Source organism: Pontibacter anaerobius (assembly GCF_026241195.1).
GTDB classification, from domain to species: Bacteria; Bacteroidota; Bacteroidia; order Cytophagales; family Hymenobacteraceae; genus Pontibacter; species Pontibacter anaerobius.
Genome location: NZ_JAPFQO010000002.1, coordinates 461,371 through 519,041, shown reverse-complemented (window position 1 = coordinate 519,041; position 57,671 = coordinate 461,371). Strand labels below are relative to the sequence as shown.

Below are 57,671 nucleotides of genomic sequence, written 5' to 3'. Positions count from 1 at the left end.
GTGGCTATCTGTAATTTTCTGGTTAAGACTGTTCTCGGTGTATGTGGTGTCGCTGTTCACAAAATCGCGGAAGCGGTACTGGTTGTTGATGACATCGCGGTTTGAGTAGTTGTAGTTTCCGCTCACCTCCATCTTTTTGCCCCACATATCGTTATAGTTCAGGCCAAAGGTGTTCGTGTTGATGATGCCATTCGGCGATTCGCCTCCCCAGCCTCTGCGGCCGCGCATACCACCACCAGGCGTTTCACCTATGGAGAAATCAAACATGTTGATGTTATTGGTCAAGCCCGTTGCCGTGATGCGCTGGCTACCGTTAAAGTAATTTACGGTGGCACCCAGCATGTAACGTTCATCCGTTCCATACCCGGCTGATGCTTTGCCTACGTAGCCATGTTGTTTTTCCTTCTTCGTCACGAAGTTGAGTGTTTTCAGGCGGTTGCCATCGTCAAAACCACTGAAGGCGGCACGGTCGCTCTGGCCATCAAAAACCTGCACACTCTCTACCATGTCTGCCGACAGGTTGCGCACGGCGGAGTTTACGTCCTCACCTGTATAGCGCTTCCCGTCAATCATTACCTGCTGCACATCCTCGCCCTGTGCCTGAATTTTTCCGTCTTGTACTGTTACGCCCGGCATTTTCGTCACTAGGTCCTCGGCGCTGGCGTCTGGTGCGGTCTTGAAAGCCTTGGCATTGAACTGGGAGGTGTCGCCTTTCTGCTCACCCAGCGGCGCACGGCCAATGATCTGCACCTCCTGAATAGCGGTGGCTCCGTCTTGTAGCATCAGCGGCCCTAGGTTAACCGGCGCACCGGCCACCTGGAACGTGCGGGAAAAATTCTGAAACCCGATGTAGTTGATTTCTAAGGTATACTGCCCCTGCGCCACACGCTCAAACCGGAAGTTTCCTTCGCCGTCGGTGGCTGTTACTGTTTTAGCGGCGTTTGCTGTGCGAGTCAGCACTACATTAGCACCTGGCAGCGCAGTCTTGTCGCTGCCGCTCTGCACAGAGCCGGTTACCGATGTGGTTTGTGCAAATGCCTGTAGCATGGCTACAAGCAGCATTAAAGTGGTAAAAAGCCTCTTCATGTGTCGGTGTGAAAGTCATTATAAGTCTAGGCTGTTTAGACATTGGTTTGGCGGTTAGGTTTAACCTATGTATGAAAAACTTTTAATATTCTGAAGGGTAATAATCCTGTTAAATATGGGGTGGATTTTTCTTTGCAAAAACGGCAAACAAATTCGTGAAACACAGGTTACTTTTGTGCCCGTACACGTATAAAAAGCAGCTGCAGAAGATTTGCTAAAGGAGCCCTCCATAGCTATACTTTTATCCCTGCTTTTCCCGTTTGCAGCACATACACTCCATACTTTTAATTTACCAATCTTGGCCGCCTACAACGTCATATCCACATTTCTGAAAAAAAGGCTGGTGCAGCCGGTATCTAACCTGCTGCGGCAGGGGATGACACCACGCAGCCTTTCGGCAACGGTGGCGGTTGGCAGCGTGATCGGGGTGGTGCCTGCGTTCGGTATTACAACTTTGCTCTCTACTGCCGTGGCCGCACGCTTCAGGCTCAACATTGCAGCCACTGTGCTGGTAAGTTACCTGGTGCAGCCGTTGCAGTTGCTGTTAGCTATACCTTTTATTCGCCTGGGAATTTCTGTTTTCGGATTGGGAGAACTACGATTGTCGCTAAGCGAGATGCAGGCCATGTTCAGGGCAGACTGGCTGGATGCCATCAGTAAGCTTTGGATGGCCAATCTGGCGGGAATTGCGGCCTGGGCGCTGTTAGCCATACCAACAGGCGCTGCTTTATACTTTATACTTATCCCGTTGTTCCATCGGGTGCTGCCAAAGCCCAAACTGGCAGTAGTGGAAGAGGATACCAGTGCTGTAGATGTAGAAGTAATACAGACTTTATGATTTTATACTTTGAAGCTGTTTAGAGTTTTGGTTAAAAAAATTTAACCCGCCATTGTTGGTGTTTTTCACCAACAATTTAAAGGCACTGGCTATTATGCTTGCTGGTGATAACACGCAGCAAGGGCAGGCAGTATGGATTTTAATAAGCTCTAAACAGGCTCTTTGCCTGAAACAAAACAGCCAGCCTAAATAAATGGGCTGGCTGTTTTAGTATTTATACTCTAAACCTGCTTAGGTTGTCTCCAGAATCTGGAACAACTCATCAAGCTTTGGTGTCAGGATGATCTCTGTACGGCGGTTTTTCTGACGGGCTTCCTTGGTTTTAGCTTCGTCCAGAGGCACATACTTTGAGCGTCCAGAAGGTGTTACTCTGGTTGGATCTACACCTGCGTTTGCCAGGATGCGGGTAATTTCCGTGGCGCGAAGCACGCTCAGGTCCCAGTTATCCTGCATACCTACGGTGCCTTTTGCAATCGGCACATCATCCGTGTGGCCTTCCACCAGCACGTTCACGTCTTTTTGCTCCTGCAGTACCGAGGCCAGCTTGCGCAGGGCATCCACGCCTTTCGGGTCAACTTTGGTAGAGCCGGAGTTAAACAGAAGTTGCTCTGCCAGCGATACGTATACTTTGCCGTTGCGCACGTCTATGGTCAGGTCCTTATCGTTAAAGCCTAACAGGGCCTTGCTCACGCGGTTGCGCAGGTTGGCCACGGCGGCGTCCTTCTCATCCAGAATGCGCTGCAACTCGGCCAGTCGCGCCTCACGCGCTTTCAGGTCGGCGTTCAGGCGCTCTATCTGCGACTTGCTCATGTTCAGGTTCTCGCCCAGGGTTTTGCCTTCTTTCAGGGCTTTGGCCAGACTCTCCTCATACTCGCGCTTCTGCTGCTCTAACTGTGCACGCTCTTCCTCGAGGCTGGCTTTGGCCGCCTCCAGATCAGCTTTCTGCTGCTCCAGGGTCGATTTGTCCTGCTCCAGTCCGGCCTTGTCCATCTCCAGCGCATTTTTGCGGGCCATCAGGTCGTCATACTTCTTTTTTGATACCACGCACGAGGAAAGTGACATGCTACCAGCCAACAAAACTATGGAGGCTTTGAATAGATGTTTTCTCATAAGCTTTAGCTAATAGTTTGTAATAAGGGTATTAGCAAATATAGTAAAAAACAGTTAATTGTGGTTGCAACTTTGTTACTGCCTGTGTTTTTTGATTTATACTTAGGGGATGGGCTTGAGCACGCGGTGGCGTAGTCTGCTAAGAAGAGACGGGCGGTTTCATACGTTTGTCTGCCTCAAGTTCTGTGGCTTCCGCAAAGGCTTTCCACCTCGTTCATCACGCTGCCGACATGTCCTTCTTTCACGCCGGCCTTGTGTATTAGCACCGACTCGTTATGCAGCAGCTCTTTGCATAGTACGATCTTGAGGTCCAGCAACCGCTGTTTCTGGGCGTGGGAGAGGGTGGTGAGGCAGGTGAGGGGGTAGAGCGCAAAAGAGTTGACCATGTCTTTTATACCTGCCTTAGCCGGATAGTCCCAGCCCATCAGGTGCAGGTTCATGCAGGAGGCAAAACGGATGGCATCTTCGGTGAAGCGTGTATTGGTTACCACCCAACCCTGATGAAAGCGGATTTCATACTCCTGCTCTGAAGGCCATACTTTCTCCACGTCTTTAAACCTGGAGTGGATGTACATCGGGATCTTGACATTAGACTTATTGCTGCTCAGGTTATGGTACTTGCATTCGATCATGTAATGCTTTCCGTCTTTGGAGGCGATCACATCAATCTCATGCCGCACACAGTGCCCATCCACGAAAACCCCGATCTGGGTGCTATAACCCTGCATCTCTAATATTTCGGCCACAAACTTCTCGAACGGGAAACCTGATGGGCCAAGCTGCATAATTCCCTTTTTCAGGCTATAGCGAGCCGCCGTGGGTTTCGAAAGCTTTTTAAGGATGGCGTAGGCGTGCTTGTAGATCTTCTTGGTTGGGATGCCTTCATAAAGCACTGGCTCCAGCTCGTGCAGTACTTCTTGTACTAAAGCATCATCGGCTCCGGATTTCTTCAGGGACAGTTTTAGTTTCCCGACCGAAAAAAGCACTTTCTCTCCAGAGGCTTTCGTCACGACAAGTTGATCCATTTTATGGGGTTTTAGGTGTATTTATACTTGCGCAGGTCATACTTTAGGCCTGATTGTTTATCGAACCTGTGCCTGGCCTAATTTACTCCTCCTCCTTGTTCTTTAACTTCATGAGCAAGGTATAGGCTCCATGGGTTACGTACAGTTGGTTCTCAGGCTGGAGGGCATCAGACGGGATTAGGGAAGTATAGCCGTGTTCCGTATTGCCCGTCCGGGCTTCAATCATCTCAAAAATGCTGCTGTCCCTTACGGCGAATACATATTGCTTGCTGCCATAGCGTACAATGGCATCTTCGGGCAAAGTATAAGCTTGCTGGCTTTTAACTTCGATCTCAGCATTCATGAACATGCCGGGCACCAATTGTGGGGCACTCTTCTTCAGGTGGCAGTGCACTTCCACGGCCCTGTTGTCGTTCACATCTTTGCCAATGTAAACTATTTCTGCTTCATACTTATCCTCTGGCTGGTTGGCGCGGTAAGTAACCACATGTTGACCGATATCCAGCTTGTCTAGGTCTTTCTCAAACACGGTCAGCATCAGGTGCAGGTCGCGCGGGTCCACCAACTCAAACAGCACATCAGTCGGCACCACATACTTGCCCGTATTTACATTCACCTTCGTTACGTAGCCATCGATGGGCGAATAAAGGCGCATGGTGCGGGAGAGAGTGCTTTCGGTGAGACGGTTCGGATTTACACCTACCATGCGCAGTTTCTCGGCCAGCGCCTTCAGCAACACCTGTTGGCTTTTATACTCCGCCTGCGTCTGCTGGAAAACTTTGTCGCTGCTGGCTTTGCTCTGGTTCAGGTCGCGCTGGCGGTTGTACTCCTGCTCCAGGTAGGCAAGCCGTGCTTTGGCAGTCAGGTAATCCTGCTGCAGCTGTATGTAACTTTGGTCTTCCAGCTCGGCCATCAGCTGCCCTTTTTTCAGGTGCATGCCGGCCAGCAGGTTCGTCTTTTTCAGGTATCCTCCCAAGGGCACACTTACCGAAACCATACTTTGCGGGGGCGCTTCCATGACGCCATTCACCTGTATGACCGAAGAGATGGTCAAACGCTCTGGTTTAGCGGTTTTTATATTGGCATTCTGCAGTTGCGCCGGCGTAAGCTGCACCAGGTTGGTGTCCTGCGGCTTTTCTACGGCCTTTGTCCCGGCTGGCTGATCCGGGCTGCAGCCTGTCATCAAAACGGCGGCGATGTATATAGGAATGAGCTTTTTCATGCGCTTAATTTCTTCCGGTAAGTGCTTTGATCTCCAGTATACTTTGGTTGTAATTTCTTACAGCATCGAGGTAGCTGGTTTGCAGCGTGATGGCCTGGTTGGTGAGCAACACCCACTCCAGGTAATCAATCTCGCCGCCACGAAATTGCTCGTCGGCTGTTCTGATGATGGACCCTGCATTCGGCAGGGCCGTCTGCTCGTAGTAGGTGAGTGTTTCGCTGGCCAGTTGGTACTGCTCCAGGGCTTTGCGCAGTTGTGTTTCCAGGGTGAGTTTTCCGGCTTTGTAGCTGTTTTGCGCTACCTGCTCCTGTACCCTGGCCGCCTGTATCCGCGATTTCTGAGCCCCAAAGAAAATTGGAATGCCAACACCTAGTTCTACTGAGGAAAAGCGGTCCGAGGAAGTATAGGTGCGCTCTACGCCATCTATAGTCTGAGTGCCTTTAATACTAAGGTTGTTGTAACTCATGTGCAGGTCGGGGAGAAGCTGTGCCTGCTCTGCTTTCGTCTTCGCCTGGTTCACTTCCTGCTGTTGCTGCAGTACTTTTAAGTATGGGTGGGCAGCCATTGCGGCAGAATCCTGTGTAACGGTCAGGTCCATTTTCAGCGCACGATCAGCAGGTACATATAAGGTGTCGGTATGGAGCAGCAGCTGGAACTGTTGCTGAAGTTCAGCGATATCCCGCTGTACCTGCTTCAGTTGCTGGCTTACCTGCCCGCGCTGCGTTTGGGCAGTGTTTTTTTCCAGGATGTTGCTTGCTCCTTTTTCAAAACGAAGCTCCGCGTTGCGCAGGAACGTGGCGTACAAACTATCCGTTCGGAGCAGCTGGTTTTGCTTTTCCCTGGCGTACAGCATCTCATAGTATAGGGACATTACCTGCCACTGCAGTTCGTACGCCGACAATTCAGACTGTAGCACACCCTGTCGCCACTCGTTTCTCAGCACTTTCTTTTGCTGCGCATAAACCGTCGGGAATTTTATACTTTGCGTTACGCTGAAGCGGGTGTCTTTGTAGGCGCTGTTAAACTTTCCGTACTCGCCGGTAATTGTGGTTTGCGGTATGTCCCAGGCAGTGCCCTGGAGTTTCTCTAAAGCTTTTGCCTGCAGGCGCTCGTTCTGTAGCGGCAGGTTCTGCTGCTGTGCCTTTGCTATAGCCTTTTCCAGCGTGATAGGTATTTGCGCCGCTGCCAGGTTCGGGAGCAACAGCAGCAAGGCGATGCTTACCATAGTGGCAACCGCTTTGCTCGATTTGTCTTTGTGATGCGCGCCTTTTTCAAACAGGATGTATAAGGATGGCAGCACGAACAGCGTGAGCAACGTTGCCACTACCAATCCGCCAATTACCACTGTAGCCAGTGGGCGTTGTACTTCGGCACCGGCACCCATACTTAAAGCCATCGGTAAAAAGCCCAGGCTCGCCACACTTGCCGTCATCAGCACCGGCCGCAAACGCGTTTTTGTCCCTTCCAGCACAATTTCCCGAAGGGTTAAACCTCCGGCTAACCGCAACCGGTTAAATTCTGCGATCATCACGATACCGTTTAGCACGGCCACACCAAACAGCGCTATAAAGCCAACGCCGGCAGAAATACTAAACGGCATGTCGCGGAACCAAAGGGCTAAGATGCCGCCGATTGCCGATAAAGGAATGGCCGAGTAAATGAGCAGCCCGTAGCGCACCGACCGAAAGGCAAAGTATAATAGCAGGAAAATAAGCGCTAAAGAGATAGGCACTGCCACAGACAAGCGCTTGCGTGCCGCCTCCAGGTTCTCAAAATCACCTCCATACGCGATATAGTAACCCGGTGGCAATGTAAGCTGTTGTGTTACTTTCTGCTGCAGTTCATCCACGATGCTCTGCACGTCACGGCCACGCACGTTAAAGCCCACTATAATCCGGCGCTTGGCATCCTCGCGCTGTATCTGGTAAGGGCCTTCTTCCAGGTTTACATCGGCCAGCAAGTATAAAGGAACCTGTCCTGCCGGGGTTGGCACGAGTAGGTTCTGTACATTGTCCAGGTTCTGGCGCAGCTCCCCCTGCAGGCGCACCACCAGGTCAAAGCGGCGCTCGCCTTCAAAGATCAGTCCGCTGCTTACGCCTGCAAAAGCAGCATTCACGGTTCGGTTGATGTCGGCAATGTTGGAGCCATGCTGCGCGATGGCGGCATGGTTATACTTGATCACGATCTGCGGCATGCCCGTAACCTGTTCCACATACAGGTCAGTGGCACCTTCCACGGTGGTGGCTATCTGGCCCAGTTGCTGCGCATAGTGCGCCAGCGTGTCCAGGTCCTCGCCAAAGATCTTGCATACTACATCCTGACGCGCACCGGTCATGAGTTCGTTGAAACGCATCTGCACCGGGTACTGAAAGCCGGCTGTGATGCCCGGCACATCCTGTAGGGCATTGCCCATTTTCTCGGCCAGCTCATCAAAGGTGGCGGCTGATGTCCACTCAGCTTTTGGCTTCAGAATCACCATCATGTCACTGGCCTCTATCGGCATGGGGTCGGTTGGGATCTCCCCGGAGCCGATCTTTGTCACCACTTTCTGCACTTCCGGGAAGCGGTCTAAAAGTATACTTGCTGCTTGTTGCGTGGAGCGGATGGTGGTGTTTAAGTTACTGCCCGTGAGCACGCGGGTATCCACCGCAAAATCACCTTCCTCCAGCGCAGGTATAAACTCACCACCTAATGACAGTAGTACCAGCAGAGCGCCCGCAAATAGCAGCACAGCGGCAGTAATCACCGTCTTCGGGTAATCGATCACGCGGCGCAGTCGGTTTTGATAGAAGTTCTCGATCTTAGCCATCATGCGGTCTGAGAAAGTGGGCTTGTGGCGTATCTTCTTGCTTAGGAACAGCGCACTCATCATGGGCACATAGGTCAGCGAAAGGATGGCGGCGCCGATCAGGGCAAAGGAAACCGTCTGCGCCATAGGCCGGAACATCTTGCCTTCAATGCCCTGTAGGGTAAGTATGGGCAAGTACACGATCAGGATGATGATCTGCCCGAAAATGGCACTGTTCATCATGCGGCTGGCTGATTCTTTCACCGTTTCGTCCATCTGGCCCTGCTCCAGGCGGTGAGTGGTGGCAAAGCGCTTGTTCACGTGGAAAGTATGGAGCACCGCCTCTACAATGATTACGGCACCATCTACAATCAACCCAAAATCCAGGGCGCCCAGGCTCATCAGGTTACCGCTTACGCCAAAGGTGTTCATCATGGATACGGCAAACAGCATGGCCAGCGGAATAACAGAGGCCACTATTAAACCAGCGCGCAGATTCCCGAGGAACAGCACCAGCACGAATACCACAATGAGCGCACCTTCTGCCAGGTTTTTCTCGACAGTATTGATGGCGTTGTTTACCATCTTGGTGCGGTCCAGGAAGGGCTCGATTACCACGCCTTCCGGCAGAGATTCCTGTACCTGGGCGATGCGGGACTTTACTTCTTTGATGACCTCGTTGCTGTTAGCGCCTTTCAGCATCATGACCACGGCGCCGGCTACTTCACCTTCATCGTTATAAGTCATGGCTCCGAAGCGCGTGGCATGACCAAACGTTACGTCGGCCACATCGCGCAGGTAGAGGGGCGTACCATTTTCGGTGCTCTCGATGGCAATGCTTTCGATTTCGGGTATACTTCCCAGCAGGCCTTCGCTGCGGATAAAAAGGACGGCATCGCCTTTATGGATGTAGGAGCCGCCCGTGTTTTGGTTGTTGTTCTCCAGCGCAGTAAAAACATCGGAAATGGTGAGGCCGTAGGACTTAAGCCGGCTTGGGTCAACAGCTATTTCATACTGCTTGAGGTATCCGCCGAAGCTGCTGACATCGGCCACGCCCGGCACGCCCAGCAACTGCCGCCGCACAATCCAGTCCTGAATGGTGCGAAGCTCCATGGCGTCGTACTGGTCTTCATAGCCCTTTTCTGGTCGCACTACATACTGGTAAATCTCTCCCAGACCTGTGGTAACCGGGCCCATTTCTGGGGTGCCCACACCTTCCGGAATCTCTGAGGCTACGGTTTGAAGGCGTTCCGCCACTTGCTGCCGCGCCCAGTAAACATCCACGCCTTCCTGAAACACAATGGTAACAAGCGAAAGCCCAAAGCGCGAGAAGCTACGAATCTCTTTAATGCCAGGAATATTGCTGTTGGCCTGCTCCACCGGAAAGGTTACCAGGCGCTCAATGTCAGGCGCACCCAACGAGGGAGCCACCGTGATTACCTGCACCTGGTTGTCCGTGATATCCGGCACCGCATCAATCGGGAGTTTGGTCAGGTTGTAGATACCCATCACGACCAGACCAATAACGAATAGCCCGATAATGAGTTTGTTGTGTATGGAAAAGGAAATGATTTTATTAAGCATATTCCTTCAGTTAACTTTCCTCCCGTTCAGCCTCACCTGTAGTCGCGCGCCTGTTACAGGCTCACATGTGCCTTGTAAAAAGGGTGCTCCATACTTGATGCTCACCGATTAAGACTCTCAAGAATAAACTAGTACAATCTTGTTGTTTTAATTATGATTGTAGATAATTGTTTAAAATTATAAGAATTTTTGGTGTGTTTTATGACTTTTGTCACTGATGGGATTTATTTTTTGCTCGTTCGCCTAATTTGGGTTGTCTAGGCTTGCGGCCTCCCAGCCGATCATAGCCATTTTGCGCTCGCTGCCCCAGCGGTACTCGCCGATACCGCCCACACTTCTTATAACGCGGTGGCAGGGTATAAGGAAAGCGATAGGGTTGCTGCCAATGGCTGTTCCCACGGCTCTGCTGGCAGTGGGCATATCTATCTGTTTGGCAAGGGTGGAGTAGGAGCTAAGGTGAGCTTCGGGAATGCGTAGTAGGGCTTCCCATACTTTTAGCTGGAACGGGGTGCCGCTGAGGTGGAGGTTGATGTGCCCCATTTCTGAACTGAGCGTGTTTTCGAAAAATGCGCTTACCTGCTGATGCATTCTGTCCTGCTGCTGCACGAGTTGCGCCTTTGGCCAGGCTTGCTGTAACTCCATCAATGCCTGCTCCCGGTCCTGGTAAAAGTGCAGGTGGCAAATGCCCTTTTCCGTAGAGGCAACCAGGTAGGTGCCGAACTGACAAGCGCCGAAGCTATACTTTAGCAGCAGCTCTTCGCCCTTGCTTTTATACTGCCCCGGCGTCATGCCCTCTATTTTCACAAACAGATCGTGCAAACGGCTGCTGCCGGAGAGTCCTGTGCTGTGGGAGGCATCCAGCAACGAAGCGCTTTGTGCCAGCACTGCCTTGGCATGCTGCAGCGAGAGGTATTGCAGAAACTTCTTTGGGCTAACGCCTGCCCATTCCGTAAAAACCCGCTGCAGGTGGTGCGGGCTCAGGTGTACGTGTGCGGCAACTGCATCCAGTGCGGGCTGCTGTGCCGTGTTTTGCCGGATATAGGCCAGTGCTTTGGCTACTGTTTCGTAATGTTTCATGGAGGCAATTACCTAAAACAGCTTTATACTATCAACCCGATTCTTGCGGATTTTATACTTAGGCTGAATGAAAAATCCCCTGCCGTTGGGCAAGGGATTCTGTATTAGTTCGATGCGCTATCCTGGTTGGTGGCGTTGAAGAAGCCCTGCGGGTCGGGCATCTTGTCTACCAGCTCCATGATATAGCTGTAGTCGATTTGGGTCATGTTAAGGTTGCGGCTCTTGTGCAGGTAGTCCCAGGCTTCGCTATACTTTTTTTCGTGGAACTTTACCACCGACAGGTTGTACAGGGCAAATGCATTGGTCGGGTCAGATGCCGTAGCGGTGCTTAAATATGAAGCTGCTTTCTTCAGGTTCTTTTTCTTCTTTTTTTCTTTATACACCGCGAGGTAAGAAGAGGCGGCATCTGACAGCAACAGGGAGTTTTTAGGAGCCAGTGCCAACGCCTTTTCATACATCTCTATGGCATGCTCTTGGTCGCCCCGGGCGGATGTTACGAGTCCGAAAGCCCAGTATGTGTCCTTGTTATCCGGGTTCAGCAACCAGGCGAGGTTAAAGCGGTACACGGCCGTATCAGCCTGCCCCTCATTCAGGTACTCCCAGCCGCGCTCCATAAAGAACTTGCTGGCTTCCTGGCGGTCTGTAAAGTTCTTGTCGCAGCTGGTCAGGAATTTCTCGTCCTGCTTTTGCTCAGCCTCTGTTTTCTGCTTACCGCCAAACATAGGCAGTACTTTCGGGCTTAATTCTGCCGTCTGCTCCTGCGCAAGGCTTAAGGTAGTGGCGCAGAGAAAGGCCGCAGCGGCTAGTAGTAATCTTTTCATAAGGGAGATAAGGCTATGTCTGATCTGAAATATAGCTGGCGTTCAGATTTCAGGTGCCAGCACATAAAAGTAGTACAGTAGCTTTATACTTGCAAATTATTGCACCTCCTGCCGGGTGTATACGCCCTGCGGGTCTCGTTCATGCTGTAGCAAGGCGGCTATAAACGTTTTGTCTTCTTTTCCTCTATCCTGGCGGATGCTCTGGTGCAGGTAATCCCAGGCCTGCCCGAACTCCAACAGGTAATAGCTGTTAACGGCCAGTTTATAGAAAGTGTCGGCAGCGTTGTCGGAGTTTAATTTCAGTGCCCGCTCTAGCAGTTTCTTGCTTTGGTGCAGGTCGTTGGGGTTGCTTTGCTGATAGTAGCGTGCCAGGTGGGTGGTGGCCACATCGGTGAGCAGGCGCGTGTTTTCCTTGTCTTTGTCCAGGGCGCGGTAAAGTATATAGAGGGCCTTGTCATACTGCGCTTTATGTCCGTACACCAGTCCGTAACCCCAGTAAATTTCATTGTTGCTGCGGTCCATCAGCCAGGCACGGTTAAAGTATACCATGGCAGAGTCCGGCTTTCTTTCATTAAATGTGCGTTTGGCTTGCTGCACATAGTAGGCGCTGGCTAGCTTGCGGCTCTTAAACCTGCTCACATTCTGCTCCAGGAACTTGTTTTGCTCGGCAACAGCCTCTGGTGTAGCGGGTGCCATCGGGGGGATAACCTCCTGCATTGTAAGTTTTACCCGCTGTGGCTGCTGATTCTCGGTTAAGGCATTTTGCATGTTGCAGCCACTCATACTTATTGCTATCATTCCTGCCGCTGCTATCCACTGTCGCATTTTATACTTTTACTGGTTTTGCATTCTAACGCTTTGACGCTGGGCTTTAGTACAAATCTTAGCCAGTCAAATCGTGCTTTGTCTGTTTACAAACTATTTAGCGACAAATGGCGTTATTATATCGACAACTTTCGTATATTTGAAAGTATAAAGACTATCACCATGGGACAAGCATTAAGTATAGACAGCAGCCTGAGCTACAGGCTGATAGACGATAAAGACGTATTCATGCTGATTAGCACCGTGCGCGAAGGTATAAAGTATACCCTGTTCCAGAGCATCGCCGACAAAATTCCGTTCAGCGTGAGTGAGTGGTCTAATTTCCTGCACCTGTCGGAGCGTACCTTTCAACGTTACAAAAAAGAGAAGCGCACTTTCGATCCGCTGCACTCCGAGAAGATCCTGGAGATTACGCTGATGTATAACAAGGGCTCTGAGGTTTTTGGCGATAAGGCCAATTTTAACGCCTGGCTGGAAGCCAAAAACGTAGCTTTAGGCGGCCTGAAGCCAAAAGAGCTGCTGGACAGTACTTTTGGCATCGGGCTACTGCGTGATGAACTGACACGCATTGAGCACGGCGTGCTGGCATGATCGTGTACCGCCTCAGCAGGGGGCCTTACCGAAACGACCTTTCGGGCCGTGGCGCTGAGATAGCCGGCGGCCGCTGGAACAGCAAAGGCACGGCCATACTTTACACAAGTGAATCCATTGCGCTTTGCACCGTAGAAATAGCTGTGCACATGCCGCTGGGTATTGTACCGAAGGATTATTACCTCATCCGCATTGAGATTCCGGACAAGGCAAGTATAAAAGAACTGGCCGAGGCTGACCTGCCAGAAGACTGGAAGTCCTTTCCGCATGCCAACAGTACGCAGGAGATCGGCGACATGTTTGTACAAGAGGCAGAGCACCTGGTTTTCAAGGTGCCTTCTGCTACAGTGCAAGGTAACTACAACTACCTCGTTAACCCCCGCCACCCCGAGTTTAGTAAAGTGAAGGTGGTGGACACCTCACTTTTTGAGTTCGACAAGCGGCTTTTTGTGAAGGAATAGGCGAGTGGCTGGTGCAAATCTTCCGCAAATAAGTGCCGCCGCCGAGGGGCAGGAAGGAGGCTTGCAGTGGCGTGTATCAGCCAACCCAGCCCCTCCTTGTCTACGGCGGGGAATTTGTGACTACTAATGTTAAAGTATAAGTTTCATAGTTGGGAATGGATGTCAAAAGCTAAAGTATGAACCTACCCCTAGCCGCTCCGAGGAGGGGAACTATCCTTGTTGCATAGCGAAGGCCGTGGCTATTGAAAACTGATCCCAGTCTTTCCGTTGAGCGCCTTGTGAGATCCAGTGCCGCCTTAGCGGCAGCGCCCTGGCGCAGGAGGGAACACAGCGCGATGCGGGAAGACGAGCCCTCCCGGGCTGGAGGGAACCAAAGCCAGAAATGCAACAAGCCACTTGTAAGACTGCGGATGAACAGTAGCAGAATAGGATAGCTTGTGTCCAGTTGAAGAAAGCCGAGGCTATGAAAGTACAAATATGCGGACTAGGAAGTCCGCGGCAGAGAGGTTCCGGACAGGGATGTCCGGAACAGCGGTAGAATAAATTGCAAAGTATAAAGTATAGCCAAAGTATAAAATATGGCTCTCCGAGCCAGTTGCGTTACAAACGCAATAAGATAAAAGGACATAAGTATAAATACTTGCGCGATAAGGTCCAGAGGTGAAAGCATAATGTATGACTTATGCAGTTTAGAACTTATACCTCATACGAAACCCCCATCTGCGCAATAGTAACCGGCCAGCCCAATTCATCTGTAATTTTCAGTCGTAGCGCCTCGCTGGCCTGGGCCTCTCCGTGGTTCAGAAACACTTGCGAAGGTGCCGCTTTTAGGTGTCTTAGCCACCACATCAGGTCATCCTGGTCGCCGTGGGCTGATAGGGAGCCAATCTGCCTAATCTCTGCCTGCACTTTATAGTACTCCCCATGTATCTTTAGCTCGCTGGCGCCAGTGCGGAGCAGGTTGCCCCGTGTACCCGGCGCTTGAAAACCTACTAGCAACACGGTGTTTACGCTGTTATCCAGCAGCTTTGCCAGGTAGTATAGCACGCGCCCGCCAGTTACCATGCCGCTTCCGGCAATAATTATTTTAGGACCCTTTTTATCAAGTACCCGCAAGGTCTGCTCAAACTCCCGGATGACATGCACATCGCGCATCATGGTTTCGCACTCCTCGTTGGTTAGGCTGTGCCAGTTGCGGTGGTGCAGGTAAAGGGAGGTTACGTCAATGCCCATGGGCGTATCCAGGAATATCGGGATGGGAGGGATGCTCTTCTCCTGGCGCAGGGTGTTGAGCAGCAGCAACAGTTCCTGCGCGCGCTCCACCGCAAAACTAGGGATTATAAGTATGCCCCCTTTCTCATATGTATGGTTTACCACTTCAGCCAGCTCCTCGTAAGGCGACAACTCACTGTGCAGGCGGTCTCCGTAAGTGGATTCTAATACTAGGTATTCGGCCTCTTTTGCGAATACGGGTGGCTCCATTAACAGCGGGCGTCTGCGGCCAAGGTCACCTGAAAACACAAACTTTCGCCCCTGGCACCTGAGCTCGACAAAAGCAGACCCCAGTATATGCCCGCTTCTTCGGAAACAGAATTTAAAATCCTCGTTGATGATCACCCACTCCCCATCTTCATGTGTCTCAAAAAGCGGCATGGTCAGGTCCACATCGGCCTCGGTATAGAGTGGCTGGGCCGGGTGGTGTTTGGAGTAGCCCCCTTCGTTGGCCTGTAAGGCATCCTCTTCCTGAATGCGGGCGCTGTCGCGGAGAATGATTTCTGTCACATCGCGTGTTGGAAGCGTGGAGTAGACAGGACCATCGTAGCCGTCTTTAACCAGCACGGGCAGGTAGCCGCAGTGGTCCAGGTGGCCGTGGGTAAGTATAATGGCATCCAGTTGCTCCAGGTCTATTGGTAGTTTTTGCCAGTTAAGCAGGCGCAGCTGCTTCAGGCCCTGGAACAGGCCACAGTCGATAAGTACCTGGTGACGCTCCGTACGGACTAATATTTTGGAGCCGGTTACAGTGCCGGCACCACCTAAAAACTGCAGTTGCACTGGAGATGGTTCTGGAATCATAGTTTTTGGGATGGAAGATGTTTTACGGCCTCAATTTAAAACGAAGTGCTATCATAAAAGTTGATATCCATCACTTTACCAGAAAATGCCGGAAATTTTTGTTTATACTTTGCAAAAACGGGAGCAGCAGCTTAACCTTAAATTAACTCACGCTTATACTTTGTTTCAGCTGTTCGGCTTAACTTAGCGATATGAAACGCTTGAAGATATTTATACTTGCTCTGCTGTTGGCCGCCCCGGCATGGGCGCAGGTAGACTCTGCGCAGCATGTGGAGCCTGGACGCCGCAACAGTCCGGAGCAGATACAGAAGCCATACGTTATCATGATTTCTGTGGATGGGTTCCGGTATGACTATGCCGATAAGTATGACGCCGCAAATCTGCAGGCACTAAGAGCCCAGGGAGTACAGGCAGAGTCGATGCTGCCCTCGTTCCCTTCCAAGACTTTCCCGAACCATTATACATTAGTTACAGGCATGTACCCGGCCAGCCACGGCCTCATCAATAACTACTTTTATGACCCGCAACGAAAGGAGCACTACTCTATGCGGAACAGAGAGAAGGTAGAAGATGGCAGCTGGTATGGCGGTGTGCCCCTGTGGGTGCTGGCAGAGCAAAACCAATTGCTGTCGGCTAGTTACTACTGGGTAGGCTCTGAAGCTCCGGTGCAAAACACGCGCCCTACCTACTGGTATAAGTATAGCGAAGAGGTTCCGTTCGATATACGTGTGCAGACAGTGGTTAACTGGTTAAACCTTCCGGAAGAAAAGCGGCCACACCTGATCACGTTTTACCTGCCGGAGGTAGACCACGCCGGACATCGGTTCGGCCCCGACACCCCGGAAACTGCACAGGCGGTAAAGAAACTGGACGACAGAATGAAGCAACTGACTGAAGCCGTAGCTACCACAGGGCTACCGGTAAACTACATTTTTGTGTCGGATCACGGTATGACGCAGATAGACCAGGAAAACACACTGCCGCTGCCCGCTGCTATAGACACGGCCGACTTTTTGGTGTCGGGTGGCGGCATGGTGGTGGAGCTGCACGCTAAAGATAAAAGCGCAATCAAACCAACCTACAAAAAGCTAAAGAGAGAGGCCAACGGAGCCTACCAGGTATACACAAAAGGCAAACTGCCCAACCGCCTGCATTACGGTAAAAAAGACGATGCGTATAACCGCGTGGGAGATATACTGCTGCTGACAGATGCGCCAAAGGTTTTCCATTTCTCAAGCCGTAAACCTTCTCCGGGTGCCCACGGCTATGACCCTACCGTAGTTAAAGACATGCACGCGACCTTCTACGCCTGGGGCCCGGACATTAAGGAAGGTGTTAAACTGGCCTCTTTTACCAATGTACAAGTATACGCTATAGTGGCTAAACTGCTCGGTTTAAGGTATACACATGCTATTGATGGCGATTGTAAGGTAGCCAAAGCCATACTGAAGTAGGTCTACTAAAACTATAAAGCGAGAGCCGATGTACTGGCGTGTCTTCCTTTTGCTATGTTTAACCGTAAATTACCTGCCTGGCAAGTATACCTGCAAGCCAACAGCCAGGTTAAGCCCCGAAGAGCCACTGCCAACCGAAATATCGGCGCTACTGCGGGTATAGCCTAGAATACCTTCCAGGGCTACGTTCTGGGCCACAAAGTGGGCATAGCCGGCTCTAAGGCCAAAGATGCCTGAGAAAACCGAATCGCCTTCGCTATCTTCCTCTGAGCTGCCGGCAATACCGGCCACCACCTCGCCAAACCAGCGGTGGGTAGGGGCAGCACCCTCCGGAAAGTAATAGCGCGCAAAAGGCGTCAGGCCATAGCGGAATGTTTCGCCTCCATCATAAATATCCAGCCCCAACTGCACCTCGGCACCTAAGGCTGCATTGTCGCTCACAAAGTAGCCGGCGCGCGGGTTAACATTCAGCGTGAAAAAGTCAGAGTCAAAGTTAAAACCTATGTCACCGATCGAAGCACCGATGATCCAGTTGCCTTGCCGCACAGCGTCAGCAGAAACTGGGGCTGTGGTTTGTGGCCCCCGCTCCCTGATTTCTTCTTCCACCTGTGCTGCAGCGGAAAATCCGAAAAAGGCCAATAATGCAGATAGTAGTAGTGTTCTTTTCATAGCTTCTTAAAAATATATAGGTGTAGATAAGATTAGGACCAGGTGCAAACAATACTGGTATTTGTTTTAACGAACTGGTAATTAAATAGTTATTGTATATGATGAAGCTATGTGATGCTATAGTATGATGCCCAATCAGGGAAGTGCGCTGTTAGGACAAGCTCTGCAGCTACTCGTGCTAAGGGCTAAACATAGGTTTGCTAAGCCTCTAAAAACTAACGCGCCAGTTGCACAATTTATACTTTAGCTTTCAGTGCAAAGAAGAATAGGGATATAAGTAGTTCTTTTATACTATATTAGCTCTCTCAATCAAAGAAACATGATGTCAAAAACAATTATCGCCCTGCTGCTACTGTTTTTGCCTGCCACTTTTGCCGCACAAGCTCAGTCACGTAAAGACAAGAAAATGCTGGAGCGACTTCTTCGGAAGCAAGACGACTCACTGTTAAACGCAGTGCTGCGTAAGCCAGAGAAATACCATTTGCAGATTATCTACACCCAGATAGACCGTGACGAGGAAAACCGGGCAAGCTTTAAAACTTATACTTTGGGGCTTGATACGACGCGCTATTTCTATCCCGCCAGTACCGTAAAGCTAGCCGCCGCTGCCGCTGCCCTGGAAAAGTTGAATGACCTGGATATTGAAGGGCTAAACAAGTACACTTCTCTCCGCATAGACAGTGCATACGCGCAACAATCCCGCGTAACAGCGGACACCACTGCGGCGAACAACCTGCCTTCTGTGGCACACTATATCCGGAAGATATTTTTGGTAAGCGATAACGATGCTTTTAACCGGTTGTATGAGTTTGTTGGGCAGAAGCGACTCAACAAAACACTACACGACAAGGGATATAAAGAAGTGCGCTTACTGCACCGCCTGTCTGTTCTGGATGGGGAGGAACGAGCCCGCTACACCAACCCGGTAACATTCTATACGCCGGAGGGAGAAGTGCTTTATGAGCAGCCATTGCTGTATAATCCGCATACCTACCCCAATAAGCTAAGCACTACCAGCCTGGGCAAAGGCTATTACAGCAATGGCAAGCTTATTAAAAAGCCGATGGATTTCTCAGATAAAAACTACATTTCGTTGCCTAGCCTGCATGGTATTCTGCAATCCTTGGTGCTGCCGGATGCCGTAGACCCGAAACGCCGCTTTAACCTAACGGAGGAGGATTATACTTTTCTGTACCGCTACATGAGCATGCTACCCCGCGAGAGCGACTATCCCAAGTATGACTCCACCGAGTATTACGACAGTTACGTGAAGTTTTTGCTTTTCGGAGATTCTGAAAAGAAGATGCCGGAGCATATCCGCATCTTTAACAAAGTGGGGAATGCCTACGGGTATATGATTGATAATGCCTACGTCGTGGATTTTGAGAATCAGGTGGAGTTTCTGCTTTCAGCGGTTATACTTGCCAATGAAGACATGGTCTTTAACAGCGACGATTACCAGTATGAAACCGTGGCGCTTCCTTTTCTAGCTAAACTAGGGAAAGCCGTACATAAGCACGAACTGCAGCGCAAGCGTAAGTATAAGCCGAACCTCGAACGATACATGCTAAAGTATGAGGTACCGTAAAATCAGGCACTGAAAAGGTGTGTAAATGAAAAAGCCCCACAAGATGCAGGGCTTTTTCTTATTTATAATGAAATTAAGGTGAGACTCGCTTATTCAACGGTAATAGTTACTGATTCCTCTGCATTGTTACCTTGCTCGTCGGTGGCCTCTACGGTCATGACATAAGCACCTACCGGCGCGTCAGCTGGCAATGTTACGTCAAGTTCCAGGTTTTTCTGGCGGTTGTCATTCAGGAAATCATTGATGTCGTCATCTTCGATTTCGCTGGTGGTGCCGCCCGGGTTGGTTACCCAAACTTTAATGTTCTCCAGGCCTTCGTTGTCTGTAACATTTGCTCTAAACTCTACTACATCACCAGCCGCATACACTGCATTGTCAGTAGGAGAGGAAATGGTAATTGTTGGAGCAGTTACATCCAGGTCAACTTCGTCATCGTCATCATCGCAGGCAACAAATGCAAAACTCAGGAACATCAGGAATAGCCAATTCAACTTCTTCATAGCTTGTTCAATTTAAAGTGATAATAAAAATACATTGTTTAGATAGCTTTATTGTAATATAGCTGGCTAAATCAACATAGCCGTACAACTGTACAGCACCTTAAACGGCGTGTTCCTGATTAGGTTTTGGATTTAAATTTGGTGCAATTATTCAAAGACCATATTTCTTTAAAATATCCTATTTATCAATAATATATTCTGATGACTTACAAAAAAAAGGAGCTTCTTTTAGAGCTCCTTCCCAAAATTTATCCTGATTATTTACTGGCTTTATAATCTGCCATAATGCCGTCGCAGATCCAGTTAGCAAGGGCTTGCCTGTTGTTTGGGATCACAAAGCGCCGCTGGTCCTTATCGTTTTTAATGTTGCCAAGCTCCACGAAAACTGTTGGCGGATGGCTGTATTTAACGACATACAAACTACTGCGCGGCGTTACTGTGCCAAAATACTCACGGTTGGGCTGGTAACGGTTATACTTATTTGTAAACACCTCGTGTATTCGCTCTGCCAGTGCCAGTCCAGGCGCACTGTTCTCATGGTGATAGAAGAACACGTCAATGTTTTTGCCTTTGCTGCGGCTGTCTATGTGTATAGAAAGCATGCGCTGGTGGGCACCCTTGTGTTTCAGGTAGAGGCGGTTTATATCAGCCACCCGGTTTCGAAGGCGCTGTTTATGGTCGTAAGGTATAGGTTTGCCAAAGTAACTTACCTCATCGGTATCCATCTTCAGTATGTTCTCATCCCGAATGCCGTCATCCTCATCCTTAATGATCATGTACACTATAGCACCATGCTCCATCAGGCGGCGTGCCAGCCTCACCGTTACATCATAGGCATATTCATCTTCGCTCAACTGGTATGGGCCATACTTGCCAATAGCTCCCGGATCAGGGCCGCTGTGTCCGGCCACCAAGTAATATACCGTGCCCTGTAGCTGCCTGTCTATTACCTCTACGCGCTCATAGCCCTTGCCAAATAGAGGCTCCGTGAAAATAGTGGGAGAGGAGGGGACCGGTACAACAGCTAAAGTTTTCTCGGCTACAGCCGCTGTACCTGCCGAAGCTGTTGGCAACAGATAGGTTTTGCCGGCAAAAAGACTGTTGCCTTGCCCTAACTGATCTTGGTTTAACTCCACGAAAGGCTGTAGGTGTTCAGCTGGGTTAAGTCCGTGGCGGCGAAGCAACAGGTAGATACCGTCTCCGTCTTCGGCCACAACTTTAGGATAGTCCTGGCTAAAAAGGAGGGAGGCGTTTAAAAAAAGGGTGAAAGTAAGTATAAGTTTCCGCAAGGTTCTTACTGTTAATATCCTACTATCTCTTACGCTCCGATAGTATAAAAAATTTTACAAGCTTGAAAATATTCGGCTGAAACAGGTTTAAAGTTATACTTTTTAGATGACTTTTTCACAACGCAAAGGACGCCGATTAATTAAAATTACTATTCAGGAAACAGGGTAGGGATAAAAAAGAGCCCCACTTTGTTTAGGTGAGGCTCTGGTATAAACCTATTACTTTATTTGGATATAAGTTTGATCATTGTGCCGCTTTCAACCCGATCTGTCAGTTCCATTCCGTTTAGTATAGCTAGCTCATCCCTGCGGTCACTCGGTACATTATACTTTTGGAAGATCTGTGCCAGCGTTGCCGTCTGTTGCACCGTTTCAACATTAATACGCTCTGGTTTTCGACTCAGTTTATCCGCCTCAGTAAGCTCCGCAAAATTTTGCATGGTATTACTGAAGGTCTGGAAATAGCTGTTAAAGTTATCCGCAGTCGTGATGCCCATGAGGCTATAGTTATTACCATTGTAACGGATCAGGTACGTCAGTGTCCGGATGACCTGCTGCTGCTGTTGTTGCTGTTGCTGGTCGGCAACAATGGCAAGTGCGGGCAGGCCATTTACAGTTACACTCTTAGACTCAACTGGCTGTAGGTTATAACCCTGCATTAGCTTCTGCGCTGCTTCCTCCAGTGTTTCGCCGGGTACCAGCATCAGGTTCATCATTGCTTTACCGTCTTTTGGTGCCATTTGGAACACCTGCGGGGAGTTCATATAACCCCAGTCAGTGGGTATCGGGAACCTGAACTTTAGCTCCGGATGGTAAAATACGCTGTTTTCTACAAAGCCTTGCCGAGGGTCTTCGCCATATACCATTCCGTCAATACGTTTCAGGTAACTGTTGCGCTCTACCTGGGCAGTTGTCAGGTTTTCCTTTTTCTTCCATTGCGCTGCCAGTTCATGCACAGTGGTATAGCGATCGCCCGGGTTAGGGTGTGTTGAGAGGAAGTCTGGGATAGCAGCACCGTTTGCTGCCTGCTGCCGCTGTAGCGTCAGGAAGAAATCGGCCATCTCAGCTGCGTCATAACCGATTTTAGTAGAATATTCTACGCCGAGCTCATCCGACTCCCGCTCGTCGTCACGTCCGAACTTTAAGAAAAGCAAGCCTAGACCTTGTGAGGCTACATCGCCGAACTGCGCAAACTCTGGCGATATTACCATACCGGCAATTAGCCCGAGCTGTGCCAGCGTGGCCTTAGACTGCTGTTGTACCGAATGGCGTGCCGTGATGTGGCCTATTTCATGGCCGAGTACACCTGCAAACTGCGCCTCGTTATTGAAATGCGCCATTATGCCACGCGTAAAGTAAACGTAGCCGCCAGGTAGCGCAAAGGCATTTATTACCGGGGAGTCTACGATCTTAAACTCATACTTGAGGTCCGGGCGATGCGAGACAGCGGCCATAGCCTGGCCTTTTTGCTGAATAAACTGTTGCAGTGACTTATCATCGTATAGTCCGAATTGCGCTATTACTGCCGGGTCTGTCTGCGCACCTAGTGCAATTTCCTGTTCCTCAGACATCAGTACGAGGTCTTTTTTACCCGTAACCGGATTGGTAGAGCAGGAATTGAACAGCATCAGGATAATACCTATACTTGCGACCAAAATATTTTTTTTCATAGTAGTTCTGTTTTTAGCTCCCTATGCAGGCTGTAATGGAGGGCCTATATAAGGAATGTTAAATTTTTAATTTGAACGGAGTAGAAAAATGTTTAGTTGCGAGCGGGTGAATTGGAGGAGAATTTGTTGTGTGTTTATACTTGGTTATGCGCATTGCCTATTATTATAGGCAACTATTATCTATTTCACTATTTAACATAAAGTACATTATAAGTGACACTTAAAATAGATAAATATTCATCGTACATTATAAGTCTTATAATCTATATTATGTTAAGTAATGGATGTTTATAGCTGCATAGACCTTTACAAATTATGTATAACTCTACTCCTTTGCCTTTTAAAATATAGTAGCACAAAAAAAGGAGAAGCTTTCAGGCCTCTCCTTTTTTATATCTTAATCTATTCTATTTCTTAGTTAAGCTTAGCGGATATCTTCTCTGCATCAGCTTTACGTCCCAGGCGTGTATACACGTTTACCAGGTTTTGCATAGTCGCCTTGTCTTCAGGCTGAATCTCATGTGCTTTCTCAAAGTATGGCAAAGCTGACTGATAATACTTCTTAGCCTCAGCCTCTACAGCTTTACCTTTCTTCTGGTAAGTTGCATAGTCCATTTTAGCGGCCTTGTTGTTTACCTCAGCACCTCTGTTGTACTCTAAAACACCTAAGTTATAGTATGCGTCAAAGTTAGTTGGGTCTGCCTCAATGGCTTTTTTGTATACTGCACGTGCTCCGTCCAGATCCTTCTTACGCTCCAGCAAGTTACCTTTTACTGCATAAAGGCTTGCGTTTTTAGGATCAGCTTCGATTGCTTTGTCCAGTTTTGCCATTGCTTCGTCAGCGCGGTCGTTTTTCAGGTAGTACTTCAGTTCTTCCTGCATCAGGTACACACTGTTCGGGTGCTCCTCAAGGCCTGCCGCCAACGTTGCCATTACGGCATCGTCGCTAGCCTCAGTGGCCTGCTGCAGCTGTACTTTGGCTTTGTAAACGTCTTCCGTTTTGTGGTTCATTTTCAGCAGCTCGTCGTAAAAACCAATTGCCTGGTCATACTTTTTGTCTGCTGTGGAAGCATAAGCCGCATAAAGTACGGCAGTTGTATCCTGAGGGCTTATTTTGTGCGCCAGTTCATACTTCTGGATGGCATTTGGCCAGTCCTGGTTATTGTGGAACTCTACAGCCTGGTTCAGTACCTGGCCATACAGCATCTGCTTGCGCTCCGGCACCTGCTTGCCATACTCACCATTTTCACCGTCCAGTTCTACAGCCTTATCAAACGACTCCAGAATTACGATTGGGGTATTCTCATCGGTCAGTTTACCGTAGATCGGGTTGCCGATCATGTCCTGATAAATCACGCCACGGTAGAACCAGGTCTTCGCTTTATCCTTTGTTTTTTTATGCTCGGTGGCTTTCTCAATGTCAGTCAGTGCTTTGTCAAGCGTACCATTCTTGTGGTTAAGGACTGCACTGTTCACAGCCGAGTTTTGAGCGCTTGCAACCGAAATGGTACCGGCTACTAAGGCTGTCAAAAGTACTTTTTTCATACTTAAATAATGGTTTGTGTGGTTTTTTGCTTAACGTATTATACTTCTAAATAATTCGTTACTAGTAATTTAGGCTTCTTCTGTAGCATCAGGGTCTATCATAGAGTCTGGCTGCAGCGTATCTTCCGGGCTTGGCTCGGATTGCTCCAGCACCGCCTCTTCTACATCCTCCTCATTTTCTACCTCTACTTTTGCTACCGATGAGATCTGGTCGCCTTCGTTTAGCTTTATCAGACGAACACCCTGTGTAGCACGACCGATCACGCGAAGATCGCTAACACGCAATCTGATCGTAATGCCTGACCGGTTAATGATCATCAGGTCGTCGCTATCGATTACGCCTTTAATCGCTACAAGTTTACCTGTTTTATCGGTAATGTTCATCGTCTTCACTCCCTTGCCGCCACGGTTCGTGATGCGGTATTCCTCCAGAAGGGAGCGCTTGCCGAAGCCTTTCTCAGAAACTACCAACAAGTTGGTGTCCTCATTCTCTACACAAACCATACCAATAACCTTATCGTCCGGTCCGGCCAACGTAACGGCGCGTACACCGGCGGCTGTACGGCCCATTGGGCGCACCTGGGTCTCGTTAAAGCGGATGGCCCTACCCGACTCCAGCGCAATCACGATCTCGCTGGTGGTATTCGTCAGCTGAACGTCCAGCAAACGGTCGCCCTCGTTGATTGATATGGCGTTAATGCCGTTTGTTCTTGGTCGGGAATACGCCTCCAGCACAGTTTTCTTGATAGTGCCCTGCTCCGTGATAAATACCAGGTTGTGGTTGAGTACGTAGTCCTGGTTTTTCAGGTCATGCACGTTCAACACGGCGCGCACATTATCGTCTTTCTCGATCTGGATGAGGTTCTGGATGGCGCGACCCTTGGTGGTCTTCCCTCCTTCCGGAATCTCGTAAACCTTCAGCCAGAACACACGCCCGAATTCTGTGAAGAACAGCATGTGGTGGTGTGTATTGGCTACGAACAGGTGCTCGGTAAAGTCACTTTCTTTGGATGCAGCCACTCCCCTGGAGCCTACGCCACCACGGCTCTGGCTGCGGTACTCGTTCAGGGAGGTACGCTTGATATATCCCTCGTGGGAGATGGTGATAACCATATTCTCCTCCGGGATCATGTCTTCGTAAGAGATGTCGCCGGTGCTGGCCTCAATGCCGGTGCGGCGGCCATCACCGTAACGATCTCTTATTTCCGTCAGCTCATCTTTGATGATCTGCATGCGCAGACCCTCATCGTTCAGAATGGAAGTCAGGTAATCGATCAGTTTCATGATCTCCTGGTACTCCGCCTGTATCTTGTCGCGCTCCAGGCCGGTGAGGCGCTGCAGACGCATATCCAGAATGGCGCGGGCCTGTATCTCGCTAAGTGCGAAGCGCTCCATCAAGCCATTACGGGCAATCTCCGGGTCACGAGACGAGCGGATCAGGTTGATCACCTCGTCCAGGTTATCCAGTGCAATTAGCAAGCCTTCCAGGATGTGAGCGCGTTTCTTCGCCTCATCCAGTTCGTACTGCGTTCTGCGGATAACTACCTCATGCCGGTGATCAACGAAGTGCTTGATCAGATCCTTCAGGTTCAGCGTCATCGGGCGTCCTTTAACCAGGGCCACGTTGTTCACGCCAAAGGATGACTGCAGCTGCGTATACTTATAAAGGTTGTTCAGTACCACATTCGGTATTGCGTCACGCTTTAGGTCGTACACAATACGCAAACCGTCACGGTCAGACTCATCACGCAGATCGGCGATGCCTTCAATCTTCTTATCGTTTATGAGCGCAGCCGTTTTTTCGATCAGAGAGGCTTTGTTCACCATGTAAGGGATCTCAGTTACAATGATCTGCTCCTTACCACTCGGCGTTGTCTCGAAGTTAGCGCGGCCCCGCATCAGCACACGTCCACGACCTGTCTCGAAAGCAGACTTAACGCCGTCATAGCCGTGAATAATGCCTCCAGTCGGGAAGTCAGGTGCAGTGATGTGCTGCATCAGTTCCGCTATGGTAATATCGTTGTTATCGATAAAGGCTATGATACCGTTCACCACCTCTGTGAGGTTGTGCGGCGCCATGTTGGTAGCCATACCTACCGCAATACCGGATGTGCCGTTGATCAGCAGGTTCGGTAGTTTGGCTGGCATAACGCTCGGCTCTTTCAGCGAGTCGTCGAAGTTTGGTACAAAATCTACCGTATTCTTCTCCAGGTCAGCCAGCAGCTCATCGGCAATGCGCTTGAGGCGTGCCTCGGTATAACGCATGGCTGCCGGGGAGTCCCCGTCAATGGAGCCGTAGTTGCCCTGTCCGTCTACCAGCGGGTAGCGTAGCGACCAGTCCTGGGCCATACGCACCATGGTTTCGTAAACCGAAGAGTCACCGTGCGGGTGGTACTTACCGAGCACCTCCCCTACGATACGGGCAGATTTTTTGTAGGCCTTGTTATAGGATACCCCCAGTTCAGACATACCGTACAGCACGCGGCGGTGTACCGGCTTTAATCCATCCCGAACATCGGGTAAGGCTCTGGAAATGATAACAGACATTGAGTAGTCGATGTACGCACCGCGCATTTCGTCTTCAATGTTGATCGGTATTATTCGTTCGCCTTCTTGCATGTTAAAAGGTCTAAAATAATGTAAATGGTGTGATAGAAAGGGCAAGTTAGGCAAAAATGGCCTTACCGCCTATATAGCTTATTCCTTATTTTTGGCTTTAGAGTGCCCCTCGTGTGTTTTTTCCTGCGAAACCTTGTCCAGTTTCTCCCCTATTTTCGGGTTTTGTTTTTTCCAGATAGGCTGTCCGCGGTACTCCTGTTCGCCATGGATATGCTCCATGCGGACATGACACACCGTGATCGGACAAGCTGGTTTACAGGAAACTATAGAAGCGGAAAGCAGCGCAAAGCCAAGTATGAAAAGTGGTTTTTTGTTTGTCATGGGGTTAGTTTATGAGACCCTTTTGCAATAGTGGGGCACTCAAATCCATATCATACAAAAATAAGCATTTTTGCTGACATTCAACACTATTCTGGTAGCAATATTACGGTGGTCCCTGTTAGGGCAAAAGACTAGAGCGGGTGAAAACCATTCACGGTAAAACCACCATCTACAGCTAAGGTTTGGCCGGTAATGTACGCTGCGGCTGGCAGGCACAGAAACGCCACGGCACCGGCTACATCTTCCGGTTTGCCAATTTGCTGCATCGGTGTCCGGCTGATGACGTTGTTGTAGAAATCAGGGTTCTGCAGCACTGTTTGCGCCAACGGTGTGCTGATGTACCAAGGGGCCACGGCATTAACCCGTATGCCATCTTTTGCCCATTCCACAGCCAGGTTTCTGGTTAGCTGCGTAAGGGCGGCCTTGGTCATGCCATAGATGCTGCCGGTGCGCACATGCACTAAACCCGCCACAGAGGTAACATGCACAATATTGCCCTGTTCCGACTTCTGCAGCATAGGGTACAAGAGCCTGTTCAGCTCAAAAGCTGACTGTAGGTTGGTTTGCATGATAAAGCTATACTCCTCAGAAGTATACGCTTCAGTTGGCTTGCGTATATTGGTGCCGGCATTGTTCACCAGGATATCGAGCAGCCCCCACTCCTGCTGCACCCAGCTGGCCACGGCTGTTCGGCCTTCCGCCTGACTCACGTCTGCAGACAAGGTATGCAGGCGCTCCGGGTGCTTTGCCTTCAGCTTGTCCAGGTCTTCCTGTTTGCGGGCTATCGCAAGCACCTCAGCGCCCAGACCCAGAAGTTCCTCTACGGTTGCTTCACCTATTCCCTTAGATCCCCCGGTTACCACTGCTCTTTTACCTGTCAGCTGCCATCTGTTTTGTGCCATATAGTTTATAGTTATTTCAAAACGCTTTAATAAAAATGTTACAATGATATCGCTATCTGAAGGCTAATATAAGTATAAAATGTATAGTGCGGCTAGAATTGATAGTTACCGCTAATAATCTTAACTTACTGTAGTTGATGGCTCACTTTATGCTTTATAACTTAAATTGTTGCTATGAAAATAATGTATTTGCTCCTGCTACTCGCCTTCTCCGGCCAGCTTGTTTTGGCACAGTCTACCAGGCTGTCCGGTTTAGAAGCAGATAATAACCTGAGGCTCCTTGGCACCGATGGTACCAGTTCTGCCGTGCGGCTCTTCGATAACAGGTATGCAGGCGTGAAAGGCAATCCATTCTTCAGAAATGAATGGTGTAAAGCAAAAATCTATATGGGTAACCTTGTCTTTGAGGACGTGAATGTTAAGTATGATTTATATGACAACAAGCTACTAATCAAAAACTCCGAGGGAAAGGTATATGAAGCCTTGCCTGTAAAAGTTAACCAATTAGAGTTACAGGACAGCCTGACGCATCAAACGTATGTTATGAAGCGTGCTGATGCAATGGGTGCAGCAGATCTGCAGCTGGCGCAGAGACTTGCCATATCAATCTACGAAGGGGATAAGGTAAAGCTTTATTTGATGCCCCAAAAAACATTGCTAAAGGCAAGTTACCAGGAGAGCTATAGTGCCAACAGAACGCAGGATGAGTTTGTCTATAAAGAAGACTATTACCTGATCACGCCTGGCAACGCAGTGAAAAACGTGAAGCTATCTAAAAGGAACCTGCTGAAAGCACTACCCAATAAACAAAAAGAAGTGGAGGCATATATTGCATCAGAGCGTATAAATTTAGGCACAGCTAGTGGGTGGGCAAAAGCTCTGGCGTTCTACGAAAGCCTTTGACTTTTTAAGACAAACGTTTTCCTAGGGCTGTCCTTTGATCCGGGACCAATACGACATCAGGTACTCGCCGTCAACTTTAGGGCGATTGTTTATTTCCTCGAACTGTAGGTTGCCCTGCTTGTCCTGCCATACTTTGTATACAAACACATAGCCGCCTCCACTTTTCTTCCAGCCGTCAAACTTTCCGAAACGAAGGTCATTAATCAATAAGGCTCCATCGTCTGTTTTCTCTACAGTATAGTACCCCTTGGTAAGTTGGAGCAGCCGCTCAAGCTCAGGGTGCCCGCGGTAAGGTGCTAAGAGCTCTTTGTTTGCGGGCTCGTAATCATAGGTTATTTCCTGGTTTTCATCTAGCAGCGAGTAAAACCCGTTGTAAAAGCCATCCTCGCCTTCCGCTGTAACAGACCAGAAAACCGTATTCATGGGCGTAGGTTTGCTGATGTAGGAAGTATAGCGGATATCCTGCCTGCTCATACTTTGCTCAAAGACCCGGTTGGCCATACTTTTACCTATAAAAGACCAAAGCAGGTAAGCCGAACTGATGGCAAGCCCGGCATAATTTAAGAACTGGCGTTTCGGGCTGAGCCGGTTATAGAAGGCTGCCGTTGCAACCAGCACCAGGAATGGCAGTGTGTAGGCCGGGTCAACCACAAAAACATTGTAAAAGGCAACGCCATAGTTTGAGAACGGCCAGAAAAGCTGGGTGCCCCAGGTGGTGCAGCTGTCCAAAAGTATGTGGGTTACGAAGCCAAGAAAAAACAGTAGTGTCCAGTCGCGGGTGGTGGCGGTGGCATTTTTGTAGAGGCGGTGCAGCAGCCAGCCAAGTATAGGCGACATCACCACCGCGAACAAAAAAGAATGAGTCAGGGAGCGGTGGAAGCTTAACTGTTGCACGGGGCTCAGCCACGGGTTCATCAGCACATCCAGATCCGGAATGGTGCCGGCAATGGCTCCCCACAGCATGGCTTTGTTGCCAAGCTTTTTTCCTGCCACAGCCTCTCCTACAGAGGCGCCTAAAACTATTTGGGTTAATGAATCCATTTAAGATGCTAAAGGGCTTTGTAAGTGCTGCTCCTGCAACTAAGCTCGGTATGTAAAGGTATAAACTAGCTGCTTGTTCCAAAAGCTAAAATTAGAAGCTAATTGTTTTATGGACGAAGTCCTATACTTTATTCTGGGCATCCTGCTTATTTGCCTGGGTGTGTATGATCTGCTGTACACTACTTTCGCGCCGCGCGGAGCCGGGCCTGTCAGTGGCTTAGGCTCTACGTTTATCTGGAGGATTTTCTTGGGCTTAAGCAAACTCTTTAAAACACGGAAAGCATTAGCCGGGGCCGGTATTATCATCATCATGTTTACCATCCTCAGCTGGGTGGTTATGCTTTGGGCAGGCCATTCGCTCATCTACCTGGCTGATGGAGACGCAGTGGTAGCCAGTACGACCGAGGTGCCTGCAAACGCTATAGACCGCATATACTTCACTGGTTATACTTTATCTACTTTAGGCAATGGGGATTTTAAGGGAGGCACAAATGTATGGCGTGTGTACACTGCCTTTATATCATTCTCCGGCTTGATCCTGATCACTATTGCCATCTCCTACATGGTGCCTATACTTTCAGCCGTCACGGAGCGGAGGTCGCTAAGTATACGCATAGCATCCATTGGAGACAGTCCGCAGCTAATGCTTCTGAACAGTTGGAACGGAGAAGATTTTAAAGGCCTGGAGCAGCATTTTGATGGGCTTGCGCTGGAGGTTGCCAAACAAGGGCAGCTGCACCTGGCATACCCCTTACTGCATTACTTTTACCACTCCGAAAAGTCTGTGGCGCTTTTGCTTAACCTGGCATCCCTTGACGAAGCCCTTTCTATACTACTCCTTTATGTACCCGAAGATTTGAGGCCATCCAACCAATCGCTGTTGCCGCTCCGCCGGGCCATTACCACTTTCCTGGAGTCGCTTACGGTTATAACACCTAGCCCCAAGTCTTTGGAGGAGCCTTATTTAGCGATAAAGCAGCTGGAGGAGGCAAACATCCCCCTCCAGCTGCCGGAAGCCTCATGTTTAGACCAGCTCTGCAAACGGCGTAAATTTCTGAATGCGATGTTGCAGTACGTAGGGTGGGAATGGGAGGAAATCGCTAACCCTAAGTTTATAACCGATCTGGACCTGCGCGAGATTCATTAGTTTAGGTGCTGCCCTTTTATTTAATGATTTTAGCGCGCTTAAATTCCTTCGTCCTGTCGAAAAGGTAGCGGTAAGTAGCGTGCGTTTTGTAGATCCTGCTGCCAAGTTGCTCCACCAGGTTCATCATCTTAGGATTGAAGTCGCCGATCCAGTTCATTTGCAGATCGTGGTAAGGTATGCTTGGGTTGTTGATTACCAACTCTCCCGCAGATACAATCATGGCAGCCTCGACGCCCTTGCTCTGGTGCTCTGGCGTAATCCCAAACACAATGCCGTACATGGTCTTGCAGGCGCCTCTCCAACGGTTAAACAGGAATTTAAGCTTGCCCCACAGGTTAAGTTTGCCATTGTTATACTTAAACAGCTGGTTCAGCTCGGGTATTGCTATAAAGAAGCCCACGGGTTCTTCCTTGTAGTAGGCAAACCACATAATGCGCTCATCCAGGATAGGTTTCAGCTGTTTCATAATGGCGGCGGCCTGGGCCTCCGTCATAGGTTTTACGCCTTCGTGCTTTGCCCAGCCTTTGTTGTATACTTCCCGGAAGTCGTTGGTATACTTTGGCAGGTTCTTTTTGTTCAGGTGCTGGAAATGGTAGTCCTTGTCGGCCAGCACACGTTTTGCCTTCTCCTCATACTTCGGCGGAATCGGATCGTGCACGGTTCGGTAGTAGGTATACTGCTTAAAATATAGCTGAAAACCATAGTTCTCCAGCAGCTGCTGGTAGTATGGGTAATTGTACGGCATGCAGTAAGTGGGCTCGTAGAAGCCGTCCAGCAGCACTCCCCACCATTTGTCTCGTTCGCCAAAGTTTATCGGGCCGTCCATAGCCTCCATGCCACGCTCCTTTAGCCATTCGCGGCAAGCGTCCAGCAACATGTTGGCTGCGGCTTGGTCATCGATGCAATCAAAAAAGCCCATCCCGCCGGTTGGCTGCTCATTGGCGTTTGATGTTTTTTTATTGATGAAAGCGGCTACACGGCCAATGGATTTACCTTTGTCGCCCTGCAGTATCCAGCGAATCACTTCACCATCGCGCAGCAGCTTGTTCTTTTTCGGGTCAAAAACGTTGTTCACGTCTTTGTCGAGCGGGCGAATATAGTTGGGGTCTTTTTTGTACATCCGTACCTGCACCATCAGGAATTCCTGGGCAAGTTCCGGTGTGTTTACCTCTATCAGTTTCATAGTATAAGTTGAATCGGAAATGCTAAATAAAGTATAATCCGCTAAAAAAGGAAGTATAAACTAAGTGGGCGCTGCGGGCATTCTTAGAAAGGGCGGGTGGTATAAGCTTTAAAACAAAAAAGCCTTCAGATTTCTCTAAAGGCTTTCTCATTTAAGAGCCCCCTGCCGGGATCGAACCAGCGACCTACTGATTACAAGTCAGTTGCTCTACCAGCTGAGCTAAGGAGGCTTGTACTTTTATTTTTACCAGTGAAGCGAATGCAGTACAAACATTTGCTTTTGGAGTTGAGCCCCCTGCCGGGATCGAACCAGCGACCTACTGATTACAAGTCAGTTGCTCTACCAGCTGAGCTAAGGAGGCTTAACCTTTTTTGTTGTGCTTTATTGTGTTAAAGCGTTGCAAAGGTATAGTTAAGATTTTATTCTGCAAATACCTGTTGCAAATTTTTCGCCTGACTTTTTCTAAAAGAGTGAAAGTCAGGCGAAAAAAATTATCCTCTGAAAGCGTTCAGTTGGTGCTGCAGATGGGATATACGTTTTTGAGCCTCAGCTATGCGGCCTTCATACTCCTCGCGCAGCTTATCCGCGTTCTTAGACCTGGCAAAAAACTCGATGTTTGTGCGCAGTGTCTGAATGTCGTTATGCAGCTGGGCTATCTCGCGGCGGAGTGTGTTTTCGCGTTGGTGCAGTTTCTGGCCTGCATCCGGGCTGTGCTTAATGCGCTCTACCTGTAGCTTCACGAGCATATCGCTACGCTCTTCCAGGTTGAGTTCCGGCACGCGCTCCAGGTACTTCTCCATCAAGGAGATAAACTTATCTTCGGCCTTGGGGTTTGTACGCTGGTTGCCTTTGTCGGTGTCGCGCCACTGCTGCACAATGCTGTTAAACTCCTCCACAGATCCTGTCTGGGTTGGCTGTGAAAGCATATCGGCTACCTTGTCACATATCTCCATTTTCTCGGCAGATAGTTTCTCCAGCTCGGCAGAGCGCTGTTGTTCCTGGGCCTGCTTTCGGTCAAAAAATTCGTTGCAGGCCGAACGGAACCGCTGCCATATCTTATCTGAGTGCTTGTCGGGCACACGGCCGATGGTCTTCCACTTCTTTTGCAGTTGTATCAACTTTTCTTTTGTGCTGCCCCAGTCCGTGCTGTCTTTCAGGCTTTCTGCCTCTTCGCATAGTTGCGTCTTATGCTGCAGGTTCTGCATCTTCTGCTCGTCCAGTGCCTTAAAGAAATGGTTCTTACGCTGGAAGAAAGCCTTATAGTTGCCCCAGAAAGTCTTGTTTACCTCTTCGGCATTCTCTTTAGGCACCAAACCGGCTTTGTCCCACTCCTCTTTCAGTTTCTGTATCTCATCAGTCTTGTCGCGCCACTCATTAATGCGGTCCGTGTCGAAGTTAGCAAACTCCTGCAAGCGCTCCAGTAACCCTCTTTTTACGGTTAGGTTCTGCAGTTCGCGGGTAGATCGCTCCTCATGGTAGGCACGGCGGCGTTCATGTATCTTCTCTGATCCCTGGGTAAACTGCTCCCAGATCGGGTCGCGTTGGTCATTAGGCACCGGGCCGATGTTTTTCCACTCTTCGTGCAGGTGGCGCAGCTCCTGCAGGGCCTTGTTTATACTTGGCTCCTCCTGCAATGCCTGGGCACGCTCTATGAGTTGCAGCTTGGCCTCCAGGTTTCTCCTGCGGTCCAGCTCCTTCATCTCGAAGAACATGCTGCGGTTGTTGTAGAAAATGTCGAGCAGCGCGTGGTAAGAGTCCCACAGTTCCTGAGCCTCGCCGGCAGGCACGGGGCCAATGGCTTTCCACTCCGTCTGCAGTTTCTTCAGCTCATCGCCGCTGTTTTTCGTTTCGGCCGACTCCACCAACTGTCGCAGCTGGTTCAGTAGCTCCTTTTTGCGCTCGAGGTTTTGCTGGCGCTGTTCTTCCTGGTTCTGGCGCTGCTGGTAGCGGGTCTCACGATAGGAAGCAAGCAGTTTCTCCAGGTTCTGGTGCTCTTTGGAAGTATGGTAATCGAAGTCCTCCTCGGTGCCTCCCTCCTCTTTGAACTTATTTAAGGCCTCCTGGCGCTCCGCCTGAAACTTAAGCTCATAATGACGTTGCATCTCGCTGATGGCGCGGAATTTACGAAGAGCGTCACTGCTTTTCAGCACACTGCCTAACTGCTCGCGAAGTTCCTCCAGGGGCATTTCGCTGTAGTCAGTGTGGTCGTCTTCCTCTTCCTCCTCCTCATGGTGCTCCTGAGCTGTGGTTCCTTCTGTGCTTTGGCTGGCAGGTGCAGCGGTGCCTTCAACTGATGCAGAAGTAACGGCAGCGGATTTCTCCGGTGCTTCTTCTTCTTTTACGTTGGTGTTGGCCTCAGCAAAAGCTTCTGTTATAGTTTCTGAGTCCTTGCTTTCCTGCTCTGTTGCCAGGTTAGGCTTTACCTCCGGTTGTTCTTCCTTCGGTACTTCTTCATTCACCTCGGCTGAGGTTTCAGTAAGTTTACCCGCTGGCGAGGCTGTGTTGTTTTGCTCCTTGGCAGCAGCCTGGTTCTCTGGTTTGTTAGCCTCAGCTCCGGTGGTGTCCATATGCTCTTTGTCAGTTGTCATGTATACTTTATTAGTTACAACGGTAAGCGTTTCAGTTTAGGCGCGGATCATCAGGGTAGTTGCTCAGCACCTTAAACTTTCCGCCCATTTGCCGGAGTATGCTCCGCCAAAGGGTTTCTGTATCCAAAGTAAATAATTTATTCGCAGCATTGTTATTCACAATCCAAACATTTTTATTGATTTCTTCCTGTAATTGCCCTGGCGTCCAGCCAGAATAGCCCAGAAAGAACTTAATATCGTCCTTACTTACCTGGCCGGTATCAATCATGGTGCGCAGCGTTTCAAAATCGCCGCCCCAGTATAGATCGTCGCTTAGTTTAACGGCCTGCGGTAGATCCGTCAGCCGGTGTATATAATGCAGCGTGTTGTACTGCACCGGTCCGCCAACCCCCAGAACCATGTCAAACGACTCATCAAACACATCCAACACGTCTGATAAGTGCAGGTTGGAGGCCCGGTTCAGTACCAGGCCAAAGGATCCCTCCTCCTCCTCGTGGCTGCACAGCAATATAACACTGCGCTCAAAATTCGGGTCGCCGAGGTACGGTTCGGATATGAGTATGCTGCCGCTTTGCGGTTTTATTATATTGCTTTCAGTCATCATTCTTTCCCACTTTAGCTATACAAATGCCCTGTCAACAGAAGTATACCGTCTTTATTACAAATTTACATAAATAAATGACCATCTTTACTTTACTACGCAAACTGATGGATATAGTAACAAATTGGCACGCTATGCCTGGCATTTTTGAAGCTATACTGAAATAAGCTCTTTACAGTTGGCTTGTTATGGCTGAGGATATTTTTATAATTTTGAAGAAACTACCAGAAAGATGGCATTAACACACAATATTTCCGACATCCGGATAAATTACATGAAGCATGCCTTAACCGAGGACTCTGTGTCTGAGAACCCGGTGCATCAGTTTAAAGTATGGCTGCAGGAAGCGATTGACTCGCAGGTGGAGGAACCGACGGCTATGGTGCTTTCTACCGTAGATGCACAGGGAAAGCCTTCTGCCCGCGTGGTGTTGCTAAAGGGAGTGGATGAGCAGGGATTTAGCTTCTACACCAATTATGCCAGCCGCAAAGGCCAGGAGTTGGAACAGAACCCTCATGCCTCGCTTACCTTTTTCTGGGCTGGTTTAGAACGGCAGGTGCGCGTGGAAGGTAAAGTGGAGAAAGTGGCTGACGAGGAATCTGAGAAATATTTCCATAGCCGGCCAAAAGGCAGCCAGATCGGTGCCTGGGCCTCTCCGCAAAGCCAGGTGATTGAGGCGCGCGAAGTGCTGGAGCAGCGCGAGAAAGAGCTAAGTGCAAGGTATGCGGACGTGGAGCTTGTGCCCCGTCCGAAGCATTGGGGTGGTTACCGCCTGGTGCCGCAGTACCTGGAGTTCTGGCAGGGCCGTCCAAGCCGCCTGCACGACCGCATTGTGTACGAAATGGAGGGCAACAACTGGCTGATCAAGCGCCTTGCCCCTTAACCTGGAAGTATAACTTTTCTTCGCCCTGCTGGCTGATTTATACTTTGTAACAAAAAAGAATGGCTGAGATACTACCCCTGCGCGCCTGGCGCTACAACGATAACCTGAACATAGACCAACTAACATCACCGCTTTTTGATGTGGTGTCGGAGAAACAGCGCGAGGCCCTGTACCAGAACCCAAACAACAGCATACACCTCTCCGTGCCGCGCGGCGAAGACCCGGCAAAGGAGGCAGCACGGCTGTTGCAGGTATGGAAAGAAAGCGGTGTGCTGCACCAGGACGGCCTTCCGGGGATTTATATATACTATCAGTATTTCAGGTTGCCGGGCAGCGAGAAAGAGTATGTGCGCAAAGGCTTCATCTGTAATATAAAAGCCTACGACTGGCACGAGAAAGTGCTGCTCCGCCACGAGAACACGATTCCGAGCGCTGTAAATGACCGTATAGAACTACTGGAGGAAACGCAGCTGAACGTTAGCCCCACCCATGGTTTGTATACCGATCCTACTTTCTCCCTGGAGCCATACATGGACGAGAGCATCCGCACACCGATCTACGAAGCGGAAGATTACCAGGGTGTGCGCGATGTGCTGGCTGTGATTCATGACCATCAGGTGATCAGGCTTTTCTTGGATACACTGGCTGAAAAACAGGTATTGCTGGCCGATGGGCATCATCGCTACGAGGGGTCCCTGTTCTATCGTCGTAAGATGATGGCTGAAAACCCCGACCACACCGATTTTGAACCATACAACTACCACCTGATGTACCTGACCAACTCCGAGCACGATGACCTGCGCATTCTGCCCACGCACCGCCTGCTGCAGCACCTGCCCATGCCGGATGAGGAGTTTCTGGAGCGGCTGCAGGAGTACTTCACCGTTACACCGAAGGAAGACCCGTACGAGCTGAACGAAGTGATTGTTGGAAAGCCCTGGGCCTTTGGTTTATACCTGAACGGCAATGCCTATAAACTGCGCCTGAAGCCTGAGCTGCACCAAAGTATAGACTGGAATTTTCCGGAGGAGGTAAAGCAACTGGACCTGACCGTGATGCACTATTTTATCTTTGAGAAGATACTCGGCATTTACCGCCAGCAGCAGCGCGACTACAAGGGCCTCAGCTATGAGCGTAACTTCACAGCTTGTATTCGAAAGGTAGATAAAGGCGAGGCGTACCTGGCTCTTATCACCAATGAGATCTCGATGGAGCAGGTGAAGCGTGTGTGTAACAGCGGTGCCGTAATGCCGCAGAAATCGACCTTCTTCTACCCGAAAGTTATTTGTGGATTTTTATTTAGCTCCATTATTAAAGATGAATTTACAACGGCCGCTGCTGCTTGCCTCTAACTCGCCCCGCCGCAAAGAATTGCTTTCTAGCCTTGGGTTAAAGTATGATGTGCTGGTGAAGGAGGTGCAGGAAGATTTTCCGGATCATTTGAGGCGCGAGGAGATTGCGGAGTACCTGGCCTCGCACAAAGCTGATGCCTATACTTCTGACATCACGAATCATGCTTTGATCACGGCCGATACCATTGTGTGTCTGTGCGAACGCGTACTGAACAAACCTGCCGATTATGCGGAGGCAAAGCAGATGCTGCAGGCGCTGTCCGGTACGCATAACGAGGTGATTACAGGAGTTTGTATCCTGACCCGCGAAGGCAAAACTGTTTTCCACGACACCACCAAGGTATACTTTAAACAGCTTTCGGAGGCTGAAATAGACCACTACATCACACACTATAAACCTTACGACAAGGCCGGTGCCTACGGCATTCAGGAGTGGATCGGGATGGTGGGTATTGAGCGTATCGAGGGTTCATACTTTAACGTGGTGGGCCTGCCGGTGCAGAAGCTGTACGCCAAGCTGGAGGAGCTCGGTATCGTTTCTTTTTAGCTGTAGCCATACTTCATACTTTATAAATGAGCCTGCTGAAGTATAAACTTTGCCGCTCCACACCTCTCCCTTCCTCCTAAACGGAACAAAATGCCTAACTTGCAGCATTTGCAATTTCAGAGCAAGTTTTGCATTCATTCAAGCAGATTTACATCGATGTCACTTATTAAATTATACCTGGCTCCGGGTAAGGAGCATTCTTTAAAGCGCCAGCACCCATGGGTTTTCTCCGGGGCCATCAGAAAAGCAGACGGTGAGCCTGCTGAAGGCGATGTGGTAGAGGTCTACTCTAGCAAGCGCGAGTTCCTGGGCATGGGTCATTATGCGCCGGGGTCCATTGCCGTGCGTATCTTCTCTTTTGAGCAGGCGGAGCCGGATTATACTTTCTGGAAAAGCAAAGTACAGAAAGCCTATGATTACCGCCAGCGCCTCGGCCTGATCGATAATCCCACTACCAATGTATACCGTCTGGTGTATGCCGAAGGCGATGGCGTACCGGGACTGATCGTAGATTTTTACAAAGACACGGCTGTAGTGCAGACGCACACAGTGGGCATGTATCATGTACGCGAGTACGTGTCGCAGGCCTTACAGGAGATTTACGGAGAGAGACTGCGCGCCGTGTATGACAAGAGTGCGGAGTCGCTGCCGCCAAAGTCCCCTATCCAGGCTCAGAACGGCTACCTATATGGCCAATCAGAAGGCGGCGTGGTGGTGACCGAGAATGGCAACCAGTTCTTTATTGATTGGGAAACCGGCCAGAAAACAGGCTTTTTTATCGACCAGCACGAAAACCGCGACCTGCTGGCCCGCTACGTGCAGGATAAATCAGTATTAAACACCTTTTGTTACACCGGTGGCTTCTCGGTTTACGCCCTAAATGCCGGAGCCAAAGAGGTGCATTCGGTGGATGTATCAAAAAAGGCGATTGAACTGACAGTGAAAAACGGGGAGCTAAGTCTGGCTCCAGAAAAGCATGAAGCCTTTGCCGTGGATACGTTCGAATTCCTGAAAGGCAAAGAAGACATGTATGATGTGATCGTACTGGACCCTCCGGCCTTTGCCAAGAGCCAGAACGTGCGCCACAATGCACTGATGGGCTATAAGCGCCTGAATGCGGAGGCCATGAAAAAGATAAAGCCGGGTGGCATCCTGTTCACTTTCTCCTGCTCGCAGGTGGTGGACAAGTACCTGTTTAACAATACCGTGATGGCCGCCGCCATTGAGGCCGGTCGCAATATTAAGATCATGCACCACCTCTCCCAGCCCGCCGATCACCCAATCTCGATCTTCCATCCGGAAGGCGAGTACCTGAAAGGGCTTGTGTTGTTTGTGGAGTAAATCCGCAGACCAAGTATGATTTTACATAAAACAGGAAGGCCGGGGCTATACTTTATAGCTCCGGCCTTCCTGTTTTATGTAGTCTTTACAATCAGCGGATCACTAAACTTTCATCCGGCAATTCAGCGGGTAATTCCATCCGGATGCGCCACTCCTTCGGGTAGTAATTGTTGAGCCTGTTACCAATTTGTTTTGCCCAGCCCAATGGCAGCCCCTTATACTGCAGCAGCAGCCAGTTGTTGCCGTTGGTGCCCAGGCTGATGTCCTCTTTGCGAAGGTAACGCAGTGCCCGCTCCAGGTCCAGGTCAGCTACCTGGAAAGCGTCTTTATGCAGGTGTTGCGAAAGCGCCAAGCCCTGCAGTGGCTTTAGCTTTTTTCCTTTTATCTCTGCCAGTTCAGTGCCAGCGTAGATCACGTAGAGGTTCTGGTATACTTCATCAGCGGCCTCGAACAGGTTAGCAGGCAGGGCAGAGATCACCTCACCGTGCTGCAGGAAAATATACTTCTCCGGCTCCAACAGCCAGTTTTCTACCAGAGCCCTTTCCTTTTTGCCGGCCGCAGTCAGTTTATACTTTTTCTTTCTGCTTTTACCGTGGCTGACAGCCTCTTCACTTCCTGCTTTTCGTACGACAGCCATAAAGAAGCCCTCGCCCTGCACGCGGTGCGGGTAAAAACGATAGCCCTCCACGCCTTTAAATTGTGTTGCCAACATACCCCAATCCGGCTGCAGTTGCAGTTTTATACTTTCAGCGCCCTCCTGCTCCGATAGCCAGGCAATATTTTGCTCATTCTCCTGCTCGTTCCAGGTGCAGGTGCTGTAGATCAATACTCCTCCCGGCTTCAGGGCCTCCCATACATCCATCAGGATGCGCTGCTGCCGCTGGGCGCACAGATTTACGTTCTCCTCAGACCATTCTCCCACAGCCTGCGGGTCTTTCCGGAACATTCCTTCGCCGCTGCAGGGTGCATCTACCACCATCACGTCAAAGAAACTTGGTAGCCTGCCAAAGTCCCGTGGGTCGTTGCTGGTGACCAGCACATTGCCGCTGCCCCACTTGGCCACGTTCTCGGCCAAAATATTGGCCCGGCTACGGATGACCTCATTCGAAACCAGCAAACTGTCTTGTGAGATAAGGCTGGCAAGATGAGTGGATTTTCCGCCGGGCGCGCCGCAGAGGTCCAGTACCTGTAGTGGCTCCTCCAGGTTTATTGCCTGCCGCAGTGCCTGCTCCACAAACATAGAACTTGCCTCCTGCACATAGTAAGCGCCTGTATGTATGGCTGGGTCCAGGGTAAACAAGGGGCGTTGCGGCAGGTAAAAGCCAGCTTCGGCCCAGGGCACGGGTTGCAGCCCCATAGTCGCCTCTGCTTTGGTTTTATTTAGGCGGATGCTCACCGGCGGTGTCTGCTGCAGGGCTTCCAGAAATCTTGTGTACTCGTCCGGGCCCAGCAGGCGCTGCATGCGTTCGGTAAATGAAACAGGTAATTGCATACCCCAAAGGTACGGCTAAAATGCAGGTTCTGAAAGTATGGCTAAGGCCTGCCCCTGATCAACTGTAGGTACTCTTCAAGTATAGGCACATCGGCCGGACAAAATTGATAGGTCTTTAGGTCTTCGGGTTTTACCCAATGGTAGGTGCGATGCTCCTGAAGTTGAATGACACCGCCTTTATACTTACACAGGAACGGAATAAGCTCTATACTTAGGTCGGGATAAGCGTACATGGCGGGCGTTAAGCGCTGGTATGGCTCTACTTCAATCCCTAGCTCCTCCTGTATTTCTCTGATAAGGCAGTTCCCTTCTGTTTCGTTTTGCTCCAGCTTTCCGCCAGGAAACTCCCACAGCAGCGCCTCACGCATTTTCTTGCTACGCTGGGTTACGAGCACGCGCTCATACTGCTCCACAATGGCACAAACTACTTTTATCATTTTACTGAAAGAAACATATGTAAAGTAACGAAGTGCTTTTCAAAGTTGTCACCAGGTGTGTGATTAAAATTAAAAAAGTAGTTTAAGAGACTGCTTATAACCCAAAAAGTAGTTTCGATTCATACTTGAAAAAAAAGTATCCAAGCACTATTGGGAACGCCAGATTTAGCCACATCGGCAGATCCTGCTCTACCAGGCCAAAATATAGCACCTGCACCAGAAAAATGTGGTAAGATGCCTTCCCCAACTCGGCCAGAAACCATATAGGGATGAAAATCGAATAATTTGGTAGCAGTTTAATTGCCAACCAAACCAATAACGCTGCATAGCCAAAGGTCAGCGCCTGCTGCGACTGCCACTCCGGGCGTAGTATACTTGTAGCCACTTCATCTTTATAGCCAAACAAGTACAGGAAACCGGCTGCCACTATCCCCAGGGAGGCTAGAACTGTAAAGTGCTTCCACCGAAATGAGTGCCATACTAGTTGCGATAGCCATAGGCCATAAACAATTGCCGTGAAATAGCGCGGAAAGGCAGCATCGTAAAGGTAGTTGTTAGCATCAAAATATGAGAACTGAGCCGCCCAAAACTGAAAAGCCAACTCCAACAGCACCAGCACCACAGTGGTGAGAAGAGGGCTTCGGCTAAAACTATACCCAATAACTGGCAGCAGCAGTACAGACTGCAGCAGCATGGTGATAAAGTAATTACCCCGGCCCGTTACCGGTAGCAGCCCGACCCAGGTATACCCGCTAAACTCCAGAACATCCTCTCCTTTAAAGTACTCCCAAAGTATACCCGCCACTATGGACAGCAGAAAGATGATGATAAAGGGAATAAAAATACGTGCGGCTTTTTTGGTGAAGTACTTACGCGTGTAAAGCTGCTGCAGGTGCTGCGTTTTGCCTCTTACGGATAACCCAAGGTTCAGCCCCATCACCACCATAAAAAGTGGCACCGCCTGCCAGATGTGATAAATTGCGTAGCTGTTTTCGAGTTCATCGCGGGTAAGCGAATGCAGCAGCAGCACAGCCACGATGGCAGTGCCTTTCACTACGTCTATCTGCTGCAGGTGCTGCTTCATAAGTTGGTTTGTAGGGTGCTAAAATGCTGCAATTTATTGAAACATACGCAGCAAAATGATGGTGCCTGAATGGCAGTATTTTAGCTCGTTATATCCTTAGACGCTTAAAATGAGTATAGTCAATTGTACAGTGAAAAGTTAAGTACATGCAGATAAGCCTGAATTATAGGTTTTTGATTTTGCTGGCAGTTATACTTGCCATAGCCGCACTTTTCATAAATGGGACGCTGTTCGCTTTATTTTGGCTGTCTCATGATGAAATACCGCTATGGGGGCAGCAGAGTATAGCGATCCATCTTTTTGCCTATAGCCTGGCGACAGGGTTTATTTTAGGATGGATTGCCACCAGGGCCACGCGCTGGGCACTCCGGAACGGCAAGGTTTTGCCGCTGCACTGGCATCTTAAAAGCCAGACCCTCATAGACCGGTTGCCCTCCAAAACGTTTAACCGGGCATTTATGTTTGCCTTGGCCGGTGTTTCCATTGCCTCCATCATGGTGCTGCTGTTGGACCTGCTGCAACTGTATTATATTCCTTACGCTGATTTTCAGCTTCTTTCCAGTGTTTTCAGTATCTGCTTTTCAGCAGCCATTACCATTATGGCAGTGTACCGCGGCCTAGGCGACAAAATAATGCGCCACTCCAAAGTATAAAAAAAGCACACCCGGTTCAGGTGTGCCTTCCTTTGCAGCCATAGCTGTTATTTAAACTTGTCTTTCAATATCTCGAACTCTACAGCCGGTGATATGCGCTCATAAAGTATGTGATAAACGGCCGTTGTAATTGGCATGTCTACCTCCAACTTTTTGTTAAGCTCATAAATGCTCTGCACGGCGTAATAGCCTTCTGCTACCATGTTCATCTCTACCTGGGCCGACTTCACCGTATACCCTCTCCCGATCATGTTACCGAAAGTCCGGTTGCGGCTGAACTGCGAGTAAGCTGTTACCAGTAAGTCGCCGAGGTAAGCGGAGCCGTTCAACGCACGGTGGATCGGCATAATAGCATCCAGGAAACGCTCTATCTCAAACATGGCATTGGAAACCAGTACCGCCTGGAAGTTATCGCCGTAGTTCTGGCCCCGGGCTATACCGCAGGCTAGCGCAATAATGTTTTTCATCACGGCGCAATACTCAATTCCATCCAGATCGTCTAAAGGGTTTGCCTTTACATAACGGTTGCGTAGCAGTTCGCAGAAACGCTCCGCCGTGGCCAAGTTATGTGATCCGATGGTGAGGTAAGATTGCTTTTCGAGTGCAACCTCCTCTGCGTGGCACGGGCCGGCAATTACCAACAGGTTATGATCGGGCACATTATACCTGTGCTTTACATAATCAGTGATCAGAACGTTCTCTTTGGGAATCATACCCTTTATGGCCGAAACCACTACTTTACCTGCAAAGGCATCTGCGGGTAAATCGGCAAGTGCCAGCTGCACGAATGCGGCTGGCACTGCCAGTATCACCCAGTCCGATGAGGCTACAACAGCCTGTATAGCTGTGGATGGTTTTACATAATTCAGATCAAACGACACCTGGCTAAGGTAGCGCGGGTTGTGTTTGAAATTGGTCAGGTGCTGCACGTCGTTCTCGTTGCGCATCCACCAGTTTACTTGGGATTTGTTCTCTGAGAGGATCTTTACCAGGGCAGTTGCCCAGCTTCCCCCTCCCAGTACGGCTATTTTTTCCAAATTTTTTAATCTTCTTTAGTATCTGCAGCTATCGCCTGCTTGTCTAACGATTTCTCATCTTTTACGGCTACCTTGGCGCCATCTTCCAACGTTTTAGAAACCGCCCTGAACGGACCAGCTACCACTTTCTGCCCTTTATCCAAACCGCTCAGAATCTCAATGTTTTCAAAATCGCTGATGCCGGTTTTTACCTTTACAGATTTTACAGTGTTTGAAGCTTGGTCATATACAAACACGACTTCCTCTACCTGTGCCGGAGCTGCCTCCTGTTGTTGTTCATTCTGGTTTGGCTCCTTTTCATCGCCCTCTTCTTCATCGGTCTTCTTATCTCCTTTTGGGTTAGCAGAGCGAGTTGTTACGGCCGACAAAGGTACAGATAAAACATTAGGTTTGCGATCTGTGATGATATCTACAGAGGCAGTCATGCCTGGCCGGAACGGACGCGCAGTGTTCTCGCGCAGGTGGTCATAGGATTTATTGAGGAGACGAATGCGCACTTCAAATTCTGTTACGGCTTCCAGTGTAGTGGCATCTTTGGCAGTGTTGGCTATGGCCGTAACCACACCCATAAATTTTTCATCACGGCTGGCATAGGAATCCACTTCCACTTCTACAGAGTCGTTCAGGCTTACACGGATAATGTCGTTCTCGTTCACGTTTACACGCACCTCCATGTTGTTAAGGTTAGCGATACGCATGATTTCGGTACCGGCCATCTGGGAAGTACCCACCACGCGCTCGCCCTGCTCCACGTTCAGTTTAGATACTGTGCCGCTTACCGGTGCATAAATGGTGGTTTTATTTAGGTTCTCGCGTGCGTCCTTCAAGGATGCCTGTGCATTCTGCACATTATATTCCGAGGCTCTCACGCTCTGCCGCCCTGACTCCACCTCTGCCTTTGTTGCCAGGTAATTCGATTCTATTTGCTGCCACTCTGCCTGAGAGATAACTTTTTGCTCTACCAGCGGCTTGTTACGCTTGTAGTTCTGCTCCACCTGCACAAAGTTAGCCTGCGCCTGAGCAAGCCTTGCTCTGGCCTGCGCCAGATTAGCGCGCATGGTATTTACGGAAGCCTGCTGGGCATCTACCATCGACTGATAGTTATCCGGGCGTATGCGCAGTAAAAGCTGTCCTTTCACTACAGAGTCGCCTTCCTCAACGTTTAACTCGATAATCTCTCCAGACACATCCGGGCTGATTTTCACCTCGGTTTCCGGTTGTATTTTTCCTGATGCGCTTACTTTCTCAACGATATCTGCAGGTTTAGCCTCTGCCAACACCACTTCAGTGCCTTCTTCAGCACCTATCCAGCCAGCCTTTTTAGCGACAATTATACCTACCACCAATACTACTAAAACACCTATCAGAATAGGGATAAGCTTTGATTTTTTCTTCGCCATGATTTTTAGAAAGAAATGTCTTTGCCCTGGTAGAAGTCCAGAACCTTTAGTTTAAAAGTGTATTCATACTTCGCCTGCGACAAGTTAGACTGTGCAGCACGATAGCTATTGGCTATAATGTTGAAATCCACTGTGTTTATCACGCCTGCATTCAACCGCAACTGCGCATTGCTGTAGTTCTTCTCAGCGGCACGCAGCTGTTCTTTTGCGGCTACATAACGACGTTGGGCAGCTACGGCATCTACATACGCCTGCTCAATGGTCTGGCGTAAGTTGTTACGGGCAATGTCTGCGTTGATCTGTGCATCCTGCTGCTGCAGCTTTGCCCGCTGCACATTACTGCGAACTTGCAAGCCATTCAGGATAGGTATCTGTAAATTGAAACCGAAGTTCTTGCCCACACCATCTTTCAGCTGATCGAAATATTCATAGGATTCTATTCTGGAGGCAGGAGTATAAATAATGAAGGGATCAGTACCCTCTGAATTCATGAAGCCTATTCGGTTTGGCGAAAATGTACCCTCAATCGGAAATCGTAAATCTCGTGCACTTGAATAAAAGGTGTTTAAGCTACCGAACATCGACAGGCGTGGATAGTAGCCTCCTCTGGCCACATCCAGTGCCTTGGCCGCACTTAACACACGCAGATCGGCCGCCTTGATGGCCGGCAAGGTTTGTACAGCCACATCATATACCTGATCGCCGCTTAACAGAACCGGGTCTTGGTCGGGCTCTGGGATTTCAGGTATTTCAATTTGAAATTCCTGTGAAGTGGGCAGGTTCAGCAACTGCATTAATGACAGCCTGGAGATATCGCGCTGGTTTTCCGCATTAATTAACTCTAGGTCGTCGGCAGCTAACTGAGACTCCAGGTCCAATACAGCGTTTTCTGCCACACTTCCTGCGTCAAACAAGATTTTAGTGCGATCGAGTTGCTGTTTCGTTAAGTCACGCGTTTGCTGTGATATTTTGATCAGCTCATCGGCAAAAAGTATGTTCAGGTAGGACGTAACGATCTGTATCGTAATGTCATTCTGCGCTGAAAGCACATCCTGTTCAATAGCCTGCAGTGCCAGCTCATTCTGTTTGATAGAATTTACTTGCTGAAATCCCATAAATAAGGGCACAGAAGCGCTTAACTGGAAATTGTTAGTCTGGCTTTGCTCCGAACGTAATTCAGAAGTGGTGGGATCGACGTAGGTACCGTAGTTAAAGTTGTATGAAGAACTACCGTTAACGGATGGTAGACGGTCAAACCTCGACTGCTTCAGGTCTGTTTCTGCCAGGCCTTTGTTGAGTTTGGTTCGCCGTACCTGCAGGTTGTTGGCATTGGCATACCCCACCGCCTCCTGCAGTGTCCAGATGCCATCGCCGCTTGGGTCCTGCTGCGCCATGGCTCCGGTAGAACCGGCTAGGCCTATTCCTAAAACCAATAGCAGGGTTTTAGATGTTTTTTTCATAGTAGCTATACTTTTATAAGTCGATGTTCGGGATATAAACCACGTGCTTCACCCAGCTAAGTTGTTTCATGTATTCAAGCGTTATGGGCTTAATACCGGAGTCCATCTCTATGAACTGACGCGCCCGCTCATGCTTGCCTTTCCGCGAAACGCTCATGGTGGCAATGTTGCAGTCGTCGTGTGCCAGTATAGAAGCGATAAAGGCGATACTTCCCTTCACGTCGGCCGCATCAATAATAAGCGTGTGCAGCGTAGCAGAGAAGTTAGCCGAGAACCCGTCTACCTCCGATATATTGATCACACCGCCGCCGCGGCTCTGCCCGATCACCTCCACCTCGCGTTCGCCTGCCTTCAGGTTTAGCTTGATGGTGTTTGGGTGCATGGTAGAGGCATTGCCCACAGAGCGGAAAGTATACTTGAGCCCCCGTTCTTTAGCAAAATCAAAGGCTTCTTTAATCCGTTTGTCATCTGTTTTAAAGTCCAGCAGGCCGGCTACAATGGCGCGGTCGCTGCCGTGGCCCTCGTAGGTGCGTGCAAATGAGTTGTAAAAGGTGATAACTGCCTCTTCCGGGGCGGCGCCCAGAATACGGATGGCAGCTCTGGCAATACGCACCACCCCAGCTGTGTGCGAGCTGGATGGTCCTATCATCACGGGCCCGATCATGTCAAAAACACTGCTTTTCTCAGCCATACGCTCTATATCGTGAAAACCAAATTTAGCAATTTAGCGGCAGCTTTGCGCTATTCCGGGGTTAATTTAGGTTTAATTCTACAAACTCCCTTTTTCCATCTACAAACCCAGGCAAGGCCCCTATCAAGCTGCGTGTCTTAAAAGATTAAATTTATACTTTGGTACCGCGTTCATTATCAGCATGGAGAGCTGTGCTGCAAACGAAAAGGAAGCTAATTTAAGTGGCCATAAGGCCACCTGTAAATGTTTTGCTATTTTTGCGGAAATCACCTCACCTAAACTCTCTGACAGATGGAGCATACCTTTAAACCTGAAGTGCTGGAACAGCTGAAGCGGCTGGAGGAAAAATATGTACCGCTTGGCCAGGATCTGGCTGCGTACCTGGAAGGACTCTACCACACGAACTTCCTCTCTTACTGGGACTATATTCACCTGGACACGCTGCTGAGCCTGCAGAACCCGCGCACCGATATTCCGGATGAGAAGATCTTCATCATGTATCACCAGATTACGGAGTTATACTTTAAACTTTGCCTGGAGGAGTATAGGCAAATAGGTGAGGATAAAGAGATTACTGTTGATGTGCTCATTAGACGCTTGAAGCGCATTAACCGTTACTTTGATAACCTGATCAACTCGTTTGATGTGATGGTGGATGGCATGGACCCAAAACAGTTCCTGCAGTTCAGGATGGCGCTCATGCCGGCCAGCGGCTTTCAGTCGGTGCAGTACCGTTTTATTGAGATCGCCTCTACAGACTTACGTAACCTGGTGGAGAAAGCCAAACGTGCCGCATTAGGTATGGAAAGCACGCATGAGGAGATGATTGGCTGTATTTACTGGAAAGAGGGTGCCACCGAAGTAGCTTCCGGCGCCAAAACACTGACGCTGGTGCAGTTTGAGCAGAAGTATACCATACAGCTTATCAGCTTTGCAAAAGAGTATGCTGATAAAAACGTGTGGCATGTGTACAAAAACCTACCGGAGGAGGATCAGCAGAACCCCAAACTGATACAGGCAATGCGCGACCTCGATAGCAACGTGAACGTGAACTGGCCTCTGATGCACTACAAATCAGCTGTACGCTACCTGCAGCGCGACCCGGAGGTTATTGCTGCTACTGGTGGCACTAACTGGCAGAAATACCTGCCCCCGCGTTTCCAGAAACGCATTTTCTACCCGGAGCTTTACAGTGAGCAGGAGATTGAAGAATGGGGCAAAGGCTGGGTTGACAAAGTATTGAACGGAGACATTTAATGATTGGAATGAGTGAAATATTGGAATGTTTTTACCAGTTAACTTGTCATGTTATAGTTTGATACAGTGGTAAAGAATCATTCTCTTGATCATTCAATTAAAATTAATTTAAAAGTTTAAGGTTAACTACCTTACCTGTTGTAAATGAGAAAGAAAGAACTTGACCTGGTGCTTCCGCCAGAGCTGGCATTCGATGCCCGGCAGTTAGAAGGGGAGATACTGAAAAGTGCCAGGGTGCAGCCTGAGGATGTTAAATACCTTCACCGGTTAAAGCGCTCTATCGATGCGCGTGGCCGCCAGGTACAGGTGCGTATTCGTGCCGATATTTACCTGGATACCCCTCCTGCTGATATTATTTCCCCAACTTATACTTACCCCGATGTTACAAATGCCAAGCGTGTAGTGATCGTGGGTGCCGGTCCCGCCGGGTTGTTTGCTGCCTTGCGCTGCATTGAACTGGGGCTAAAGCCGGTAGTTCTGGAGCGGGGCAAGGATGTACGTAGCCGTCGTCGTGACCTGGCTGCTATCAACAAAGAGCATACTGTAAATCCTGACTCCAATTATTGCTTTGGCGAAGGCGGGGCTGGTACTTATTCGGATGGCAAGCTGTATACGCGCTCCAAGAAACGCGGTGATTTGCAGCGTATCCTGCAGATTTTTGTGCAGCACGGCGCCACACCGGATATACTTTTTGATGCTCACCCGCACATTGGCACCAATAAACTGCCCAAAATAATCGAAGCTATTCGCGAGACAGTAAGGAGTGCGGGTGGTGAGGTGCTCTTTGACAAGCTGGTAACTGATTTTATTCTTGCTAACGGTGAGATGCGTGGTGTGGTAACGCAGGATGGGCAGGAGTTTACCGGAGAGTCGGTTATACTTGCCACAGGCCACAGCGCTCGTGATATTTTTGAGCTGCTGCACGATAAAGGAGTTGCCATAGAGGCCAAGCCCTTTGCCATGGGGGTGCGCGTAGAGCATCAGCAAAGTCTGATTGATAGCATCCAGTACAAATGTGAGGACCGTGGGCCATACTTACCTGCCTCTTCCTATTCCCTGGTGCACCAGACACACTATAAAGGCAAACAGCGTGGTATTTTCTCTTTCTGTATGTGCCCGGGAGGTTTTATTGTGCCCTCAGCCACAGCGCCTGGCGAGGTGGTGGTAAACGGCATGTCTCCAAGCCGCCGCGATTCCCGTTTCTCAAATTCCGGTATCGTGGTTGCCATTGAGTTGGAAGATATGGAATTGGACAAGTATGGGCCTTTGGCTGGTTTGCGCATGCAGCAGGCGCTGGAGCGGAAGGCTTGCCAAATGGCGGGTGGCTCTCAGGCTGCTCCGGCACAGTTGCTGCAGGATTTTACGAACCGGAAAGTTAGTAAAGAATTGCTCGATACCTCTTACCAGCCTGGTTTGGTATCGGTAGACCTTAACCAGCTTTTCACGGAGGACATGGCTTACCGCTTACGCGAGGGCTTTAAAGCTTTTGGGAACAAGATGCGGGGCTACCTGAGTAACGAGGCGCAGATCGTAGGAGTGGAAAGCCGTACCTCCTCCCCTGTTCGTATACCGCGCGACCGCGAAACACTGGAACATATTAAGGTGAAAGGCCTCTATCCTTGCGGTGAGGGTGCTGGCTATGCCGGGGGCATTGTTTCTGCTGCCATGGATGGGGAACGCTGTGCTGAAAAGGCAGCCGTCAGAGCAGGTGTTGCCTAGTGCTAATCTCCTGAAGTATAGTATACATCAGCCACAGGTAAACCCCATGAAGTTAATGCTTTATGGGGTTTATTATTTGTGCTGACATGGCTGTTCATTAACTTTTTAAGCGGCCCCAAAGTACAATACGTATACTTTTTAGAACTTGAATTAACCAAAAATATGAAAAAGACTGTTGTTTTAGGCGCTTCTGATAACCCGACGCGCTATGCGTACAGGGCAGTGCACAGGTTGCAGCAACATGGCCATGAGGTGGTGCCTGTCGGTATAAAAAATGCGGAAGTAGGTGGCCTTAAGATTGTGACGGATAAGTCGGAGCAGATTGAGGATGTGGACACGGTAACATTATACGTGGGGCCTCGGCACCAGCCTGTATGGTATGACTATATCCTGAACCTGAAGCCAAAGCGCATCATCTTTAACCCGGGAACAGAGAACCGGGAACTAGAGCAAATGGCCCAAGACGCGGCAATTGAAACGCTACACCACTGCACACTGGTAATGCTGGCTTCTGATAGTTACTAAAACCATACTTTTATACCTAAAAGTATAACCTCCCGAAATCGGTAGCGTATATAAGAATAAGAAGAACAGATGGCATTTGTTGTCTATGTTCTTGAAAAGCAGGGATCTTGCAAAAAGGTTCCTGCTTTGCTTTTAATCCATATTTAAAAGGCCTCAACTATGTGTTTTCATGGTTGAGGCCTTCTGTTTTATTCTTGCTGATGCATTATAGCATGCTTTCTGGAGGCGACGTGGACCTATCCTCCTCCTGCTCCTCCTCCATCAGGTAATGCATATTGGCTGCCAGTGCCGTATCCGGCATAAAGTTGGAACTAGTGGCCTGCAACTTATTTTTGAGTCCGGAGATAATGCGGGTTTCACCGTGCATAAGGGCGTCATACCCGTCTTTTGCCACCTCTGCCGGCTCCGACAGGGTGCCGTGGGCCGCTCGCGTATGGGCAGCCCCAGCTCTTCTGAAGAACATGGTGTTGCTCGCGCCGGGGCAAAGCGCCGTTACGGTAATGCCGGTATCTTTCAGTTCATTAGACAAGGCTTCTGAGAATGAAAGCACGAAGGCTTTTGTGGCGCCGTAAACAGCCATCAAAGGCGAGGGCATAAACGAAACAAGCGAGGCAAGGTTTAGGATCTTACCGGAGTTACGACGTTTCATGTCGTGTAGGAAAAGCTTCGTAAGCTCAACAGGAGTTGTGATGTTTAACTGGATAATAGCTTTTTCCCGCTGCAGGTCAGTTTCGTAGAAGAGGCCATGCACGCCGGCACCCGCATTGTTGATAAGGATGTCTACTTCCAGGCCGCTGTCTTTCACCTCCTGGTATACTTCCTGTGGAGATTCCGGGCGGGTAAGGTCTGCTGTAATGATACACACATGCTGGAGTTGATGGTGGTCCTGGAGGTAATACCCAAGTTTACGGAGGCGCTCCGTCGTGCGGGCCACTAAAATAAGGTTGTAACCATCCTGCGCAAAGAGTTTTGCGAACTCCATTCCGAAGCCATTGGAAGCTCCCGTTATTAATACCGTTTTTTCTTTGTTCTTCTCTTTCATCGTTTTCATAGCTGTAAAAGTATGGCTGCCCTAATTTCAGGGGCAGTATACCTTTGTACCAACACAGGCGCTTTTGGGTTGCCGGGTTTGTCCGTATGAGAGAATCATAGAAGGTTAAGTGAGCTATTGGCAGTCCTATCGCTAGTAGTTCATCTTCAGACTTAACAGTAATATAAATAACTCAGCAATTCCACAGAAAAAGGCTTTTATGATGCCTCACGCCTCAGCACCTCCAGCGGTGGCCGGTTTAAAATACCTCGGCTGTTGAGCATACCTACAAACACGGTGAGGGCAGTGATTCCGGCAAAGACCGGCAGCAGCGGCGTCAGGTCCGGTACAAACGCCACTTCAAAGCTAAATACGGCCAACGCCCAACTAGCTGCCACTGAAAGTATAATGCCGGTGCCGGCGGCCAGTGCGCCCAGCAACAGGTACTCAAATGCATTTATACCTAAAATTTGTTTTCGGCTGGCCCCCAAAGTCCGTAGCAACACACTTTCCTGCACCCGCTGGTACTTACTGTTGTTGATGGAACCTATCAGTACCAGCAAGCCTGTGCAGATGCTGAAGAGCGCCATAAAACGGATCACAAAGTATATTTTGCCAAGTATATCGTCCAGCGTCTCCAGGATCAGGCCCAAGTCTATGGCAGAAACATTCGGAAACTTACCAACTAATGTCTGCTGGAACCTGGCCGCCTGCTCATCGGTTTCCGTGCGTGTCATGAGCACATGGAACTGCGGCGCCTCCTCCAGTATCCCTTTGGGGAACAGGATAAGGAAATTCGTCTGAACCCGGTTCCATTCTATTTCGCGGAGATGGGTGACAACGGTAGGAATCAGCGCTCCCTGTACATTAAAAATAAGCGTGTCTCCAAGTCCGGCTTTAAGTCGTTCGGCATAACGTTCTTCCACAGAGATAGGTATCGCTGCAGTCATGTCATTTACTTCACCTTGCCAGGTACCTTCCACTGTTTTCTCTGAACTGATTAAGGTATCACGGTACGTTACCCGGAACTCACGGGTAAAGGCTCTTTCGGAAATGCCTAAAGTTGTATCAGCGCGTACATCAGCGCCTGTCAGGCCGTTTATTTCATCCAGGCGCATCGTTACCACTGGCACCATTTGAAGTATGGGCAGGCCTTTCTCCCTGGCAAGGTTAGCCACTTCGTCTTTCTGCGCACTTTGGATATCAAATAGGACCATGTTTGGCTGGTTTTCGCTGGCTGCAAAGGCCACTTCGCTCAGAAGGATGCGCTGCATAAGAAACAGCGTCGCAATAAGAGCAGTACCAAGGCCAATGGAAACAGTGAGCAGCAAGGTTTGGTTATTGGGTCGATATAGGTTAGCCAGGCTTTGGCGCCAGACATAGCCCCAGTGCACCGGAAAAAACCGCTTAACCAGCCACATCATCAGCCTGGCAATAAGCGCCAGCACCACAAAAGCGATCAATACACCACCCGTAAACGACAGTGCCTGCAGCCAGGTACCCAGCTGAAAGTAGGAGAATATAAATATGAACGCGAGGATCAGGAAGTATACTCCCCAGCGCAGTTTGTCGGGCTGCTTGGATACATGCTCTATGCCTGCACGCAGGGTTATAAGCGGGGAGATGTTACGGATAGACAGCAAGGGCAGCAAGGCAAAAAGAACTGCTACCACAATGCCGATGGCAATACCCTGCAGTATGGCTGACCACGATACGGCCACGGTCACATCCACCGGAAGGAATGATTTGAAAAGCTCTGGCAAGTATAACTGTATCAGGCTACCAAGTATAGCGCCTACTATAGAGCCAATCAAGCCCATGGCCATAACCTGGAACAGGTAGATCAGAAAAGCCTGTTTACCGCTTACGCCCAGGCAGCGGAGCACCCCAATAGTTGCCAGTTTTTCCCGGATGTACACGTGCACAGCGCTGGCCACGCCCACACAGCCCAATAGCAGCGCCACAAAGCCCACCAGCGCAAGGAACCGGGCCAGATCCTCGTAAGATTTGCCGGTGCTCTCCTTTCGGCTCTCGATGGTGTCGTAGCCGAAGCCTGCCTCATCCAGCCGCTTCTCCAGCTTCTTCACCAGCTTGTCAGGGTCTGTGTTTTCGGCCAGTTTATAGTAATGGTAATAACTGATGCGGCTGCCCTTTTGCAGCAGTCCCGTCTCGTTCAGGTAGCGACGCGGAATATATACGGCGGGCGCAATGGTTGCCGTCATGGCGGACTGGCCGGGAATTTTATGCAAAGCCCCTGCAATCTCGAATGTCTGGTTTCCGATCTGAATAGAGTCGCCGGGCTTGGAATTGTACTGCAGCAGCAGTGTGTGGTCTACCAGTGCCTGGCGGCCTTCCTGGCGAAACGTGCTGCTGGCACTTTGGGGCTCGGTTTCTATACTTCCATAATACGGAAAGCCACCCCGCTCCAGCGCGCGCACCTGCACCAGCCTTGTCCCGCCCGAAGCCTTGAACTGCACCATCGACACAAAGCGCACCTCATCCGAGCGGTCGCCGCCAATGGCGATGGAGTCGAGCAGCTGCTGCTGGTCTTCCTCTATCTCCTTGTTTGCCGCAATTACCAGGTCAGCGCCAATCAATGATTTCGCCTGCTTGTCGATATCCGTGCGGAGGTTATCAGAAAAGGAGTTGATGGCCACCAAAGCGGCGATGCCCAGTACGATGGATGAAATGAACAGGGCCAGCCTGCCCCTGTTGCGGCGGCTATCGCGCCAGGCCATTTTCAGCAGCCAGCGCAAGCGCAGTGGCCTTTTCCCGAATGATTGTTTGAAGGTATCGGACACAGATGCTTGGTTTTGTTGTATTAAAGGTAAAGTAGTGGTTTATACTTTAAGGTCTTACCCATTATTTACCACAGACGTAACTTCGTCAGACACCACCGTGCCGCCTTTTATACGGATGATGCGGTCTGTTTTGGCTGCCAGCTCCAGGTCGTGGGTTACCAGCACCAACGTGGTGCCTGCTTCCCGGTTCAGATCAAAAAGCAGCTGCTCTACCCGCTCCCCTGTCTCTTCGTCCAAATTGCCGGTAGGCTCGTCCGCAAAAAGTATGGCTGGCTTGTTGGAGAAAGCCCTTGCCAGGGAAACGCGTTGCTGCTCCCCGCCGGAAAGTTGCGTAGGATAATGATCAAAACGTTCGGCCAGGCCCACCCGGGCAAGTAGCTCCATGGCCTGCTGCTGCACATTGCGCTCACCGCGCAGCTCCAGGGGCACCATGACATTCTCCAAAGCAGTTAGCGTGGGTATCAGCTGGAAATTCTGGAAAATAAAGCCCACATACTGATTCCGTACCTGCGCCCGCTCATCCTCCGACAGATCATCCAGTTTAACGCCATTCAGCACAACAGAGCCGGACGAAGCCCTGTCGAGACCGGCACACAGGCCAAGCAGCGTTGTTTTGCCACTTCCCGAGGGCCCTACAATAGAACAGACATCCCCGGCCTGTAGCGAAAAATTTATACCTTGCAGCACTGTCAGGTGTCTGTCGCCGCTGTCATAGGTTTTCTTAAGGTCTTGTATAGCAAGTATGGTTGACACTTTGGTAAGTATGGTTTTAAGTTGATGTATGAAAGTAAGCTGGCAGAAAGTATAAGTATAGCGCAGTGCCGGCATCCTCCGAACAAAATAACTGTTTGAGCACGTTATAGGTTTAGCTATAGGCAAGTATAAATTTAGGAAAAAATAAACGATGACGATAAAGAATCAGTTTTTAGCCTTCGGGTTAGCAGCCATTACCACCTTTTACGGCTGCGGCGACGCCACCACAACCGATAATCTTGACAAAGAAAAGGGTGCCCGCGCTGCCACCAGTGCCCAATCAGACGCTGCCACTGAAACCGATACCAAGACCATCCTTTTCTTTGGCAACAGCCTTACGGCCGGATACGGGCTGGACGACCCAAGCCAAGCTTTCCCGGCGCTCATCCAGCAGCGCATCGATTCGCTGGACATGCCTTACAAGGTAATTAACGCTGGTTTGAGCGGAGAGACGACGGCCGGGGGCAAAAGCCGGGTAGATTGGCTGCTGAAGAAACAACCGGTTGATATATTTGTGCTGGAACTGGGGGCTAATGATGGTTTGCGCGGTATTGCCACCGAAGAGACCTATGCCAACCTGAAAACAATTATCCAGAAAGTACGCGCGCACAACCCTGATGTACAGGTGGTGCTGACCGGTATGCAGGTGCCGCCAAGTATGGGGCAAAAGTATAGCCAGGATTTCAGTAAAGTATTTACCCGGGTGGCAGAAGAAGAAAACGTTTCCCTGGTGCCATTCCTGCTGGAGGGTGTTGGCGGAGAGCCGGAACTGAACCAGGTGGATGGCATACACCCGACCGAAGAAGGCCAGAAGATACTGGCAAATAACGTGTGGGATGTTCTGCAGCCCCTTCTAAAACAGGAGGAAACACTCTGAAATAAAAAACTTGATTTTTTTCCGCAGATTGTAACCTAACTTTGATGCCACCGTTATTATGTATGGCTAAAAGTTGAAAATTTGATTTTCAAAAACACGAAGCGGCTTCTCATTCTTTGGGAAGCCGCTTCTGTTTTTTTATCCCTTCTCATACTTTATATCCTTCTCCACAAGTATAAAGCAGCTTTTTCTGCCCTGCAACGGTAATCCCGCCCCGCAGCCTGGTCCTACTTCCGGAAAATCAAACCTATGTTTTTACCTGATTTTTTAAACGACTATATATTCTGAGTGGTATTTACCTAAATTTTATAGCTGATATTTAGATATTTATAGCCAACGTGTTGGGCGTTGAGAAAAAAAGATGAAAATTTATACTTCCTCAGGCAACCACACCACGGGTACCCTGCATCTAAGGGGTAAAGAGCAACAGGTGCTCCACTTGATAACGGAAGACAGACTATAGATTAAATCTTTACAGCGCGTGACAGAAGCAGAACTGATAGTGGGATGCCAGAAGGCAGACGGGAAGGCGCAGAAGCTCCTGTACGAGCGGTTTGCCTCGCAAATGTATGGTGTATGCCTGCGTTACCTTAAAAACCAAATGGACGCGGAAGAGGCATTGCTGAACGGCTTTATGAAGATTTACCAGAACGTGGACCGTTTCGAGGGAAAAGGCAGTTTTGAAGGCTGGGTTCGTCGGATTATGGTAAACGAAGCCCTGGCTTTCCTGCGCAAGCATGAGCCACTGCACCTGGCCATCGAAGACAGTTATATTCAGGTAGCCGCATCAACAGGTGCCGACCACGATTTG

General features: G+C 49.6%; 48 protein-coding genes and 2 tRNA genes (2 of these 50 only partly in view). 17 read left to right on the top strand and 33 right to left on the bottom strand.

All coding sequences use genetic code 11. From position 1 onward, the window contains the following. A protein-coding gene (locus tag OO017_RS05565) for a TonB-dependent receptor (protein WP_266051462.1) crosses the window boundary here: on the bottom strand, positions 1 to 1,086 show its 5' end (the start). It extends 1,689 nt beyond the left edge of the window; the window shows 1,086 of its 2,775 coding nt (coding positions 1-1,086); it begins with the start codon at positions 1,084 to 1,086; its stop codon lies beyond the left edge, outside the window. Between the two features lie 298 nt (positions 1,087 to 1,384). On the opposite strand from OO017_RS05565, the gene OO017_RS05560 reads away from it, so the two are divergent. Then, positions 1,385 to 1,924, top strand: a complete 540-nt coding sequence (locus OO017_RS05560; protein ID WP_266051461.1) for a DUF2062 domain-containing protein — start codon at positions 1,385 to 1,387, stop codon at positions 1,922 to 1,924. A 231-nt stretch (positions 1,925 to 2,155) separates the two neighbouring features. Here the strand turns inward: OO017_RS05560 and OO017_RS05555 are convergent, their stop codons facing one another. From OO017_RS05555 to OO017_RS05525, 7 genes are all read right to left on the bottom strand, one after another. Next, entirely contained in the window at positions 2,156 to 3,034 is an 879-nt protein-coding gene (locus tag OO017_RS05555; protein ID WP_266051460.1) for an OmpA/MotB family protein, read from the bottom strand. A gap of 176 nt (positions 3,035 to 3,210) precedes the next feature. Further along, on the bottom strand, positions 3,211 to 4,059 hold the full coding sequence (locus OO017_RS05550) for a restriction endonuclease (protein ID WP_266051459.1): 849 nt from the start codon (positions 4,057 to 4,059) through the stop codon (positions 3,211 to 3,213). An 82-nt stretch (positions 4,060 to 4,141) separates the two neighbouring features. After that, the gene (locus OO017_RS05545) at positions 4,142 to 5,281 is read right to left on the bottom strand and encodes an efflux RND transporter periplasmic adaptor subunit (RefSeq protein WP_266051458.1); all 1,140 of its coding nucleotides are present in this window, start codon (positions 5,279 to 5,281) and stop codon (positions 4,142 to 4,144) included. Positions 5,282 to 5,285: 4 nt separating this feature from the next. After that, positions 5,286 to 9,653, bottom strand: a complete 4,368-nt coding sequence (locus OO017_RS05540; protein ID WP_266051457.1) for a CusA/CzcA family heavy metal efflux RND transporter — start codon at positions 9,651 to 9,653, stop codon at positions 5,286 to 5,288. A 243-nt stretch (positions 9,654 to 9,896) separates the two neighbouring features. Further along, on the bottom strand, positions 9,897 to 10,730 hold the full coding sequence (locus OO017_RS05535) for a bifunctional transcriptional activator/DNA repair enzyme AdaA (RefSeq protein WP_266051456.1): 834 nt from the start codon (positions 10,728 to 10,730) through the stop codon (positions 9,897 to 9,899). 104 nt (positions 10,731 to 10,834) lie between these two features. After that, positions 10,835 to 11,551, bottom strand: coding sequence for a tetratricopeptide repeat protein (locus OO017_RS05530; protein WP_266051455.1), 717 nt, complete (start codon positions 11,549 to 11,551; stop codon positions 10,835 to 10,837). 96 nt (positions 11,552 to 11,647) lie between these two features. Next, positions 11,648 to 12,376, bottom strand: a complete 729-nt coding sequence (locus OO017_RS05525) for a tetratricopeptide repeat protein (RefSeq protein ID WP_266051454.1) — start codon at positions 12,374 to 12,376, stop codon at positions 11,648 to 11,650. Between the two features lie 162 nt (positions 12,377 to 12,538). Here OO017_RS05525 and OO017_RS05520 point away from each other — a divergent pair, with 162 nt between their 5' ends. Both OO017_RS05520 and OO017_RS05515 read left to right on the top strand, forming a co-directional pair. Further along, positions 12,539 to 12,967: an Xre family toxin-antitoxin system antitoxin gene (locus OO017_RS05520; protein WP_266051453.1), complete on the top strand. Its 429-nt coding sequence runs from the start codon at positions 12,539 to 12,541 to the stop codon at positions 12,965 to 12,967. Next, positions 12,964 to 13,428, top strand: a complete 465-nt coding sequence (locus tag OO017_RS05515) for an RES family NAD+ phosphorylase (protein ID WP_266051452.1) — start codon at positions 12,964 to 12,966, stop codon at positions 13,426 to 13,428. Before OO017_RS05520 ends, OO017_RS05515 begins: the two co-directional genes overlap by 4 nt. Positions 13,429 to 14,124: 696 nt before the next feature. Here the strand turns inward: OO017_RS05515 and OO017_RS05510 are convergent. Continuing rightward, positions 14,125 to 15,501: an MBL fold metallo-hydrolase RNA specificity domain-containing protein gene (locus OO017_RS05510; RefSeq protein WP_266051451.1), complete on the bottom strand. Its 1,377-nt coding sequence runs from the start codon at positions 15,499 to 15,501 to the stop codon at positions 14,125 to 14,127. Between the two features lie 191 nt (positions 15,502 to 15,692). On the opposite strand from OO017_RS05510, the gene OO017_RS05505 reads away from it, so the two are divergent. Then, a complete protein-coding gene (locus OO017_RS05505; protein WP_266051450.1) occupies positions 15,693 to 16,955 on the top strand; it encodes an alkaline phosphatase family protein in 1,263 nt (420 codons plus the stop codon). 69 nt (positions 16,956 to 17,024) lie between these two features. Here the strand turns inward: OO017_RS05505 and OO017_RS05500 are convergent, their stop codons facing one another. Continuing rightward, complete coding sequence (locus tag OO017_RS05500; RefSeq protein WP_266051449.1) at positions 17,025 to 17,624, bottom strand: hypothetical protein; 600 nt, start codon at positions 17,622 to 17,624, stop codon at positions 17,025 to 17,027. Positions 17,625 to 17,943: 319 nt separating this feature from the next. On the opposite strand from OO017_RS05500, the gene OO017_RS05495 reads away from it, so the two are divergent. Further along, positions 17,944 to 19,212, top strand: coding sequence for a serine hydrolase (locus OO017_RS05495; RefSeq protein ID WP_266051448.1), 1,269 nt, complete (start codon positions 17,944 to 17,946; stop codon positions 19,210 to 19,212). A gap of 89 nt (positions 19,213 to 19,301) precedes the next feature. Here OO017_RS05495 and OO017_RS05490 read toward each other — a convergent pair whose 3' ends face one another. From OO017_RS05490 to OO017_RS05460, 7 genes are all read right to left on the bottom strand, one after another. Beyond that, positions 19,302 to 19,712 carry a DUF4625 domain-containing protein gene (locus tag OO017_RS05490; RefSeq protein ID WP_266051447.1) on the bottom strand — a complete coding sequence of 137 codons (411 nt, stop codon included), beginning with the start codon at positions 19,710 to 19,712 and terminating at the stop codon, positions 19,302 to 19,304. Between the two features lie 257 nt (positions 19,713 to 19,969). Then, entirely contained in the window at positions 19,970 to 20,926 is a 957-nt protein-coding gene (locus OO017_RS05485; protein ID WP_369426408.1) for an N-acetylmuramoyl-L-alanine amidase family protein, read from the bottom strand. 299 nt (positions 20,927 to 21,225) lie between these two features. After that, positions 21,226 to 22,671, bottom strand: a complete 1,446-nt coding sequence (locus OO017_RS05480) for a M48 family metalloprotease (RefSeq protein ID WP_266051446.1) — start codon at positions 22,669 to 22,671, stop codon at positions 21,226 to 21,228. 414 nt (positions 22,672 to 23,085) lie between these two features. Then, on the bottom strand, positions 23,086 to 24,216 hold the full coding sequence (locus OO017_RS05475; protein WP_266051445.1) for a tetratricopeptide repeat protein: 1,131 nt from the start codon (positions 24,214 to 24,216) through the stop codon (positions 23,086 to 23,088). 69 nt (positions 24,217 to 24,285) lie between these two features. Continuing rightward, complete coding sequence (gene gyrA, locus OO017_RS05470) at positions 24,286 to 26,835, bottom strand: DNA gyrase subunit A (RefSeq protein ID WP_266051444.1); 2,550 nt, start codon at positions 26,833 to 26,835, stop codon at positions 24,286 to 24,288. A gap of 78 nt (positions 26,836 to 26,913) precedes the next feature. Then, complete coding sequence (locus tag OO017_RS05465; protein ID WP_266051443.1) at positions 26,914 to 27,156, bottom strand: hypothetical protein; 243 nt, start codon at positions 27,154 to 27,156, stop codon at positions 26,914 to 26,916. Between the two features lie 131 nt (positions 27,157 to 27,287). Beyond that, positions 27,288 to 28,058 carry an SDR family oxidoreductase gene (locus OO017_RS05460; protein WP_266051442.1) on the bottom strand — a complete coding sequence of 257 codons (771 nt, stop codon included), beginning with the start codon at positions 28,056 to 28,058 and terminating at the stop codon, positions 27,288 to 27,290. Positions 28,059 to 28,232: 174 nt separating this feature from the next. Between OO017_RS05460 and OO017_RS05455 the strand changes: the two genes are divergently transcribed. Beyond that, the gene (locus OO017_RS05455; RefSeq protein ID WP_266051441.1) at positions 28,233 to 28,961 is read left to right on the top strand and encodes a hypothetical protein; all 729 of its coding nucleotides are present in this window, start codon (positions 28,233 to 28,235) and stop codon (positions 28,959 to 28,961) included. A gap of 21 nt (positions 28,962 to 28,982) precedes the next feature. Here OO017_RS05455 and OO017_RS05450 read toward each other — a convergent pair whose 3' ends face one another. Next, positions 28,983 to 30,002 carry a metal-dependent hydrolase gene (locus OO017_RS05450; RefSeq protein ID WP_266051440.1) on the bottom strand — a complete coding sequence of 340 codons (1,020 nt, stop codon included), beginning with the start codon at positions 30,000 to 30,002 and terminating at the stop codon, positions 28,983 to 28,985. 109 nt (positions 30,003 to 30,111) lie between these two features. Here OO017_RS05450 and OO017_RS05445 point away from each other — a divergent pair, with 109 nt between their 5' ends. After that, positions 30,112 to 31,149, top strand: coding sequence for a potassium channel family protein (locus OO017_RS05445; RefSeq protein WP_266051439.1), 1,038 nt, complete (start codon positions 30,112 to 30,114; stop codon positions 31,147 to 31,149). Between the two features lie 16 nt (positions 31,150 to 31,165). Here OO017_RS05445 and OO017_RS05440 read toward each other — a convergent pair whose 3' ends face one another. The 5 genes from OO017_RS05440 to OO017_RS05420 all read right to left on the bottom strand — a co-directional run bounded on the left by OO017_RS05440 (position 31,166) and on the right by OO017_RS05420 (position 35,524). Continuing rightward, positions 31,166 to 32,332 carry a hypothetical protein gene (locus OO017_RS05440; protein ID WP_266051438.1) on the bottom strand — a complete coding sequence of 389 codons (1,167 nt, stop codon included), beginning with the start codon at positions 32,330 to 32,332 and terminating at the stop codon, positions 31,166 to 31,168. Positions 32,333 to 32,488: 156 nt separating this feature from the next. Beyond that, positions 32,489 to 32,561, bottom strand: a tRNA-Thr gene (locus OO017_RS05435). Positions 32,562 to 32,620: 59 nt separating this feature from the next. Further along, positions 32,621 to 32,693, bottom strand: a tRNA-Thr gene (locus OO017_RS05430). 130 nt (positions 32,694 to 32,823) lie between these two features. Then, on the bottom strand, positions 32,824 to 34,920 hold the full coding sequence (locus tag OO017_RS05425) for a DUF349 domain-containing protein (protein WP_266051437.1): 2,097 nt from the start codon (positions 34,918 to 34,920) through the stop codon (positions 32,824 to 32,826). A gap of 31 nt (positions 34,921 to 34,951) precedes the next feature. After that, positions 34,952 to 35,524 carry a YqgE/AlgH family protein gene (locus OO017_RS05420; RefSeq protein ID WP_369426406.1) on the bottom strand — a complete coding sequence of 191 codons (573 nt, stop codon included), beginning with the start codon at positions 35,522 to 35,524 and terminating at the stop codon, positions 34,952 to 34,954. A gap of 229 nt (positions 35,525 to 35,753) precedes the next feature. Here OO017_RS05420 and pdxH point away from each other — a divergent pair, with 229 nt between their 5' ends. From pdxH to OO017_RS05400, 4 genes are all read left to right on the top strand, one after another. Beyond that, positions 35,754 to 36,404, top strand: coding sequence for a pyridoxamine 5'-phosphate oxidase (gene pdxH, locus OO017_RS05415; protein WP_266051436.1), 651 nt, complete (start codon positions 35,754 to 35,756; stop codon positions 36,402 to 36,404). Between the two features lie 59 nt (positions 36,405 to 36,463). Continuing rightward, positions 36,464 to 37,756, top strand: coding sequence for a DUF1015 domain-containing protein (locus OO017_RS05410; protein WP_266051435.1), 1,293 nt, complete (start codon positions 36,464 to 36,466; stop codon positions 37,754 to 37,756). Continuing rightward, complete coding sequence (locus OO017_RS05405; RefSeq protein ID WP_266051434.1) at positions 37,722 to 38,303, top strand: Maf family nucleotide pyrophosphatase; 582 nt, start codon at positions 37,722 to 37,724, stop codon at positions 38,301 to 38,303. The genes OO017_RS05410 and OO017_RS05405 overlap by 35 nt, the downstream gene beginning before the upstream one ends. Positions 38,304 to 38,459: 156 nt before the next feature. Next, on the top strand, positions 38,460 to 39,644 hold the full coding sequence (locus OO017_RS05400; RefSeq protein ID WP_266051433.1) for a class I SAM-dependent rRNA methyltransferase: 1,185 nt from the start codon (positions 38,460 to 38,462) through the stop codon (positions 39,642 to 39,644). 91 nt (positions 39,645 to 39,735) lie between these two features. On the opposite strand, the gene OO017_RS05395 is transcribed toward OO017_RS05400, so the two are convergent. From OO017_RS05395 to OO017_RS05385, 3 genes are all read right to left on the bottom strand, one after another. Then, positions 39,736 to 41,136: a methyltransferase RsmF C-terminal domain-like protein gene (locus OO017_RS05395; RefSeq protein ID WP_266051432.1), complete on the bottom strand. Its 1,401-nt coding sequence runs from the start codon at positions 41,134 to 41,136 to the stop codon at positions 39,736 to 39,738. Between the two features lie 41 nt (positions 41,137 to 41,177). Continuing rightward, entirely contained in the window at positions 41,178 to 41,573 is a 396-nt protein-coding gene (locus tag OO017_RS05390; RefSeq protein WP_266051431.1) for a (deoxy)nucleoside triphosphate pyrophosphohydrolase, read from the bottom strand. A 94-nt stretch (positions 41,574 to 41,667) separates the two neighbouring features. Next, positions 41,668 to 42,657 carry an acyltransferase family protein gene (locus tag OO017_RS05385; protein ID WP_266051430.1) on the bottom strand — a complete coding sequence of 330 codons (990 nt, stop codon included), beginning with the start codon at positions 42,655 to 42,657 and terminating at the stop codon, positions 41,668 to 41,670. A 146-nt stretch (positions 42,658 to 42,803) separates the two neighbouring features. Here OO017_RS05385 and OO017_RS05380 point away from each other — a divergent pair, with 146 nt between their 5' ends. Then, positions 42,804 to 43,310 carry a hypothetical protein gene (locus OO017_RS05380; protein ID WP_266051429.1) on the top strand — a complete coding sequence of 169 codons (507 nt, stop codon included), beginning with the start codon at positions 42,804 to 42,806 and terminating at the stop codon, positions 43,308 to 43,310. A 47-nt stretch (positions 43,311 to 43,357) separates the two neighbouring features. Here the strand turns inward: OO017_RS05380 and OO017_RS05375 are convergent, their stop codons facing one another. The 4 genes from OO017_RS05375 to sdaAB are packed head-to-tail and all read right to left on the bottom strand — an operon-like array spanning position 43,358 to position 47,898. Then, the gene (locus OO017_RS05375; protein ID WP_266051428.1) at positions 43,358 to 44,347 is read right to left on the bottom strand and encodes an NAD(P)H-dependent glycerol-3-phosphate dehydrogenase; all 990 of its coding nucleotides are present in this window, start codon (positions 44,345 to 44,347) and stop codon (positions 43,358 to 43,360) included. A gap of 5 nt (positions 44,348 to 44,352) precedes the next feature. Further along, positions 44,353 to 45,747, bottom strand: coding sequence for an efflux RND transporter periplasmic adaptor subunit (locus tag OO017_RS05370; protein ID WP_266051427.1), 1,395 nt, complete (start codon positions 45,745 to 45,747; stop codon positions 44,353 to 44,355). Between the two features lie 5 nt (positions 45,748 to 45,752). Continuing rightward, the gene (locus tag OO017_RS05365) at positions 45,753 to 47,207 is read right to left on the bottom strand and encodes a TolC family protein (protein ID WP_266051426.1); all 1,455 of its coding nucleotides are present in this window, start codon (positions 47,205 to 47,207) and stop codon (positions 45,753 to 45,755) included. A 13-nt stretch (positions 47,208 to 47,220) separates the two neighbouring features. Beyond that, positions 47,221 to 47,898: an L-serine ammonia-lyase, iron-sulfur-dependent subunit beta gene (gene sdaAB / locus OO017_RS05360; RefSeq protein WP_266051425.1), complete on the bottom strand. Its 678-nt coding sequence runs from the start codon at positions 47,896 to 47,898 to the stop codon at positions 47,221 to 47,223. Between the two features lie 291 nt (positions 47,899 to 48,189). On the opposite strand from sdaAB, the gene OO017_RS05355 reads away from it, so the two are divergent. The 3 genes from OO017_RS05355 (at position 48,190) to OO017_RS05345 (ending at position 51,399) form a co-directional block, all read left to right on the top strand. Then, entirely contained in the window at positions 48,190 to 49,155 is a 966-nt protein-coding gene (locus OO017_RS05355; RefSeq protein WP_266051424.1) for a tryptophan 2,3-dioxygenase family protein, read from the top strand. 144 nt (positions 49,156 to 49,299) lie between these two features. After that, positions 49,300 to 50,874, top strand: a complete 1,575-nt coding sequence (locus OO017_RS05350; RefSeq protein ID WP_266051423.1) for an NAD(P)/FAD-dependent oxidoreductase — start codon at positions 49,300 to 49,302, stop codon at positions 50,872 to 50,874. A 162-nt stretch (positions 50,875 to 51,036) separates the two neighbouring features. Then, complete coding sequence (locus OO017_RS05345) at positions 51,037 to 51,399, top strand: CoA-binding protein (protein WP_266051422.1); 363 nt, start codon at positions 51,037 to 51,039, stop codon at positions 51,397 to 51,399. 205 nt (positions 51,400 to 51,604) lie between these two features. Here the strand turns inward: OO017_RS05345 and OO017_RS05340 are convergent, their stop codons facing one another. From OO017_RS05340 to OO017_RS05330, 3 genes are all read right to left on the bottom strand, one after another. Beyond that, entirely contained in the window at positions 51,605 to 52,450 is an 846-nt protein-coding gene (locus OO017_RS05340; RefSeq protein WP_266051421.1) for an SDR family NAD(P)-dependent oxidoreductase, read from the bottom strand. A gap of 197 nt (positions 52,451 to 52,647) precedes the next feature. Continuing rightward, positions 52,648 to 55,230, bottom strand: coding sequence for an ABC transporter permease (locus OO017_RS05335; RefSeq protein ID WP_369426403.1), 2,583 nt, complete (start codon positions 55,228 to 55,230; stop codon positions 52,648 to 52,650). Positions 55,231 to 55,284: 54 nt separating this feature from the next. After that, positions 55,285 to 55,983, bottom strand: coding sequence for an ABC transporter ATP-binding protein (locus OO017_RS05330; protein WP_266051478.1), 699 nt, complete (start codon positions 55,981 to 55,983; stop codon positions 55,285 to 55,287). 151 nt (positions 55,984 to 56,134) lie between these two features. On the opposite strand from OO017_RS05330, the gene OO017_RS05325 reads away from it, so the two are divergent. Beyond that, positions 56,135 to 56,860 (top strand): arylesterase, encoded by a 726-nt coding sequence (locus OO017_RS05325; RefSeq protein ID WP_266051420.1) that lies wholly within the window; start codon positions 56,135 to 56,137, stop codon positions 56,858 to 56,860. Positions 56,861 to 57,341: 481 nt separating this feature from the next. Further along, positions 57,342 to 57,671 carry the 5' portion of an RNA polymerase sigma factor gene (locus OO017_RS05320; RefSeq protein ID WP_266051419.1) on the top strand. The gene runs 204 nt beyond the window's last position, so the window shows 330 of its 534 coding nt (coding positions 1-330); it begins with the start codon at positions 57,342 to 57,344; its stop codon lies off the right edge, out of view.

Excerpts from the sequence above, each read along its gene's own strand:
- OO017_RS05490 (WP_266051447.1), bottom strand. The coding sequence starts at position 19,712 with ATGAAGAAGTTGAATTGGCTATTCCTGATGTTCCTGAGTTTTGCATTT.
- OO017_RS05390 (WP_266051431.1), bottom strand. The coding sequence starts at position 41,573 with ATGATAAAAGTAGTTTGTGCCATTGTGGAGCAGTATGAGCGCGTGCTC.
- OO017_RS05405 (WP_266051434.1), top strand. The coding sequence starts at position 37,722 with ATGAATTTACAACGGCCGCTGCTGCTTGCCTCTAACTCGCCCCGCCGC.
- OO017_RS05540 (WP_266051457.1), bottom strand. The coding sequence starts at position 9,653 with ATGCTTAATAAAATCATTTCCTTTTCCATACACAACAAACTCATTATC.
- OO017_RS05380 (WP_266051429.1), top strand. The coding sequence starts at position 42,804 with ATGCAGATAAGCCTGAATTATAGGTTTTTGATTTTGCTGGCAGTTATA.
- OO017_RS05410 (WP_266051435.1), top strand. The coding sequence starts at position 36,464 with ATGGCTGAGATACTACCCCTGCGCGCCTGGCGCTACAACGATAACCTG.
- gyrA (WP_266051444.1), bottom strand. The coding sequence starts at position 26,835 with ATGCAAGAAGGCGAACGAATAATACCGATCAACATTGAAGACGAAATG.
- OO017_RS05545 (WP_266051458.1), bottom strand. The coding sequence starts at position 5,281 with ATGAAAAAGCTCATTCCTATATACATCGCCGCCGTTTTGATGACAGGC.
- OO017_RS05325 (WP_266051420.1), top strand. The coding sequence starts at position 56,135 with ATGACGATAAAGAATCAGTTTTTAGCCTTCGGGTTAGCAGCCATTACC.
- OO017_RS05465 (WP_266051443.1), bottom strand. The coding sequence starts at position 27,156 with ATGACAAACAAAAAACCACTTTTCATACTTGGCTTTGCGCTGCTTTCC.
- OO017_RS05535 (WP_266051456.1), bottom strand. The coding sequence starts at position 10,730 with ATGAAACATTACGAAACAGTAGCCAAAGCACTGGCCTATATCCGGCAA.
- OO017_RS05530 (WP_266051455.1), bottom strand. The coding sequence starts at position 11,551 with ATGAAAAGATTACTACTAGCCGCTGCGGCCTTTCTCTGCGCCACTACC.
- OO017_RS05365 (WP_266051426.1), bottom strand. The coding sequence starts at position 47,207 with ATGAAAAAAACATCTAAAACCCTGCTATTGGTTTTAGGAATAGGCCTA.
- OO017_RS05385 (WP_266051430.1), bottom strand. The coding sequence starts at position 42,657 with ATGAAGCAGCACCTGCAGCAGATAGACGTAGTGAAAGGCACTGCCATC.
- OO017_RS05550 (WP_266051459.1), bottom strand. The coding sequence starts at position 4,059 with ATGGATCAACTTGTCGTGACGAAAGCCTCTGGAGAGAAAGTGCTTTTT.
- OO017_RS05500 (WP_266051449.1), bottom strand. The coding sequence starts at position 17,624 with ATGAAAAGAACACTACTACTATCTGCATTATTGGCCTTTTTCGGATTT.
- OO017_RS05420 (WP_369426406.1), bottom strand. The coding sequence starts at position 35,524 with ATGATGACTGAAAGCAATATAATAAAACCGCAAAGCGGCAGCATACTC.
- OO017_RS05355 (WP_266051424.1), top strand. The coding sequence starts at position 48,190 with ATGGAGCATACCTTTAAACCTGAAGTGCTGGAACAGCTGAAGCGGCTG.
- OO017_RS05455 (WP_266051441.1), top strand. The coding sequence starts at position 28,233 with ATGAAAATAATGTATTTGCTCCTGCTACTCGCCTTCTCCGGCCAGCTT.
- OO017_RS05340 (WP_266051421.1), bottom strand. The coding sequence starts at position 52,450 with ATGAAAACGATGAAAGAGAAGAACAAAGAAAAAACGGTATTAATAACG.
- OO017_RS05510 (WP_266051451.1), bottom strand. The coding sequence starts at position 15,501 with ATGATTCCAGAACCATCTCCAGTGCAACTGCAGTTTTTAGGTGGTGCC.
- OO017_RS05495 (WP_266051448.1), top strand. The coding sequence starts at position 17,944 with ATGATGTCAAAAACAATTATCGCCCTGCTGCTACTGTTTTTGCCTGCC.
- OO017_RS05480 (WP_266051446.1), bottom strand. The coding sequence starts at position 22,671 with ATGAAAAAAAATATTTTGGTCGCAAGTATAGGTATTATCCTGATGCTG.
- OO017_RS05515 (WP_266051452.1), top strand. The coding sequence starts at position 12,964 with ATGATCGTGTACCGCCTCAGCAGGGGGCCTTACCGAAACGACCTTTCG.
- OO017_RS05445 (WP_266051439.1), top strand. The coding sequence starts at position 30,112 with ATGGACGAAGTCCTATACTTTATTCTGGGCATCCTGCTTATTTGCCTG.
- OO017_RS05370 (WP_266051427.1), bottom strand. The coding sequence starts at position 45,747 with ATGGCGAAGAAAAAATCAAAGCTTATCCCTATTCTGATAGGTGTTTTA.
- OO017_RS05475 (WP_266051445.1), bottom strand. The coding sequence starts at position 24,216 with ATGAAAAAAGTACTTTTGACAGCCTTAGTAGCCGGTACCATTTCGGTT.
- OO017_RS05460 (WP_266051442.1), bottom strand. The coding sequence starts at position 28,058 with ATGGCACAAAACAGATGGCAGCTGACAGGTAAAAGAGCAGTGGTAACC.
- OO017_RS05555 (WP_266051460.1), bottom strand. The coding sequence starts at position 3,034 with ATGAGAAAACATCTATTCAAAGCCTCCATAGTTTTGTTGGCTGGTAGC.
- OO017_RS05425 (WP_266051437.1), bottom strand. The coding sequence starts at position 34,920 with ATGACAACTGACAAAGAGCATATGGACACCACCGGAGCTGAGGCTAAC.
- OO017_RS05440 (WP_266051438.1), bottom strand. The coding sequence starts at position 32,332 with ATGAAACTGATAGAGGTAAACACACCGGAACTTGCCCAGGAATTCCTG.
- sdaAB (WP_266051425.1), bottom strand. The coding sequence starts at position 47,898 with ATGGCTGAGAAAAGCAGTGTTTTTGACATGATCGGGCCCGTGATGATA.
- OO017_RS05525 (WP_266051454.1), bottom strand. The coding sequence starts at position 12,376 with ATGCGACAGTGGATAGCAGCGGCAGGAATGATAGCAATAAGTATGAGT.
- OO017_RS05345 (WP_266051422.1), top strand. The coding sequence starts at position 51,037 with ATGAAAAAGACTGTTGTTTTAGGCGCTTCTGATAACCCGACGCGCTAT.
- OO017_RS05450 (WP_266051440.1), bottom strand. The coding sequence starts at position 30,002 with ATGGATTCATTAACCCAAATAGTTTTAGGCGCCTCTGTAGGAGAGGCT.
- OO017_RS05400 (WP_266051433.1), top strand. The coding sequence starts at position 38,460 with ATGTCACTTATTAAATTATACCTGGCTCCGGGTAAGGAGCATTCTTTA.
- OO017_RS05350 (WP_266051423.1), top strand. The coding sequence starts at position 49,300 with ATGAGAAAGAAAGAACTTGACCTGGTGCTTCCGCCAGAGCTGGCATTC.
- pdxH (WP_266051436.1), top strand. The coding sequence starts at position 35,754 with ATGGCATTAACACACAATATTTCCGACATCCGGATAAATTACATGAAG.
- OO017_RS05395 (WP_266051432.1), bottom strand. The coding sequence starts at position 41,136 with ATGCAATTACCTGTTTCATTTACCGAACGCATGCAGCGCCTGCTGGGC.
- OO017_RS05520 (WP_266051453.1), top strand. The coding sequence starts at position 12,539 with ATGGGACAAGCATTAAGTATAGACAGCAGCCTGAGCTACAGGCTGATA.
- OO017_RS05505 (WP_266051450.1), top strand. The coding sequence starts at position 15,693 with ATGAAACGCTTGAAGATATTTATACTTGCTCTGCTGTTGGCCGCCCCG.